This window comes from Streptomyces sp. NPDC096048 (genome assembly GCF_044763415.1).
GTDB lineage: Bacteria > Actinomycetota > Actinomycetes > Streptomycetales > Streptomycetaceae > Streptomyces.
In genome coordinates, this window is sequence record NZ_JBIWGG010000007.1 from 198,177 (window position 1) to 255,847 (window position 57,671).

Genomic DNA, 57,671 nt, shown 5'->3' on the forward strand with positions numbered 1-57,671 from the left:
CTATGGAGGCCTGGCTCGCACATCGTTCGATCGCCACTCTCCAACTGCGCGTGGACCGGCAGAACGCCACCGCTCTCAAGGTGGCCGAGGCGCTCCGTGCGCGGCCCGAGGTCACCGGCCTGCGGTACCCGGGGCTGCCCGACGACCCGTCCCACAAGATCGCCTCGCAGCAGATGCTGCGCTACGGGTGCGTCGTCTCCTTCACGCTGTCCACGCGCGCGCGTGCCGATCGTTTCCTCGACGCGCTGCGGCTCGTGGAGGGCGCGACGAGCTTCGGTGGAGTGCGGTCCACGGCCGAGCGGCGCGGACGCTGGGGCGGCGACGCGGTGCCCGAGGGCTTCATCCGGCTCTCGGTCGGTGCGGAGGATCCCGCGGACCTGGTGGCCGACCTGCTGCGTGCGCTGGAGGAGTCGGCGGACTGAGCGCCGCCGCGCAGCCGCCGCGCTGTTTCCGGTCGAGTCCGACGGACGGTCCGAGCCTCCCCCCTCGTGGCTCGGACCGTCCTTCGGTTCCTCGCGCGAAGAACCGCGCGATTAAGGCTAGTTGACTCTGTGTCAGTGTCCAATCACAGTAGCGACAGCGACCTATCGACATATTTATAGTTGGGCGCGGCCGGAGGGCTGGGGGAGAACAGAAGAGGGGGAGGGTCTCGATGGATCTGGCCTTGCTGCGCACCTTCGTGACCGTGCACCGAGCCGGCTCCTTCACCCGCGCCGCGGCCCTGCTCGGCCTCTCCCAGCCGGCCGTCACCTCACAGATCCGCACGCTGGAACGGCAGCTCGGACGTCCGCTGTTCTTGCGGCAGGCCCGCGGCGTCACCCCGACGGCGATCGGTGACGAACTCGCCCACAAGGCCGCACCGCATCTCGACGCCCTGGTCGAGATCGCCGAGACCGGGGTGGACGACGACTCCCTGTCCAGGACGCTGCATCTCGCCGGACCACCCGAGTTCACCGCCGAGCGGGCACTTCCCGTGCTCACGGGACTCACCGGCGAGGACGGGCAGGGCTTCGCGCTGCGCGCCTCGTTCGGAAACGCCGAGGAGACCCTGGAGGGACTGGCCGCCGGGCATCACGACCTTGCCATCGGCACGGCCCGGCCACGCGGCGCGCTGCTCACGGCCACTCCGCTCTGCGACGAGGAGCACGTCCTGGTCGCCGCGCCCCACTGGGCGGAGCGGACCGGCACCGAAAGGCTCCGCCGCTCCGTCACACCCGCTCTGGAACACGTCCCTGTGGTCGAGGTGCACGAATCGCTGCCCTTCGTGGCCCGCTACTGGGCATCCGTCTTCGACGCCCACCCGGCCGCCCCGGGCACGATCGTCGCCCCCGACCTGCGTGCGGTCCTCGCCTGTACGGTCGCGGGCGCCGGGCTCGCCGTGCTGCCCCGCTATCTGTGCGCCGAGGCCCTGGAGCGCGGTGACGTCGTCGCCCTGCATGAACCGGCGGTGCCGCCGCTACGGACGTACTTCCTGGTGGTGCGGACCGGCACGTTGGCGATGCCGCTCATTGCCCGCGCCCATGACTGGCTGCTGCGTGCGGCCGCCGACTGGAACTGATCTCGGCAATCTTGAGGGTGGGCTGCCGCGATGTTTCACGTGGAACCAGCCGGGCCACATTTCTTCCATGACCGTCCGACCCGTGGTCAAGCGCACCGCCCGCGCCGTCCTCCTGGACGGTGACCACTTGATCCTGATCAAGCGCACCAAGCCCGGTGTCGACCCCTACTGGGTCACTCCCGGAGGCGGGGTAGAGCCGGACGACGCCACCGTCGTGGACGCCCTGCACCGCGAGGTGTACGAGGAACTCGGCGCCAAGATCACCGACGTGGTCCCGTGCTTCGTGGACACGGTGGAGCACATCGGCGAGGACGCGGCCACGACCGGGGTGAAGGTGCAGCACTTCTTCGTCTGCCACCTGGCGTCCATGGACCCGGCCCTGCGGCATGGCCCCGAGGTCGACGAGCCCGCAGGTGAGTACGAGATCGTCCGGGTGCCGTTCACGCGGGTCGGGATCGCCTCCGTCCACCTCGTCCCGCTGTCCCTGCGGCACTATCTGGACGGCAACATCGAGGGTGTGCGTGCCATGCACGCTCCCGACCTCGGCTGACACCGGCGGCGGCCGGCCTGCCGCCTCGTACGGCGTCCAGCGGATGACGTGTCTCTGTGCAGTGGGCCACCACGTGACCAAAAGCTCGCGTGTTCCATCGGAAAGTGGTGGACGCGGACGGCCGCTGTCGTACAGCCTGACCTGCGTGTCGACACCTTCCCTCGCCTCTCTGCCGATCCGCCGTCTGACGCTCCGCGATCTCGCCGCCTGCGCCGACCTTTCCGAGGATCGGGGGTGGCCTCGCGAGGAGCACAAGTGGGGGTTCCTCCTGACTGCCGGGAAGGGGTACGGCATCGACGATCCCGACGGCGGTCTCGTGAGCGCCTGCACCGTCACCGAGTACGGGCCGCCCGAGCGCCCCTCCCTCGCCGCCATCGGTATGGTGCTGGTCGCCGAGCGGCACGCCCGTCAGGGAGTCGGACGCCGGCTGATGCGTCACATCGTCGCCGCGCTGGGTACCACTCCCCTGACCCTGCACGCGACCCCGTACGGCCGGCCGCTCTACGAGGAGCTCGGCTTCAAGGCCACCGGCCGGGCGGAGATGGTGCGCGGGCGTTTCACTCCGGGTGGGCCCGAAGCGAGGACCACCACGCGCGCGGCCACTGCCGACGACCTCGCCGCGATCCTCCGGCTCGACGAGGAGGTGTTCGGCACCGACCGCACCCCCATCATCACGCGGCTGCCCGCCTTCGCCGACCACCTGCGCGTCGCCGAGGAGGATGGTCGACTCATCGGGTACGCCGCCGCCTGGCCCAACATGGACACCCACGTCGTGGGGCCCCTGATCGCCCGCGACACCGAGACGGCCAAGGCACTGATCAGTTCCCTCGCCGCCCGCACGGACCGACCGCTGCGCACGGACATCGACGTACGGCACGAAGAGTTGCTGGCCTGGGCGAAGGAGCACGGCCTCGCGTCCATCGCGCCCAACGCGGTCATGACGTACGGGATCACGGAGCTGCCTGGGGACTGGACCCGGCGGTTCGCTCCGCTGACGGTGGCGGCGGGCTGACCCTGCGCGGCGGACCGGCCCTCGCGGTACGACGGCGTCCGGGTACGACGAGGCCGGTTCCCGGTGAGAGCCCGGAAACCGGCTACGTGGAACGGTGGCCGACGTCAGGCGAGGGCCTCCACGGCGGCCTCGGCGAAGGCGTGGTCCTGCTCGGGCGCGCCGCCACCGACCCCGATCGCGCCGATCAGCCGGCCGTCGCGGTGCACGGGCACGCCCCCCGCGATGAACAGGAGCGGCCGGTCGAGCGCGGTGGGCAGGGTGTGGAAGAGCCCGCCGGGCTGAACGGCCTCCACGAGGTCCGCGGTGGGGGCGTTCAGCTGGAGCGCCGTGTAGGCCTTGCGGGTGCTGGTCTCCCCGGAGATCAGCACGGCTCGGTCGTCGCGCCGGAAGGCGAGAAGGTGCCCGCCCGCGTCGAGGACGGTGACGCTGACGGTGGCCCCGGCGGTCTCGGCGGCGCTGTGGGCCGCCGAGACGAGAGCTTCGGCGTCCTGAATGGTGAGCGGGGCGACAGCGGTGGTGCTCATGGAAATGTCTCCTGGGTTGCTGCTGAGTGGTGCGGCGCCTCGGTGGTCTTCGAGGCGGGGGGGGGGAGCGGGGGGTGCGGGGACGGCCCTGGCCCCACACCCCCGGTCGGGTCGTTCAGTGATGTGCGACGGCGGCCGGCCGCTCGGCGGGTGCGGAACCCGCGACGACCTCGCCGGGAACGCCGTCGCGCCGTTCGAGAGCGGCCGAAACCAAGGCGAGGACCAGCGCCGCGGCGGCGAGCACGGCACCCACCCAGTTCGGGGCGGTGTAGCCGAAGCCTGCGGCGATGACGACGCCCCCGAGCCAGGCGGAGAGCGCGTTGCCGAGGTTGAAGGCGCCGATGTTCACGGCCGAGGCCAGCGTCGGGGCGCCGTGCGCATGGTCCAGGACGCGCTTCTGCAGCGGCGGGACGGTGGCGAAGCCCAGGGCGCCGATCAGGAAGATGGTCACGGCCGACGCGGTCTTGTTGTGCGCGGTGAGCGTGAAGAGGGCGAGTACGACGGCCAGGGCGCCCAGGGAGATGTACAGCATCGGCATCAGGGAGCGGTCCGCGAACCTGCCGCCGACGAGGTTGCCGCCGACCATGCCGAGGCCGAAGAGGACCAGCAGCCAGGTGACCGAGCCGTCGGCGAAGCCCGCGACGTGGGTCATCATCGGTGCGATGTAGGTGATGGCCGCGAAGACACCGCCGAAGCCGAGGACGGTCATGGCCATCGCGAGCAGGACCTGGACGTTCTTGAACGCGGCCAGTTCGTGCCGCAGTCGCACGCCCTCGGCCTTGGGCACGTCGGGCACCAGCTTGGCGACACCGGCCAGGCCGACGACACCGAGCACCGCCACGATGGCGAAGGTGACGCGCCAGCCGACGGACTGTCCGACGAGCGTCCCCAGCGGGACGCCGACGACGTTGGCGACGGTCAGTCCGGTGAACATCATCGCGATCGCACCGGCCTTCTTGTGCGGGGCGACCAGGTCGGCCGCGACGACCGAGCCGATGCCGAAGAAGGCGCCGTGGGCGAGGGAGGCGACCACCCGGCCGGTCAGCATGACGGAGAAGGCCGGGGCGAGGGCGGAGAGCAGATTGCCGACGATGAACAGACCCATCAGCAGCATCAGCATCCGCTTGCGCGGGACCTTGGTGCCGAGCACGGTCATCAGCGGAGCGCCGAACATCACGCCGAGCGCGTATCCGGTCACCAGGAAGCCGGCGGTGGGGATGGAGACCCCGTAGTCGCTCGCGACCTCGGGCAGCAAGCCCATGATCACGAACTCTGTCGTTCCGATTCCGAAGGCCCCGATCGCGAGGGCCAAAAGCGCGAGAGGCATGGAGGGGTACACCTTCCCAGAAGATTGCAGGAGCGCTTTGCGTGCGTTCACAATAGTTGCAGACGCGGGCTATATGCAAGCGCAGGCAATTGCGTGACTGGTCTACCCTGGTCTCAGCCGCTCCGGGACGGAGGAAACACATGACAGCGACGGACCCCGCGCTCACCACCCTCTCCCAGGGCTGGTGCGCCCTCTCCCTGCTGCACGGGAGGATCGAGGCCCACATCGAGCGCGCCCTGCAGGCCGGACACGACCTGAGCGTGCGCGAGTACTCCCTGCTCGACGTGCTCAGCCGGCAGCACGATGGCGACGGAGGGCATCTGCAGATGAAGCAGGTCGCCGACGCCGTCGTCCTCAGCCAGAGCGCCACCACGCGCCTGGTCACCCGGCTCGAGGACCGAGGGCTGCTCGAGCGCTACCTGTGCCCCACCGACCGGCGCGGCATCTACACCAACGTCACCGCGGCCGGCCTCGAGCTCTTGGACGAGGCTCGGCCCACCAACGACGCCGCCCTGCGCGAGGCCCTCGACGAAGCGGCCAGGAACCCCGACCTGGCCCCCCTGGTCCGGGTCGTGGAGACACTCAAGACACCGGTACCCGCCTAGCCGGACGCTGCCGGACCGCCCGTGACTCTCCTGCCGCCTCTGCGTAGGGTGCGGCCATGGGAGATCTAGAAATACGGTCCACCGCCGAGGACGACATCCCAGCGGTCGTCGCGATGCTCGCCGACGATCCCTTGGGCGCCGAGCGCGAGTCACCGCAGGATTTGGGCCCCTACCTGGCCGCGTTCGAACGGCTCAGTTCCGACCCGAACCAGCACCTGGTCGTCGCCGTCCGCGACGACCGTGTCGTCGGCACACTCCAGCTGACGATCGTCCCCGGTCTCTCCCGGCGCGGCGCCACCCGGTCGATCATCGAAGGTGTCCGCATCCACGCCGACGAACGCGGTAGTGGTCTGGGTACACAGCTCATCGAGTGGGCAGTCGACGAGTCCCGTCGGCAAGGCTGTCAACTCGTGCAGCTCACCTCCGACAAGACCCGTACCGACGCCCACCGCTTCTACGAGCGCCTCGGCTTCTCGGCCTCGCACACGGGGTTCAAGCTCCAGCTCTGACCGGACGCTCCAGCGGTGAACGCCATGACGGGGGCTCTGTTTCACGTGAAACAGAGCCCCCGTCATGGCGGGCAAGGCGCCTAGCCGATCCCACGCCAGCCCTCCGGATCCACCCCTCCCGGTACCGGGGCCCCCTCGTCGTACGGCTGACGGGTGAACACGAACGACCCGAGGTCCAGATGGCTCACGGTCCCGTCCAGGCGCCGCACGGCTCGCAGAAGCTCCCCGGCGTAGTAGCCCTCAAGCCCTGTCCACGTACCGTCGGCATTCTTCCGGAAGCGCGAGCGGCGACCGTTGCCCGACAGCGGCTCCAGCGAAACTCCCCCGTCGGCCGTCAGCCGTAGGGCGAAGGCGTGTGTCCCCCAGTACCACTGCCCGGCCAACTCCAGCACAGCTGCGTCGACTTCCGGCAGGGGACGCCACGGTTCGGGGATCCGGGGTTCCGCCTCGGCGACGATACGCACGAGGTCGGCACCGACCCCGGCCAACAGCGGCCCGGACGTGCAGTTGGTCAGCACCACCGCGGCCACGTCGTCCTCCACGCTGATGGTGAGGTTGGCCAGGAAACCCGGCAGGGAACCGGAATGCCCCACGACCAGTCGCCCGTCCCGGCGCTGGATCTGCAGGCCGAGTCCGTACGCCGCACCGTCCAGGACGTCCGCGGCCTCGGCCGCCGCCGCGGGCGCCCGCATCTCCCGCACGGTCTCCACGCTCAGCACCCTGTCGTCTCCCCGCGCCAGGAACACGGCGAACCGTGCCAGATCTCCGGTGGTGGACCAGAGCTGACCCGCCGGGGCCATCCGCCCGAGGTCCTCGGCGGGCTCGGTCAACATCACGTCGGCCCATGGATGCACCGCCCAGCCGCCGGCGTGCGGCGCTCGCGGGCGCCCGGTCGTACGGTCCAGACCCAGCGGTTCCAGCACCTCCCGCCGCAGCACGTCCTCCCACGGAGCGCCGCGCAACTTCTCGACCAGCGCACCGAGCAGGGTGTAGCCGGGATTCGAGTAGTGGTGCCGACGGCCCACCGGGTGCAGGAGCGGCTGCTTGCCCAGCACATCGGCGAGTTCGGGCCGCAGCGAACCCGGCGTCCGCTCCCACCACGGCGCGGGGGACTCGGCCGCCAGCCCGCCCGAGTGCGCCAGCAACTCGGCGATCGTGGCCTCCCCCGCCCCGGTGCCCGGCAGGTACTTCTCCAGCGAATCCCCGAGGTCGAGCAATCCCTCGTCCCGGAGTCGCAGAACGAGAACGGCGGTGAAGGTCTTGGTGATCGAGCCGATCCGGTACTGCACGTTCTCGTCCGGGCCATGCCCGTCGACCGAGGTCCGCGCACCGTGCCACACGGCACGTCCGCCCCGGACCACCGCCGCGACGAGCGACGGCGTACGCCCTTCGGCCTGGGCCACGGCGATGCGGTGCAGCAGCGCCCGGCGGGTGGCGGGGAACAGCTCTTCCTGAGGTGTCGTCATGGCCCCAGTCCATCGGCCCGGGCACCGCGCGTCGAGCCGATTTCCCCGCGCCGGGGGATCAGGTCTGGGCCATGTCCACGAAACGCGAGTAGTGACCCTGGAAGGCCACGGTGATCGTCGCCGTCGGACCGTTACGGTGCTTGGCCACGATCAGGTCGGCCTCGCCCGCGCGCGGCGACTCCTTCTCGTAGGCGTCCTCGCGGTGCAGCAGGATGACCATGTCGGCGTCCTGCTCGATCGAGCCGGACTCACGCAGGTCGGAGACCATCGGCTTCTTGTCGGTGCGCTGCTCGGGACCACGGTTCAGCTGGGAGAGCGCGATGACCGGGAGTTCGAGCTCCTTGGCCAGGAGCTTGAGGTTACGGGACATGTCCGAGACCTCCTGCTGACGGCTCTCGGCGCGCTTGGATCCGCCGGACTGCATCAGCTGGAGGTAGTCGATGATGACGAGTTTGAGGTCATTGCGCTGCTTGAGGCGCCGGCACTTGGCGCGGATCTCCATCATCGACAGGTTCGGGGAGTCGTCGATGTAGAGCGGGGCGGCCGAGACGTCCGGCATCCGGCGGGCCAGGCGGGTCCAGTCGTCGTCCGTCATCGTGCCGGACCGCATGTGGTGCAGCGCGACGCGCGCCTCGGCGGACAGCAACCGCATCGCGATCTCGTTGCGGCCCATTTCGAGCGAGAAGATGACGCTCGGGAGGTTGTTCTTGATCGACGCGGCTCGCGCGAAGTCCAGCGCGAGCGTCGACTTACCCATGGCGGGACGCGCCGCGATGACGATCATCTGGCCGGGGTGCAGTCCGTTGGTCAGCGAGTCGAAGTCCGTGAACCCCGTGGGCACACCGGTCATCTCGCCGCTGCGCGACCCGATCGCCTCGATCTCGTCGAGCGCGCCCTCCATGATGTCGCCGAGCGGCAGATAGTCCTCGCTCGTGCGCTGCTCGGTGACGGCGTAGATCTCGGCCTGGGCACGATTGACGATCTCGTCGACGTCGTCGTCGGCCGCGTAACCCATCTGCGTGATCCGTGTGCCGGCCTCCACCAGGCGCCGCAGGACGGCGCGTTCGTGCACGATCTCCGCGTAGTACGCGGCGTTCGCGGCGGTCGGCACGGTCTGGACGAGGGTGTGCAGATACGAGGCACCGCCGACCTTGTTGATCTCACCGCGTTTGGTGAGTTCGGCGGCGATCGTGATGGGGTCGGCCGGCTCACCCTTGGCGTAGACGTCGAGGATGGCCTGGTAGACCGTCTCGTGGGCCGGCTTGTAGAAGTCGTGGCCCTTGAGGATCTCTACGACATCGGCGATGGCGTCCTTGGACAGAAGCATGCCGCCGAGGACGGACTGCTCGGCATCCAGGTCCTGCGGCGGCACCCGCTCGAACGACGGCCCGCCGCCGTCCCACGCGGCGTTGTCCGAACCTCGCTCGTGCTGCTCGTCGCGGCTGCGGCCCCCGTCACCGCGACGACGGGAAGCGGGCAGACGATCACTGGGGCCGCTGTCGGCCCACGGGTCGTCCAAGGGCTCGGAAATGCTCACCGAGCCACCTCCTCCCGTCCGCCGAGCGGACCTCGCCGTGCCCTCATTTCTACGGCACGGCACTGACAAATAAGACGCCCAACTCCGGTTCTGGCGCGTCGGTTTTGTGATGGTTCACAAGCCGGTGGACGGAGCAGGCGCCGGACCACCGTAGGCCCGCGGGCACCGTCAGCCAATCTGGTTATCCACAGGCCATGTGGACGAGCGGCCAGATGCTGTGGAGAACTCCGCGAAACCTGTGCACGACCCGGTGGACAGTCCTGTGAACAAGCCCTCGATCCAACCTAGGTAACGGCCCTGAACTGCGGTTTCATCGTCCACCCCCTGTGCAGAAGAAAAACTTTCCCAGTCGGATCAAGATCGCCGCGAACCGTGCACAGAAGCACACACGGCGAGACGATAAGTAAGGGTCACTAAAGCTTTGCATCTCTTACCTGTGGACGATTAGATTGGTGCTCATGACACAGGCCCCCGCGCGCTCCGGGACCGTCCGGCGCCGACACGACCGCGAGATCGTCGCGCTGGCCGTCCCGGCCTTCGGCGCACTCGTCGCCGAGCCCCTCTTCGTCATGGCCGACAGTGCGATCGTCGGCCATCTCGGCACCGCCCAGCTCGCCGGACTCGGCATCGCCTCGGCCCTGCTCACCACAGCCGTCAGCGTCTTCGTCTTCCTTGCCTACGCCACCACAGCGGCCGTCTCCCGACGCGTCGGCGCGGGCGACCTGCAATCCGCGATTCGCCAGGGCATGGACGGCATCTGGTTGGCGTTGCTGCTCGGCGCCGCCGTCATAGCCGTCGTCCTTCCCACGGCCCCCACCCTCGTGGAACTCTTCGGCGCCTCCGACACCGCGGCCCCGTACGCCATCACGTATCTGCGGATCTCCGCCCTCGGCATCCCCGCCATGCTTGTCGTGCTGGCTTCGACCGGTGTCCTGCGCGGACTGCAGAACACCCGAACCCCGCTCTACGTCGCCATCGCCGGTTTCTTCTCCAACGCCGTCCTCAATGTCGTCCTCGTCTACGGCGCCGGCCTCGGCATCGCGGGCTCCGCCTGGGGCACCGTCATCGCCCAGTGCGGCATGGCCGCGGTGTACCTCTGGGTAGTGGTCCGCGGGGCGCGCCGGCACGGCGCCTCGCTGCGCCCGGACGTCGCCGGCATCAGGGCCTCTGCCCAGGCGGGGGCGCCGCTGCTGGTGCGTACGCTCTCGCTGCGAGCGATTCTCATGATCGCCACAGCCGTGGCGGCCCGACTCGGTGACGCCGATATCGCGGCCCATCAGATCATCCTGTCTCTGTGGAGTCTGCTCGCGTTCGCCCTCGATGCCATCGCCATCGCCGGTCAGGCCATCATCGGGCGCTATCTGGGAGCCGGTGACGCACAGGGTGCCCGCGCAGCCTGCCGCAGAATGGTGGAGTGGGGTGTCGCGGTCGGGGTCGCACTCGGCCTGCTCGTGGTGCTGTCACGTCCAGTGTTCCTCCCCCTGTTCACCGGAGACTCCGCGGTCAAGGACACCGCCTTGCCCGCTCTTCTGATCGTGGCCGTCTCGCAGCCGATCTGCGGAGTGGTCTACGTCCTGGACGGGGTTCTCATGGGTGCCGGCGACGGCCCTTATCTCGCCTGGGCGATGTTGCTTACCCTGGCGGTCTTCACGCCGGTGGCGCTACTCGTCCCGACGCTCGGTGGTGGACTCACCGCACTGTGGGCAGCCATGACGCTGATGATGGCGATACGCCTGGTGACGCTATGGCTGCGTACGCGATCAGGTCGCTGGATCGTCACGGGCGCGACGCGCTGACGGTTTCACGTGAAACACGATGTTTCACGTGAAACGCGGCCATGATCGCGAGACGTGGAGCGCCCCCCTCAGGACATGGCCATGAAGATGGGGCCGCATCCCCCGACCGGGAGATGCGGCCCCGTCTCATCGCTTCAGCGAGAGCAAAGCTCAGGCAGCGACAACCTCGATGCTGACCTTGGCGGCAACCTCGGGGTGCAGACGCACGGACGTCTCGTGGGCGCCCAGGGTCTTGATCGGCGAGCCCAGCTCGATGCGGCGCTTGTCGACATCGGGGCCACCGGCGGCCTTGATCGCCGAAGCGACGTCGGCCGGAGTGACGGAGCCGAAGAGACGACCGGCCTCGCCGGAGCGAACGGCCAGGCGGACCTTCACTCCCTCGAGCTGGCCCTTCACCTGGTTGGCCTGCTCGATGGTCTGGATCTCGTGGATCTTGCGAGCACGACGGATCTGCTCGACGTCCTTCTCGCCACCCTTGGTCCAGCGGATAGCGAACTTCCGCGGGATCAGGTAGTTGCGAGCGTAACCGTCCTTGACGTCGACGACGTCGCCCGCGGCACCGAGGCCGGAGACCTCGTGGGTGAGGATGATCTTCATGATTCGGTCACCCTTCCCTTATCGCGCGGTGGAGGTGTAGGGCAGCAGCGCCATCTCACGGCTGTTCTTCACGGCCGTGGCGACGTCACGCTGGTGCTGGGTGCAGTTGCCGGTCACGCGGCGGGCACGGATCTTGCCGCGGTCGGAAATGAACTTCCGCAGCATGTTCGTGTCCTTGTAGTCCACGTACGTGACCTTGTCCTTGCAGAATGCGCAGACCTTCTTCTTCGGCTTGCGCACAGGCGGCTTAGCCATGATGTTTCTCCTGTGTGATCAAGAAGTGTGAGTGGAGCCCGCCTAGAAGGGGGGCTCGTCCGAGTAGCCGCCACCGCCGCCGGAGCCACCGCCCCAGCCGCCGCCCTGCTGACCGCCGCCGCCCTGCTGGCCACCGGCGGGAGCGCCGGTCGCCCAGGGGTCGTCGGCCGGAGCGCCGCCGCCCTGCTGGCCACCGCCGGGGCCGCCGCCCCAGCCGCCGCCACCCTGACCGCCACCGCCACCGCCGCCGTAACCACCCTGGCCTCCGCGGCCCTGGCCCGAGGTCTTGGTGACCTTGGCCGTGGCACTGCGCAGGCTGGCGCCGACCTCGTCGACGTCCAGCTCGTAGACCGTGCGCTTGACGCCCTCACGGTCCTCGTAGGACCGCTGCTTCAGCCGGCCCTGCACGATGACGCGCATGCCTCGCTGGAGCGACTCGGCGACGTTCTCCGCCGCCTGACGCCAGACCGAGCAGGTGAGAAAGAGGCTTTCGCCGTCCTTCCACTCGTTCGTCTGACGGTCGAAGGTGCGGGGGGTCGACGCGACACGGAACTTCGCGACGGCCGCACCGGACGGGGTGAAGCGCAGCTCGGGGTCATCGACAAGATTGCCGATGACCGTGATGACGGTCTCGCCTGCCATGGGGGAACCTCTCGGCGGGTTTGCTGCTGGCTGCTTGTGCTGCTACTCGAATCCCGGGATCGGCTGAGCGTGAGGGCTCAGTGCATCTCGGGACGGAGGACCTTGGTCCGGAGGACCGACTCGTTCAGGTTCATCTGGCGGTCGAGCTCCTTGACGACCGCAGGCTCGGCCTGCAGGTCGATGACCGAGTAGATGCCCTCAGGCTTCTTCTTGATCTCGTACGAGAGACGACGACGGCCCCAGGTGTCGACCTTCTCGACCTTTCCGCCGCCGTCACGGACGACAGAGAGGAAGTTCTCGATCAGCGGGGAGACAGAGCGCTCCTCGAGATCGGGGTCGAGGATGACCATCACCTCGTAGTGACGCATGTGGAACCCACCTCCTTTGGACTCAGCGGCCACGGTCGTTCCGTGGCAGGAGGGTTGCGATGCGTTGGCACCGGTATCAACGAGTAAACCAGGACCCACTGACAATCAGGCCTCCTCCGAGGAAGCGGCCCGGCCGTGGGTGGCAGCAGACACCAGTGCAGAAGGTACAGAGTACCCGGCCACCCGCTTGCGGTTGAAATCCGGCGGTGAGGGGAGACAATCGGTACTCAGCGGATGTGAGGGCGAAGACACACTGCCTATGGCAGGAGGTTCCCCATGGCACAGATCATGCGACCCGCCAAGCCCCGGACCGGCTTGCTGGCCACCGACGGCAGACCGCACCCCCTCCAGGACACGCTGCTGGCCGTGGGCTTGGTCCTGGCCGTGCTCGCCTTGGCCACCGCGAGCTTCCGCGGACTTCACGTCCTGACCTCCTGGGCAGGTCTGCTGGGCGTCCTGACCGCCGGATACGGCCAGCTCATCTCGGTGACGACGCGCGAGCGCTTCGGCCTGGTACTGGCGCTGGGGGGCTCCGCACTCGGTCTGTTCTTCGGCATCAACCACGGTGGGTTCTTCGGCTGAGCCCGGCCACCGCGGACCCCCTTCCCCCCGTACGCCGGACGGGGCGCTCACGGGGCGCAGTAGGCTTCGCGCGAGAGCCGGAGCCCCTGTACCCATGGGGACACACCAGCCCGAGGAGCGCCCCGAATGAGCCTGACCCTGAGGACCATCAGTCGCGAGCAGCATCTGGCCTACATCCAGAGTCTGCCGGCGGCGAGTCACATGCAGGTCCCGGCATGGGCAGACGTCAAGGCGGAGTGGCGCTCGGAGAACCTCGGCTGGTTCGACGACCGGACCGGTGAGCTGGTGGGCGTGGGGCTCGTCCTGTACCGGCAGCTGCCCAAGATCAAGCGATACCTCGCCTACCTCCCCGAGGGCCCGGTCATCAACTGGTACGCGCCGAACCTCCAGGACTGGATGGAGCCCATGCTGGCGCACCTCAAGCAGCAGGGCGCCTTCTCGGTGAAGATGGGCCCGCCCGTGATCATCCGGCGCTGGGACGCCACGTCCATCAAGAAGGGCATCCAGGACCCCGACGTCAAGCGCCTGCGCGACATAGAGGCCGACCACATCGAGCCGCGCGCCTTCGAGGTCGCCGACAAGCTGCGTCGCATGGGCTGGCAGCAGGGCGAGGACGGCGGTGCCGGCTTCGGCGACGTACAGCCCCGCTACGTCTTCCAGGTGCCGCTGGCCAACCGCTCCCTGGAAGAGGTCCACAAGAACTTCAACCAGCTGTGGCGCCGCAACATCAAGAAGGCCGAGAAGGCCGGCGTCGAGGTCGTCCAGGGCGGCTACCACGACCTCGAGGAGTGGCAGCGCCTGTACGAGATCACGGCCGTGCGCGACCACTTCCGGCCGCGCCCGCTGTCGTACTTCCAGCGCATGTGGGCGGCCCTCAACAACGAGGACCCCAACCGCATGCGGTTGTACTTCGCCCGACACAACGGGGTGAACCTGTCGGCGGCGACCATGCTGGTCGTCGGCGGGCACGTCTGGTACTCCTACGGCGCCTCCGACAACATCGGCCGCGAGGTCCGGCCCTCGAACGCGATGCAGTGGGCCATGCTCCGCGACGCCTACGCTCTGGGCGCCACCGTCTACGACCTGCGCGGCATCTCGGACTCGCTGGACGAGAGCGACCACCTCTTCGGCCTGATCCAGTTCAAGGTCGGCACGGGCGGGCAGGCGGCCGAGTACCTCGGCGAGTGGGACTTCCCGCTGAACAAGCTGCTTCACAAGGCGCTCGACATCTACATGTCGCGCCGCTGATCCACCGCCCACCCCCGATCCGCACCTCTGACAGCCACCAGAAAGGTTCCAGGTCCGGCCATGGCGCTCACCCTCTACGTCGACACCGCGCGCTGGCGGGCGCACCACAAGCACGTGCAGGAGCAGTTCCCCGGGCTGGTCCCGGTCTGCAAGGGCAACGGCTACGGCTTCGGGCACGAGCGGCTGGCGGAGGAGGCCACGCGGCTGGGCTCGGACGTACTGGCCGTCGGCACCACGTACGAGGCCGCCCGGATCAAGGACTTCTTCGGCGGTGACCTGCTGGTCCTGACGCCGTACCGGCGCGGCGAGGAGCCCGTACCGCTGCCCGACCGCGTCGTGCGCTCGGTGTCGTCCATCGACGGCGTGTACGGCCTCGTGGGCGCACGTGTGGTCATCGAGGTGATGTCCTCGATGAAGCGGCACGGCATCAGTGAGCAGGACCTGCCGCAGCTGCACGCCGCCATAGAGAACGTCCGGCTGGAAGGCTTCGCCATCCACCTGCCGCTGGACCGTACCGACGGCTCGGACGCCGTCGAGGAGGTCATCGGCTGGATGGACCAGCTGCGCGCGGCCCGACTGCCGCTGCACACGATGTTCGTCAGCCACCTCAAGGCGGACGAACTCGCCCGGCTCCAGCAGCAGTTCCCGCAGACCCGCTTCCGCGCCCGGATCGGCACCCGGCTGTGGCTGGGGGACCACGACGCCACCGAGTACCGCGGCGCGGTCCTGGACGTCACGCGTGTCGCCAAGGGTGAGCGCTTCGGCTACCGGCAGCAGAAGGCGGCCTCCGACGGCTTCCTGGTGGTCGTGGCGGGCGGTACGTCGCACGGCGTGGGCCTGGAGGCCCCGAAGGCGCTGCACGGCGTCATGCCGCGCGCCAAGGGCGTCGCCCGGGCCGGCCTCGCCACGGTCAACCGCAATCTCGCGCCGTTCGTCTGGGGTGGCAAGCAGCGCTGGTTCGCGGAGCCGCCGCACATGCAGGTCTCGATCCTGTTCGTGCCCTCCGATGCGCCGGAGCCCAAGGTCGGTGACGAGTTGGTGGCCCATCTGCGGCACACCACCACGCAGTTCGACCGCATTCTCGACCGCTAGCGAAAAGGCCGTACACGGTGGCTCCGTGTACGGCCTGTCACGTGTTCGCTCAGAGCGAACCGCCCGTCTGCTCTCTCCCGCCCCATCTCACCCGTGGACCCTCGAAGTGGGCTGCGGGCTGTTCGGTATGAGCCGCGGGCCCCAGGACGAAGACGTCCTCCGCACCGTCGAGCACGCCACCCGACGGGTCGTCGTCACCCTTGTGCCGGACCGGGTCCCGGTCTGGCACAAGGATGTCCCGCACGACCATGACGCACAGGAACAGCGTCCCCAGCAGGTGCACGCCGATGGCCCAGTGATAGCCGTCCGTCGGCAGTCCCTTGTGGGCGTCGCCACTGGTCGTGTACGCGAGGTACATCCAGATGCCCAGGAAGTAGACCACCTCGCACGCCTGCCAGATCAGGAAGTCGCGCCACTTCGGCCGGGCCAGCGCGGCCAGCGGAATCAGCCACAGCACGTACTGCGGTGAGTAGACCTTGTTGGTGAGGATGAACGCCGCGACGATCAGGAAGGCGAGCTGGGCGAATCGCGGACGCCGGGGAGCGGTCAGCGCGAGCGCCGCGATAGCGCCGCAGCACAGCAGCATCAGCAGCGTGGCGAGCGTGTTGACGGTCTCGGTGCTGGGCGGGTTGTCGGTGTTCTGGACCAGGACCAGCCAGAAGGATCCGAAGTCCACGCCGCGTTCCTGGCTGAACGTGTAGAACTTCGACCAGCCGTCGAAGGCGAAGAGCATCACCGGCAGGTTCACCACGAGCCAGGCGACGGCCGCGCCCCCCAGAGCCTTTCCGAACTCCCGCCATCTGCCCGCGCGCCAGCACAGTACGAGCAGCGGGCCGAGGATCAGGAAGGGGTAGAGCTTGGCGGCCGTGGCCAGGCCCAGCAGAACACCGAAGGCCAGCGCACGCCCCCGCGACCACATGAGGATCGCGGCGGACGTCAGGGCGACCGCGAGCAGGTCCCAGTTGACGGTCGCGGTCAGCGCGAGGGCGGGTGCGAGGGCGACCAGCAGGCCGTCCCAGGGGCGCCGGGTGTGCGTGCGGGTGACGCAGACGGCGATGACGGCCGCGCACACCATGAGCATCCCGGCGTTGACCATCCAGTACCACTGTTCCTGGTCCTGAATGGTGCCGCTGCCCGGCGTGAGCCAGGAAGCGACCTCCATGAACACCCCGGTCAGCACCGGGTACTCGAGGTACTCCATGTCGCCGGGGAGCTTGTCGAAGTACGGCACGAGCCCGTCGACGAACCCTCGCCCCTGGTAGAGGTGCGGGATGTCGGAGTAGCACGCATGGGTGTACTGGGAGCTCGCGCCGAAGAACCAGGCACCGTTGTAACAGGGCGCCTTCTGGACCAGGCCGAGGGCGAACATGCCGATCGCCACGAGCGCGATCACCCGCACGGGAGTCCACCAGGACGTCCCGAGCAGGGCACGTCGGCCGACAGGCCCGCCGATCAGCTCGCTGCCGGCCGCAGCGACCGGGTCCTCCCTGGTCGGCCGCGCCGGGTCCGGCTCGTGCACGCTCGCTGGCGTCGATTCTGCACTGGGCATGGGGCACATCCTGCCGTACGCACCTGGGAATACGACGGGGCCGCCGCACCCTCGTGGATGCGGCGGCCCCTGTTTCACGTGAAACTTGCGGGCGTTTCACGTGAAACACCCATGCCGGATATTCCAGCGGCTAGCCGTTCTGGCCGGCGATGAAGCCGCTTCCCCCGTTCTGGTTGCCTCTGCTGTCGTCCTCTTCCCCTGTCCCACTGGGCGACGTCGAAGGAGACGGACTGCCTTCCGAGCCACCGTTCTCATTGCCGGCGTTCTCGTTGCCGCTGTTGTCGCCGTCCTCGCAGTTGAACTCGAAGACACCGCAGGTGTCGCTCGGCGTGGGGGAGGGACTGGTCTCGGTCTCACTGGGCGACGGTGACGGGGACGGACTCGTCTCCTCCTCCTCCTCCGTCGGGGAGGGAGAGGGAGTCGGGCTGGGCGGCGGGGTGTCGTTGATGACCTCGCCGATGGGCTCCGGCTTCGGGAACTTCTCCGCCTTGGTGCCCTTCAGCGCGTCCTCCATGTAGTCCTGCCAGATGATGGACGGGAAGGACGCACCGTGGATCTTCTTCTCGCCACCCGTTCCGTACATCTCCATGAACGAGCGGTTCTTGATCGTCTCGTCGTCCGGGTAGCGGAACATGCTGATCGCGGTCGACAGCTGCGGGGTGTAGCCGACGAACCAGGCGGACTGGTTGCCGTCCGTGGTACCGGTCTTACCGGCCACCTCTCGGCCGGGCAGCTGGGCGTTGGAACCCGTTCCGTCCTCGACGACGGTCTTCAGGACGTCCGTGACGTTGTCCGCGACCTTCGCGGTGAACGCCTGCTTGGTCTCCACCTTGTGCGTGTAGACCGTGCCGTCCTTGTTCGACACCTTGGTGACGGAGAAGGGCTCACGTTGCTTGCCACTCTCCGCGAAGGTGGCGTACGCGCCCGCCATGCGGATGGCGCTCGGGTCCGAGACACCGAGGGAGAAAGACGGGTATGAGGAGCCCGCCAGGCTGTCCTCCAGGAGCCCTGCGTCGACGGCCGCCTCCTTCACCTTGTCCAGACCGACATCCATGCCGAGCTGCACGAAGGCGGAGTTCACCGACTCCCGCATGGCCTCACGTAGGTCGATCTTGTAGTTCGGCGCTTCACCCACGCTCTGCTTGCCGTCATTCTCCTGACGCCACTGCTCGCCCTTCTCGTTCTGCCAGACCGAGCCGTCGTAGTTCTTGATCTTGAGGTTGTTCTTGCCGCTGTAGAGGCTCTTCGGGGAGACGACCGTGCGCTCGTCCTGGGCCTGGGTCTCACCGAGGTCGGGATCGCGCACACCCCACTTCATCGCGGCCGCGAGCACGTACGGCTTGAAGGTCGAACCGACCTGGGCGCCGGTGACGTCGGCGTTGTTGGTGAAGTGCTGGGTGGCGTCCTGACCGCCGTAGATGGCCCTGATGGCCCCGGTCTCGGGATCCACAGAGGCCCCGCCGAACTGGACGTGGGTGTCCGTGCCGGGGCGCTTCTTCGGGTCGATGTTCTTCTTGTAGACCTTCTGGACAGCGGTTTCGAGTTCCTTGACCTTCTTCTTGTCGAAGGTCGTGTAGATCGAGTAGCCGCCCTTCTCCAGCTTCTGCTCCGTGGCGACGCCACTGCGGACCACGGAGGCCTTGGCAAGCCTGACGAGGTAACCGATCTGGCCGCCCAGCTGCGAGTTCGACTGCGGATTCTCCACCTTGGGGAGTTCCGTGAACCTCGCCCGGTCCTCCTGGCTCAGATGCCCGTACTCCACCATCTTGTCGAGCGTGTCCTGCATCTGAGCCTTGGCACGCTTGCTGTTGGCCTCCTGCGTGGCGGCCGGGTCGATCGAGGTCGCGCCCGCCGGGTCGTAGTACGTGGCGCCCTTGAGCACCGCGGACAGGAAGGCGCACTGGCCCGCGTTGAGGTCGACGGCGTCCACGTTGAAGTACGCGCGTGCGGCCGCCTGGATGCCATAGGCGCCACGACCGTAGTACGCGGAGTTCAGGTAGCCCTCGAGGATCTCGTCCTTGGGCACCTCGGTACCGACCTTGATCGAGACGAGGATCTCCTTGGCCTTGCGGGAGATCGTCTGCGACTGGTCGTTCAGCATCGCGTTCTTCACGTACTGCTGGGTGATGGTGGAGCCACCCTGTGTGTCACCGCCCTTGGCCATGTTGAACACGGCGCGGGCGATGCCCTTGGGGTCGATGCCGCTGTCGGAGTAGAAGGTCTTGTTCTCCTGGGAGATGACCGCGTTGCGCATCTCCTTGGGAATCTGGGAGAGGTTGACGCTCTGGCGGTTCCGGTCACCGCCCGTGGCGACCATCTGGGTGCCGTCGGACCAGTAGTAGACGTTGTTCTGAGCTTTCGCGATCTTGGCCACGTCAGGGATGCCCACCATGGCGTACGCGATGCCCGCGGCGGCCACCAGACTGCCGAAGAAGCCAATGCACAGCCCGGAGACGAGCTTCCAGGACGGCGTCCAGCGTCGCCACCCATCACGGTCACGGCGCGGGTAGTCGATCATCCGCTTCTTGCCGGACGGGGCCGCGCGCCCCCTGCCGACCACGACCGGCCCGGCAGGAGCGGCACGCCGGCCGCCGCGGCCCGGCTCGGCCGCTCTACGGCGACCGCCTCCGCCCCGCTGTGCCGCGCGCCGGGCTTCGGCACGACTGCCGTACGGACGCTCCTCGTCCTCCGGACCGTACGAGCCGGACGGAGACCCTGTGGCGCCTCGCGGTGCCGCACGGCGGCCGGAGGACGAGCCGGACTGGCCGCGTCGGGCCGCGGCACGTCCGCCTCCCTGCGGCTGCGGCGGTTTGCGACGGTGCTCGCTCATCGAACGACTACTCCTCGGGCAGGCGCACCTTTGCGCGCCTGGTAAAGGCGGCTGTTTTCCGGTCCCCCCGAAGTACGGATGCGGCCCCTTCCGCATTCACCCGTACTGCACCAGGGACAGGGACGCCCCCAGGCGTCACTCGGTTCCCGGTGGTCTGCATGGCGCACAGACTACGCACCGCCAAAACCCCCGAGCCTCGAAGTTCACCTCAAATCAGGCAACTTGCTCACGATGAATCCCTGATGTGACCCCGGTCACCGGCCCCCCCTCTTGTCGCACACGAGAGCTCGTTCTATCGTGCTGATGTATCGAGCCGATACATCAGCGCGGCATAAGGACGAGAGGAGGCGACGATGAGCCGGCGTTCCGGCATCCTCGAGTTCGCCGTACTCGGCCTGCTCCGCGAATCCCCGATGCACGGCTATGAGCTGCGTAAACGGCTCAACACGTCACTGGGTGTGTTCCGGGCGTTCAGTTACGGGACGCTCTACCCCTGCCTCAAGACGCTGGTCGCCAACGGCTGGTTGATCGAGGAACCGGGGAACGTCGACGAGGCCGCCGCCTCCCTCACGGGTCGACGAGCCAAGATCGTCTACCGGTTGACGGCCGACGGTAAGGAACACTTCGAGCAGCTCCTCTCGCAGACGGGCCCGGACGCGTACGAGGACGAGACCTTCGCCGCTCGCTTCGCGTTCTTCGGACAGACGTCGCGTGACGTGCGCATGCGCGTACTCGAAGGCCGGCGCAGCCGGCTGGAGGAGCGCCTGGAGAAGATGAGCGCCTCACTGGCGCGCACCCGGGAGCGACTCGACGACTACACGCTTGAGCTGCAGCGCCACGGAATGGAGTCCGTGGAGCGCGAGGTGCGCTGGCTGAACGAGCTCATCGAGAGCGAGCGGGCGGGGCGGGACCTGCGGGGTTCCGCGTCGGAGGGGACCGCTCAACAGGACACGACATCTGGAGCGACGGGCGGCCTGCCCCGGTCCGGGGACGACCCCCGGCCGGATACGCCCGGCGACACCGCCACGTGAGCGCCCAGTCAGGGCCTCACTCGTACACACAGGGAGCAACCGGAATGGGTTCGGTTCGCGTAGCCATCGTCGGTGTGGGCAACTGCGCCGCATCGCTGGTGCAGGGCGTCGAGTACTACAAGGACGCCGACCCGGCGGCCAAGGTCCCGGGCCTGATGCACGTCCAGTTCGGCGACTACCACGTCCGTGACATCGAGTTCGTCGCCGCCTTCGACGTGGACGCCAAGAAGGTCGGTCTGGACCTCGCGGACGCCATCGGCGCCTCCGAGAACAACACCATCAAGATCTGCGACGTGCCGAACAGCGGCGTCCAGGTCCAGCGTGGCCACACCCTCGACGGTCTCGGCAAGTACTACCGCGAGACCATCGAGGAGTCCGCCGAGGCGCCGGTCGACATGGTCCAGATCCTCAAGGACAAGCAGGTCGACGTCCTCGTCTGCTACCTGCCCGTCGGCTCCGAGGACGCGGCGAAGTACTACGCCCAGTGCGCCATCGACGCCAAGGTCGCCTTCGTCAACGCCCTCCCGGTCTTCATCGCCGGCACCAAGGAGTGGGCGGACAAGTTCACCGAGGCGGGCGTCCCGATCGTCGGTGACGACATCAAGTCGCAGGTCGGCGCCACCATCACGCACCGCGTCATGGCGAAGCTGTTCGAGGACCGGGGTGTGATCCTGGACCGCACGATGCAGCTGAACGTCGGCGGCAACATGGACTTCAAGAACATGCTCGAGCGTGACCGCCTCGAGTCGAAGAAGATCTCCAAGACGCAGGCCGTCACCTCCCAGATCCCCGACCGGGACATGGGCGAGAAGAACGTCCACATCGGCCCGTCCGACTACGTGGCCTGGCTGGACGACCGCAAGTGGGCCTACGTCCGCCTGGAGGGCCGCGCGTTCGGCGATGTCCCGCTGAACCTGGAGTACAAGCTCGAGGTCTGGGACTCCCCGAACTCGGCCGGTGTCATCATCGACGCCCTGCGCGCCGCGAAGATCGCCAAGGACCGCGGCATCGGCGGCCCGATCCTTTCGGCGTCGAGCTACTTCATGAAGTCCCCGCCGGTCCAGTACTTCGACGACGAGGCCCGCGCCAACGTCGAGAAGTTCATCGCCGGCGAGGTCGAGCGCTGACAAGCGCGGACTCCGGTCCGTCGGAGGTCCCCGGGTCGCATGACCCGGGGACCTCTCCCGTATGTGAGGCTGTGCCCCATGGCCGTCGTCCGTGACCTGCGCGTCCTGCTGCGCCTGAAGGGCTTTCGGCGCCTGCTCGCCGTCCGCCTGCTCTCCCAGGGCGCCGACGGCGTCTACCAGGTCGCGCTCGCCACCTATGTGGTCTTCTCCCCGGAGAAGCAGACCTCGCCCGCCGCGATCGCCTCCGCGATGGCGGTCCTGCTGCTCCCGTACTCCCTGGTGGGCCCCTTCGCCGGCGTCCTGCTGGACCGCTGGCGCCGCCGCCAGGTCTTTCTGTACGGCAACCTGCTGCGCGCCGCACTGGCGTCGGCGACGGCCGTGCTGATGATCGCCTCCGTCCCGGACTGGCTCTTCTACGTCTCGGCCCTCTGTGTCACCGCCGTCAACCGCTTCGTTCTCGCGGGCCTGTCCGCCGCGCTGCCGCGTGTGGTGGACGAGGAGCGTCTGGTGATCGCCAACTCGCTCTCGCCGACGGCCGGCACCCTGGCCGCGACAGCGGGCGGCGGCCTCGCCTTCGTCGTACGCCTCGTGGTCGCGGACTCCGATGCCGCCGTGGTGCTGCTCGGGGCCGCCCTGTACCTGTGCGGGGCGTTGGCGTCGCTTCGCATCGCCGTGGAGCTGCTGGGCCCCGACCCCGCGCGCGTCCCGCCCCGGCTCACCTCGGCAGTCGTCGGCACCGCCCGCGACCTGGTGGCGGGAGTACGTCATCTCGCCGCGCCCGCACGCAGGGAAGCGGCCTGGTCGCTCGCGGGCATGACGCTGATGCGGTTCTGCTACGGCGCCCTGCTGGTGATGCTGCTGATGCTGTGCCGGTACGCCCTGACCTCGGACACGGACGAGGGGCTCGCTCTGCTGGGGCTGGCGCTGGGCGTCTCCGGCGCGGGCTTCTTCGCGGCCGCGGTGATCACTCCCTGGGCGGCGGGACGGCTCGGGCCCGGCCGCTGGATGGCGGTGTGCGCGGGGGCCGCCACCGTGCTGGTCCCGGCGCTCGGTCTGCCGTTCGCCACCGTGCCGCTGCTCGCCGCGGCGTTCGTCCTCGGCCTGACCACGCAGGGGGCGAAGATCTCGACCGACACGGTGGTGCAGTCCTCGGTCGACGACACCTTCCGCGGCCGGATCTTCTCCGTGTACGACGTGCTGTTCAACATCGCCTTCGTCGGCGCCGCCGGAGTGGCCGCGTTGATGCTTCCGCCGGACGGACGGTCGGTGCCGCTGATCGTGACAGTTGCCTTGGTCTACGGAGCGGTTGCGACGACTATGGCCCGGTTTGAGAGCCAGTAAGTGTCACATCAATGCCACAGAGCCCCTCTGAACTACGGAGATGTCAGGGGAACCCGGTAGCTTACGTGCGTCTTATTCGCGCCATGTCCGCGACACGCACCTATGTTTTCAGGGGGACCCCCAGTGACCACTCCGCCGCCGCCCCAGGGCAACCCGTTCGCGCAGGGCCAGCCGCAGGCTCCGCAGCAGCCCCACGGACAGAACCCGTTCGCCCAGGGCCAGCCGGGTTTCCCGCAGCAGCCTGGCCAGCCCGGTTTCCCCCAGCAGGGTGGGCCGTACGCCCCGGTCCCGCCGCAGCCGGCCCGACGCAAGCCGACCTTCAAGACGATCAAGAACATCGTCATCGCCGTGATCGTCGTATGTGTGGCCGTCGGTGGTTACATCGCCAGCCGGGACGACGCCACCTCGGCTGCGGTCGGCGACTGCATGCACCGCGGCAGCAGCAGCGACAGCAACCCGGACCTCGAGGTCGTCGACTGCGGCGACTCGAAGGCCCAGTACGTGGTGCTGGCCAAGGTCGAGGGGTCCTACTCCGCTCTCACCGCCGAGAGCAAGTGCTCGGAAGAGGCCAAGGACTTCCAGTACTCGTACACCGAGAGCGGTAGCGGCAGTGACTTCCTGCTCTGCCTGAAGGACTACAAGAAGTAAGGCAGAGATCGCGGACGCTTCGCGCGGACGTTCTCAGGGGCGGTGTTTCACGTGAAACACCGCCCCTTTCGCCGGTTCAGCACCGCCCTCGCCGCGCTTCGTCACCGGCGCCGTGTTTCACGTGAAACATGGCGCCGGTCCACGGCTCACGCCTCCTGCTCAGCCCACCACTCCTTGAGCGCCGCCACCGCCGCGTCGAACTCCATCGGCCCGTTCTCCAGACGAAGCTCCAGCAGGTGCTTGTAAGCCTGACCGACGGCCGGTCCGGGACGGACGCCGAGGATCTCCATGATCTGGTTGCCATCCAGGTCCGGCCGGATCGCGTCCAATTCCTCCTGCTCCTGGAGCTGCGCGATCCGCTCCTCCAGCCCGTCGTACGCGCGCGAGAGCGCCGAGGCCTTGCGCTTGTTACGGGTCGTGCAGTCGGAACGGGTCAGCTTGTGGAGCCGGTCGAGCAGCGGCCCGGCGTCCCGGACATAACGACGGACGGCGGAGTCCGTCCACTCGCCCGTGCCGTAACCGTGAAAACGCAGGTGCAGCTCGACCAGGCGCGAGACGTCCTTCACCAGGTCGTTGGAGTACTTGAGCGCGGTCATGCGCTTCTTCGTCATCTTGGCCCCGACCACTTCGTGGTGGTGGAACGAGACCCGGCCGTCCTGCTCGAAGCGGCGTGTGCGCGGCTTGCCGATGTCGTGCAGCAGGGCCGCCAGGCGGAGGATCAGGTCGGGGCCCTCGTCCTCCAGGGCCATCGCCTGCTCCAGGACGATGAGTGTGTGGTCGTAGACGTCCTTGTGCCGGTGGTGCTCGTCCCGCTCCAGGCGCAGCGCCGGCAGCTCGGGCAGGACCTGCTCGGCGATGCCGGTCTCCACCAGCAGGCTCAGACCCTTGCGCGGGTGAGAGGAGAGGACCAGCTTGTTCAGCTCATCCCGGACCCGCTCGGCGGAGACGATGTCGATGCGTCCGGCCATGTCCTTCATGGCGGCGACCACCTCGGGAGCCACCTCGAAGTCCAGCTGCGCGGCGAACCGCGCGGCCCGCATCATCCGGAGCGGGTCGTCGGAGAAGGACTGCTCGGGGGTGCCCGGAGTGCGCAGCACACGCGCCGCGAGGTCGTCGAGCCCGCCGTGCGGATCGATGAACACCTTCTCCGGGAGCGCGACGGCCATCGCGTTCACCGTGAAGTCACGCCGGACGAGATCCTCCTCGATGGAGTCGCCGTACGACACCTCCGGCTTGCGCGAGGTGCGGTCGTACGCCTCCGACCGGTAGGTGGTCACCTCGATCTGGAAGCCCTCTTTCTGCGCCCCGACAGTGCCGAACGCGATCCCGACCTCCCAGACGGCGTCCGCCCAAGGCCGCACGATCTTCAGGACGTCCTGAGGGCGGGCGTCGGTCGTGAAGTCCAGGTCGTTGCCGAGCCGGCCGAGCAACGCGTCCCGGACCGAGCCACCGACCAGGGCAAGAGAGAACCCGGCCTCCTGAAAGCGACGGGCAAGGTCGTCTGCGACAGGGGCGACCCGCAGCGGTTCACTCACCGCACGGTGCTGCTCCTGGCTGGGGGCACTGGGGCTGACTTCGTTGGCGTTCGGCACAACAGAACAGGGTACGTGGCCCGGGCGGAGACCGGCGCCCCCATTGATCGGGTTGATCGCGCATGGAATCCCCCACTTCCGCGGTGCTCCCTTTATAGGCGCACATAGGGGACAGCCTCGCTCGGTGGTGGATCTTGTGGCGTACTCCGCGGCACTTCCCCTCGGCGCGCATCGTTACCATGCGTGGACGCACATTCCGACGACCACTGACGACGACGAGGGACGGGCGAGCGCGTGGCCGAGGCGGCAGACTTCCAGGGGACCAGTCCCTCACCTGCCCGCCGGTGGCTACGGCGCACCACGGCGCTGCTCGCCGGGGCGCCGCTGCTGGCCGGCCTGGTCCAGCTGCCAGCCGCCGGTTCGGCACACGCCGACGGGCAGCCCTCGGCCAAGGCCGACGCCGATTCGGGCTCGGTGGCCGTCGCAGTCGACTCGCTCACACCCTCCGCACCCACGGACGGCGACACGGTGACCGTGTCGGGCACCGTGACCAACCACGGCAAGCAGGCCGTCACCGACGCCCACGTGGGCCTGCGCGTCGGGCCCGAGGTCAACACCCGCTCGTCCCTCGACGCGATCGCCAAGGACGCCAACGATCTTCAGGGCACCATCGCCCCGGAGATCGACGACAAGTACACCGAGAAGTTCTCCAAGCTCAGCCCCGGTGTCGCCGAGCACTTCAACATCTCCGTACCGGTCGACGACCTGGACCTGGGGGAGGACGGTGTCTACGAATTCGCCGTCTCGCTGTCCGGGGAGACCTCCGCGCAACCCTGGGAGCAGATTCTCGGCGTCCAGCGGACCTTCCTGCCCTGGCAGCCCGACGCGGCCGACCCCAGGACGAAGACGACGGCTCTGTGGCCGCTCGTGTCGACCACGCACATGGCCGCCGAGACGGGACCGAACGAGGAGCAGACACCGGTCTTCCTCAACGACGACCTGGCCGAGGAGATCTCCCCCGGGGGCCGGCTGAACCAGATGGTGACGCTGGGCAAGGACCTCGATGTCACCTGGGTGGTCGACCCGGACCTGCTGGCCTCCGTCGACGCGATGACGGGCAGCTACCGCGTTCGGGACGGCGACAAGACGGTCGCCGGCACCCATCAGGACATCGCCAAGCAGTGGCTCGCCGAGCTGCAGGACGCGGTGGCCGACAAGGAGGTCGTCGCCCTTCCCTTCGCCGACCCGGACCTTGCCTCCCTGGCCCACAACGGCACGGACGTCAGCGGATCGCTGAACCAGCTGAAGAGTGCCACGGACGTCATCGCCAACACGGTCGAGCCGATCCTCCATGTGAAGCCGAACACCGACTTCGCCTGGCCCGTGGAGGGAGCCGTCGACGGGTCGATCGTCAAGGTCGCCACCTCCGCGGGCGCCGACAAGGTGATCGCCCGCAGTGACAGCCTTCAGGAGACCAACGGCCTGCCCTACACGCCCTCCGCGGCCCGCCCCATCGGCGGCGGCACGACGGCCGTCGTCGCGGACGCCCGGCTGTCCACGGCGTTCGAGGGCGATCTGACGAGAGCCTCCGCCTCCACGCTCGCGGTGCAGCGGTTCCTCGCCCAGAGCCTGGCCCTGGGCCTCCAGACCGGCAAGCAGCGCAGCGTCGTCATCGCCCCGCAGCGCATGCCCTCCGGAAACCAGGCACGCGCGATGGCGGAGGCGCTGCGGGCGCTGCAGGGCGGCACCTGGTCCGAGTCCCAGAAGCTGGCGGCGGCCGCCACCGCCAAGCCGGACCCGGACGCCACCACCAAGGTGCCCGGCCCCTCCTCCTACCCCTCGGCGCTGCGCAAGAACGAACTGCCCCGGACGGCGTTCGTGCAGATCGCGCGGACGCAGGACACGCTGGACAGCTTCAAGGTCGTCCTCTCGGACCCGTCCCGGGTGGTGACGCCGTTCGGACGGGCACTGAACCGGGAGATGTCCGCGTCGTGGCGAGGCCGGGCCGCCGAAGCGGAGTCGTTCCGCGACGGCGTGAAGGCGTACCTCGACGGGCTGACCGGCCGGGTCAAACTGATCGACAAGTCGGAGACGAAGCTCTCCGGTCGCAGCGCCACGATTCCCGTGACGGTGCAGAACAACCTGGTGCAGGACGTCGGCCCCCTGGTCCTGCGGCTCACCTCGACCAACCCGACGCGGCTCGAGATCGATGGCGCCGACTACGAGGAACAGCCGATCTCGGTCTCCGGCGGCCACAGCCAGTCGGTGAAGTTCACCACGTCGGCCAACGCCAACGGCCGCGCGACGGTGATCGCCCAGCTGTACACGATGGACGGGCGGAGGTACGGCGAGCCCGTCACCTTCGACGTGAAGGTCACCGAGATCACGGCCACCGTGATGCTCGTCATCGGCGGCGGTGTCCTGCTGCTCGTCCTGGCCGGCTTCCGGATGTACACGCAGCGCAAGCGGGCCGCTGCCCGCGATGCGGAGAAGAGCGAAACCGGCGAGGCGGAGGAGCCCGAGGACTCGGAGAACTCCGAGGACGGCCCGCAGAACCCGGAAGGCTCCGACGAACGTCTCAAGGAAGAGTCCGAGGCACGCCCCCGGGCAGGCGACCCGGAGCAGCCGAGTGACCCGACACCGGACACCGCAGCGGAAAGCGCCGACCCGTCCGGCACGGGTGAGAGAGTGGACCGTTGAGGATGTCGTGGCCGGTGGGCCCGGGACGATGAGGTGGGGTAACCATGAACGCGCCGTACGACGGTGACCGCGGTCAGACCGTGGACGGCTCGGGTCACCCCGAGGGTCCGCCGCCCGACCCCGGCCAGACACCGCCGCAGCCGCCCGCGGACATGTACCTCCAGGACGCCTACGACCAGGATCCCTACCGGGCGCAGGACCTCTCCGCCCAGGACCCGGTCTCCGAGGCGCTCTACGACCGCGCCGCGCACCCCCCGCCGCCCCCGGGCACGTACCCGCCGCAGCAGCCGCTGTACTCCCAGCCCTCCCAGTCCCCCTACGCCCCCGACCCACGCGTCTGGGCCCAGACCCCGGCCCCCGAGCCGGAGGGCCCGACGCAGTACCTTCCGTACGGGGACGACCCGCGGACCACCCAGTTCGTCGGTGTGGACGACCTGGTCACCCAGGCCGGCGAGCAGCGCCACGAGCCGGACGCCTTCGCCCACCTCTTCCGGGACCAGCAGCAGGGCGGCGGCCACCCCTCCTACGACGACCACGCCTCCGTGCCCGCCCCCGCGCCGGCACCGGGGCAGTACGACGGGGCACCGGGGCCGGGGCAGTACGGCGCGCACCAGGGGCCCGACCCGTACGGGAACGCTCCGGCGTACGGCCAGTACGGCGGCCCTGCTCCGGCGCCCGATCAGCAGCAGCACGTGGCGCCCGCGCCGGGCCAGTACGCGGTGGCGCCCACTCCGGAAGCGGCCGAGGCGCCCCTCCAGGAGCCCGAACCCGCCGCCGCGCCGGCCGCCGCGCCCAAGAAGGGCGGGCGTGCGGGGGGCCTGCTGAAGTCGAGCGCCGTGATGGCGGCGGGCACGATGGTGTCCCGGCTCACCGGGTTCATCCGGTCCGCGATGATCGTCTCGGCCCTGGGACTCGCACTGCTCGGCGAGTCGTTCCAGATCGCCTACCAGCTGCCGACGATGATCTACATTCTGACTGTCGGCGGCGGTCTCAACTCGGTCTTCGTTCCGCAGCTCGTTCGTGCCATGAAGGAGGACGAGGACGGCGGCGAGGCCTACGCCAACCGGCTTCTGACCCTGGTCATGGTCGCCCTCGGGGCCCTCACCGCGCTCGCCATGCTCGCGGCCCCGCTGCTGGTTCGCGCACTGTCGAACCCGGTCGCCACGAACCCGGCGGCCAACGAGACGGCCGTCACCTTCACCCGGTACTTCCTGCCGTCCATCTTCTTCATGGGCGTCCACGTGGTGATGGGGCAGATTCTCAACGCCCGGGGCCGGTTCGGCGCGATGATGTGGACCCCGGTCCTGAACAACATCGTCATCATCGTCACGCTCGGCACGTTCATCTGGGTCTACGGCACCGCCGGCGACTCCGGCATGACCGTCCAGAACATTCCGCCGGAAGGCGAGCGGCTGCTCGGTGTCGGCGTACTCCTCGGCCTCGTGGTCCAGGCCCTGGCGATGATCCCCTACCTGCGCGAGACCGGGTTCAAGCTGCGGCTGCGGTTCGACTGGAAGGGCCACGGTCTCGGCAAGGCCGCGATGCTCGCCAAGTGGACCATCCTGTTCGTCCTCGCCAACCAGGCGGGCGCCCTCGTCGTCACCCAGCTGGCCACGGCGTCGGTCACGGACACCAACATCCCCGGCACCGGTTTCAGCGCCTATGCCAACGCCCAGCTGATCTGGGGCCTGCCGCAGGCCATCATCACCGTCTCCCTGATGGCCGCGCTGCTGCCCCGCATCTCCCGCTCGGCATCCGAGAACGACGGCGGCGCGGTCCGCGACGACATCTCGCAGGGCCTGCGCACGACGGCCGTCGCGATCGTGCCGGTCTCCTTCGGCTTCGTCGCCCTCGGCATTCCGATGTGCACGCTGATCTTCGGCTCCTCGGGCACGGGCGCGGCCACCAACATGGGCTACATGCTGATGGCCTTCGGCCTCGGCCTTATCCCCTACTCGGTGCAGTACGTCGTCCTGCGCGCCTTCTACGCTTACGAGGACACCCGGACGCCCTTCTACAACACGGTCATCGTGGCCGCCGTCAACGCCACTGCCGCAGGGCTCTGTTACTTCCTGCTCCCGGCCCGCTGGGCCGTCGTCGGCATGGCCGCCTCCTACGGCCTGGCCTACGTGATCGGCGTGGGCATCGCGTGGCGCAGGCTGCGCAAGCGGCTCGGTGGGGACCTGGACGGCGCCCGGGTGCTGCGGACGTACGCCCGGCTGTGCATCGCGTCCGTCCCGGCCGCCCTGCTCAGCGGTGCCGCCTGCTACGCGATCAGCCGAGCGCTCGGACAGGGCGTACTGGGGTCGTTCGCGGCGCTGCTGGCCGGCGGGCTGCTCCTGTTCGGCGTCTTCTTCGTCGCCGCCCGCCGCATGCGTATCGAGGAAGTCAACTCGCTGGTCGGCATGGTGCGCGGACGCCTGGGACGCTGAGACCCGGGGTAGGCGCACAACCATCGTTCGCCGCCGTGTGTCGTGCATAGCGGCGGACTGTGGGCACAATTGGGTTCGGCGTCGGACTGCGCGCATCGGGAGTCGGCCGGCGCGCATCGAATGGGGAGGCAGGAACGACGGTGGCGGAACGGAGCACAGCTGCCGTCGACGTGGCAGACAACAGCGGCGATGAGCCGCTGACCGCCCAGGCGGACCAGTCCACGGCCGACGGGGTGGCCAACAACCGGGAGCGGGAAACGGACAGCGACGAGGCACAGGGGAGCCCCACGAGCGAGGATTCCGGCAAGGCCTCGCCTCCCGAACTGCACAGCGGGCACAAACTCGCCAGACGCTACCGCCTCGAGGAGTGCGTCACCCGTCTGGACGGCTTCAGCAGTTGGCGCGCCGTCGACGAGAAACTCCGCCGCGCCGTCGGGGTCCACATCCTTCCGGCGGACCACACACGCGCCCGCTCCGTGCTGGCCGCGGCACGTTCCTCCGCCCTTCTCGGCGACCCCCGCTTCGTCCAGGTCCTCGACGCCGTCGAGGACAACGACATCGTCTACGTGGTGCACGAGTGGCTCCCCGACGCCACCGAGCTGACCGCTCTGCTCGCCTCCGGCCCGCTGGAGGTGTATGACGCCTACCAGATGGTGAGTCAGGTCGCGGGTGCCATGGCGGCCGCTCACCGTGAAGGCCTCGCCCATCTGCGCCTGAGCCCCACCGCGGTGCTGCGGACGTCTACGGGCCAGTGGCGGATCCGCGGACTCGCCGTCAACGCCGCGCTCCGCGGCATCAGTTCCGACACTCCCCAGCGCACCGACACCGAGGCGATCGGCGCCCTGCTGTACGCCACGCTCACCCAGCGCTGGCCGTACGAGAGCGACGCCCACGGCCTGGCAGGTCTGCCCAAGGACATCGGGCTGATCCCCCCGGACCAGGTACGCGCGGGTGTCCACCGCGGCCTGTCCGAGCTCGCCATGCGGGCACTCGCCAACGACGGCGCCACCGCCTCCCGCCACGAGACCCCGTGCACCACGCCGGAGGAACTGGTGAAGGCGATCGGCGAGATGCCCCGCATCCGCCCGCCGGAGCCGACGTACGCCGCCCCGCCCCAGTACCAGCGCACGGCCTACCAGCAGGGCGCCTACGGCCGTCCGGCACCGCACCCCGGCGTCACGCAGCCGGTGCCTACCCCGCCGCCACCGTTGCAGAGCCGTACCGGCAAGGCACTGAAGTGGAGCGTGTCGGCCCTGCTGATCGCAGCACTCGGCCTGGGCAGCTGGCAGCTCGCGGACGCGATCATGGAGCGGGGCGGCAAGGCGGGCGACCAGAACCAGACGCAGACGACGGACGGCGACAACGACAAGAGCCCCAAGGTTCCGGTGGCCGGTAAGCCGGTCCCCATCGTCGACGCCCGGGACTTCGACCCCTTCGGCGACCAGTCCGAGAAGCCGTCCGAGATAAAGAACGTCTACGACGGCAGCACATCGACGTATTGGCAGACGGACTACTACTTCAGCTCCGATTTCGGCCGACTGAAGTCAGGGGTCGGCGTCGTCGTGGACCTCGGCAAGATCCAGCAGGTCGGAAAGGTGACCGTCTCCTTCGTCGGGAGCACGTCCGTCGAGCTGCGCAGCGCGCCCAAGGACGCCACAACGGGGCCCACGTCCTTCGACGAGTACAGCAAAGTCGCCGAGGGCTCGGGCACCACGGTGGAACTCAAGCCGGGCAAGGCCCTCCAGAGCCGGTACCTCCTGGTGTGGCTCACTGATCTGCCGATGCAATCGGACGGGCAGTGGCGCGGCCGCCTGGCGGACATCAAGGTGACCAGCTGACGGCATCTGCCGCAAGGAGGGGGTGTGATGCCGGGCAGCGCGAGTCGTGACGACGTAGACGATCAGGACCTCCTCGCCCGCCACGTAGAAGGCGACCCCGACGCCTTCGCTGAGCTCGTCCGCCGCCACCGGGACCGTCTCTGGGCGGTGGCCCTGCGGACGCTGGGGGACCGGGAGGAGGCCGCTGACGCCGTTCAGGACGCGCTCGTCTCCGCCTACCGCGCCGCCCACACCTTCCGCGGCCAGGCAGCCGTCACCACGTGGCTGCACCGGATCACGGTGAACGCCTGCCTGGACCGTGCCCGCAAGGCCGCCTCCCGGAAGACCGCCCCCGTCGACGACACCGAGCGCCTGGAGCAGCTCCTGGAGCCGCACGAGTCGGCCTCCGCCCCCGCAGAGCGCAACGAGCTGCACCGCCAGCTGCTGGAGGCTCTGGGTACCCTGCCGGCCGACCAGCGGGCCGCCCTCGTCCTGGTGGACATGCAGGGCTACCCCGTCGCGGAAGCCGCCCGGATCCTCGACGTGCCGACCGGCACGATCAAGAGCCGATGCGCCCGAGGCAGAGCCAGACTCCTGCCACTGCTCACCCACCTGCGCCCGGACGGCAGTGGCGAGGACACGCGGCCGGGAGCGAAACGGAACCGGACGCAGGGGGCATCCGTCCCACCCGCAGCGGGACCGCACCGTGCGGACCCGCCGGACGCAGGGCCGAGCGATTCAGCCGCAGTGAAGGGCGGAGGTGGACGAGCGTGACGTCGTCGACGACAGACATGACCGGGCACCCGGACGTCGCGGAGATCTCCGACCTCGCCGAAGGCCTGCTCCCGCCGTCCCGGACCACGGACGTACGACAGCACCTGGAGACCTGCGAGCTCTGCGCGGACGTGTACGCGTCGCTGGAGGAGATCCAGGGACTGCTCGGCACGCTGCCCGGGCCGACGCGGATGCCTGACGACGTGGCCGGCCGTATCGACGCCGCCCTGGCGGCCGAGGCACTGCTGAGCGCCACCGTGCCGGACCCTCTGGATCCGACACCGGTGCCGGCCTCTGCCGCGCCCACCGCATCCGACGGGAATGACAGCGACAGCGCTCGTCGTGTTTCACGTGAAACATCGGTCACGACGGACCGACCCTCCGGGCACGCCCGCCCTTCCTCCACCGGCCCTGGCCGCAAGGACCGCAAGCGAGGCGGGCGACGCAGGATGGCCGTCCTCGGCGCCGTGGCCGCCGCTGCCGCCATCGGGCTCGGCTCCGTGATCGTCTCGTCCGTCACTGGGGGCAGCCCGTCCGACGACACCGCGCTTGCGGACACCTTCTCCGAAGGAAAGTTGCAGGAGCAGGTCGCTGCTCTCGTCGCCACGGAGCAGGACGGCGCGCAGAACGGACCGCGTACACCGCGCAGCTTCGGCATGGAGTCCGAGACCGGCGGTGAGAACCGCGTCTTCAAGCAGCCGACGGTCCCCGAATGCATCCGGAAGGGCATCGGCCGCGACGACGCGGCGCTCGCCACGAAGGAAGGCGTCTACAAGGGCAAGGAGGTGCTGCTCGTGGTGCTGCCCGACGCCTTTAACGACAGCCGTGTCACCGCGTACATCGTCGAGTCGACGTGTGTGGCCCAGCCTGCTGTCAGCAAGGCCGAGATCCTTTTGAAGCACTCCTACGCGCGTTCCTGAGCGCTCGCGCACGGCCCTCTTCCCGCTGTGCCCGGCCCCTCGGCTCCGTGTGCCCGGACACAGCGGGAATGCGGGCCCCGTAGGATCCGTTGGGTGGGGTGAGAGTTCCGAGAGAAGCTCCACCCGGCCCTGAAGACGCAGTCCAGAGACGAGGAATGAAGCCGTGAGCGACGTCCGAAACGTGATCATCATCGGCTCCGGGCCCGCCGGCTACACGGCGGCGCTCTACACCGCGCGCGCGTCGCTGAAGCCGCTGGTGTTCGAGGGCGCCGTCACCGCGGGCGGTGCCCTGATGAACACCACCGAGGTGGAGAACTTCCCGGGCTTCCAGGACGGCATCATGGGCCCCGAGCTCATGGACAACATGCGCGCCCAGGCGGAGCGCTTCGGCGCCGAGCTGATCCCGGACGATGTCGTCGCCGTCGACCTGAGCGGCGAGATCAAGAAGGTCACCGACACCGCGGGGACCGTCCACCAGGCCAAGGCCGTCATCATCACCACCGGCTCCCAGCACCGCAAGCTCGGTCTGCCGAACGAGGACGCCTTGTCCGGCCGCGGCGTCTCCTGGTGCGCGACCTGTGACGGCTTCTTCTTCAAGGACCAGGACATCGCCGTGATCGGCGGCGGTGACACCGCGATGGAAGAGGCCACGTTCCTCTCCCGCTTCGCCAAGTCCGTGACGATCGTCCACCGCCGTGACACCCTGCGCGCCTCCAAGGCGATGCAGGAGCGCGCCTTCGCCGACCCCAAGATCTCGTTCGTCTGGGACAGCGAGGTCGCCGAGGTCCAGGGCGACCAGAAGCTGTCTGGCCTGAAGCTGCGCAACGTCAAGACCGGCGAACTCTCGGACCTGGCGGTGACCGGCCTCTTCATCGCGATCGGTCACGACCCGCGCACCGAGCTCTTCAAGGGCCAGCTCGACCTGGACCCGGAGGGCTACCTGAAGGTCGACGCCCCGTCGACCCGCACCAACCTGACCGGCGTCTTCGGCGCCGGAGACGTGGTCGACCACACCTACCGCCAGGCGATCACCGCCGCCGGCACCGGCTGCTCCGCCGCACTCGACGCCGAGCGCTTCCTCGCCTCGCTCACCGACGAGGACAAGGCCGAGCCCGAGAAGACCACCGTCTGACCCTCATCCACCCCGCGCACCAACCAGTTAAGGAGCCCGCCGTGGCCGGCACCCTGAAGCAAGTGACCGACGACTCCTTCGAGCAGGATGTCCTCAAGAACGACAAGCCCGTCCTGGTGGACTTCTGGGCCGCCTGGTGCGGTCCGTGCCGTCAGATCGCGCCGTCCCTCGAGGCCATCGCCGCCGAGTACGGCGACAAGATCGAGATCGTCAAGCTGAACATCGACGAGAACCCGGGTACGGCCGCCAAGTACGGCGTCATGTCCATCCCGACCCTGAACGTCTACCAGGGTGGCGAGGTCGCCAAGACCATCGTCGGCGCCAAGCCGAAGGCCGCGATCGTTCGCGACCTTGAGGACTTCATCGCCGACTGACGTTTCACGTGAAACACGAATGGGCCGGCCCGGACGGGTCGGCCCATTCGCTTTGCAGCGGTCCCCCACCCTGCCCTCCGCTACAGCGGACGCAACACGGGTTCCTTCTGGACGGCTCCAAGCAGCCGGTCCAGTGCCATCTCCACGTCTTCCTTCCAGGACAGCGTGGACCGGAGATCCAGCCGCAGCCGCGGATGGCTGGGATGGGGCCGAACCGTCTTGAAGCCCACGGCCAGCAAATGGTCCGCCGGCAGAACGCAGGCGGGCTCCTTCCAGCGGGCGTCCCCGAACGCCTCGATCGCCTTGAAGCCCCGGCGCAGCAGATCCTTGGCGACCGTCTGAACCATCACCCGGCCCAGCCCTTGCCCCTGATAGCCCGGCATCACGAACGCGGTCATCAGCTGCACGGCGTCGGGCGATACGGGACTCGTGGGAAACGCCGTCGAGCGCGGTACGTACGCGGGAGGTGCGTAGAGGACGAAGCCCACCGGAACATCGTCGACATAGACCACCCGTCCGCATGATCCCCAGTCCAGCAGGACGGCGGAAATCCAGGACTCCTTCTCCAGGGTCGGCGTGCCCGCCTTTACCGCGGCTTCGCCGCTGACGGGATCCAGCTCCCAGAAGACACACGAGCGACAGCGCTGGGGAAGGTCCTGAAGGTTGTCCAGCGTGAGCGGTACGAGCCGGCGCCCCATGAAGGCTGTTCCTCGCTTCCTTCGCCCGCCGCGTCGCGGGCGGCTGTCAGAGCGCTCCGTTCCCTGAGCAGGCTGCCGATGAACCCACCGACCGCGCCCAGCCCCAAGCCCGCGCTTACCAGTCCGGTGCGACTCATCGATCGCATGGCCCCTGTCTTCCTCTCCGAGGTGCTGTCAGGTGCTTGCGCCTTCCCGATCGCATCGTATCCACGATGCGGTGACCCCGACACCGACGGACAGCAAAGGGCGGGCCGTGTTCCGGTATGCACCGGACACGGCCCGCCCCATCGGCAGGTGGGGCACCGACGAGTGCTCCACCTGCCCGAGTCTCAGGAGTCGAGCTCTTCCGCTTCGCCCTCCAGAAGGCCCTTCTGCAGTACGGGCCCTTCACCGGGAGCGAGGCTTCCAAGGATCCGCTCAAGGTCCTCCATGGAAGCGAACTCCACGGTGATCTTGCCCTTCTTCTGCCCCAGGTCGACCTTCACCCGCGTCTCGAAGCGGTCCGAGAGCCGCGTCGCCAGGTCGGAAAGCGCCGGCGAGACCAGGGAACCGGCCCGAGGTCCCTTGGCCCGCTGCGCCTTCTGCGGCCGGGACCCCATCAGGGTCACGATCTCCTCGACCGACCGCACCGAAAGCCCCTCGGCCACGATCCGATGGGCCAGCCGGTCCTGGTCCTCCGGGTCATCCACGGAGAGCAGCGCACGCGCATGCCCGGCGGAGAGCACCCCGGCAGCCACCCGGTTTTGAACCTTCGGCGAGAGCTTCAGCAGACGCAGCGTGTTGGAGACCTGCGGGCGGGAACGGCCGATGCGGTCCGCCAGCTGGTCGTGCGTGCAGTTGAAGTCCTTCAGCAGCTGGTCGTAGGCGAAGGCCTCTTCCAGCGGGTTCAGCTGAGCACGGTGAAGGTTCTCCAGCAGCGCGTCCAGAAGGAGCTTCTCGTCCTCCGTGGCCCGCACGATCGCCGGGATGGCCTCCATCTCCAGCTCCCGGCAAGCCCGGAACCGGCGCTCACCCATGATGAGCTCGTAGCTCCCGGGCCCCGTCTGCCGGACGACGACGGGCTGGAGAAGGCCGACCTCCCTGATGGAGGTGACGAGCTCGGCCAGTGCGTCGTCGTCGAAGTCCTTACGCGGCTGCTTCGGGTTCGGCGTGATGGCGTCGAGTGGGACCTCCGCGAAGTGCGCCCCCACGGGCGACCTGAGCGAGTCCACCCCACTCGATGATCCACTCGATGCCGTACCGGATGCCGCCGACTCCTCCGTTTCACGTGGAACAGGCGGCAACGTGGCCACCTTCGCCGCGGCCACACCGCGGTCGTTCGGCAGCAGGGGCATTGCCCCCGGGGACACGGAAGGCGCATTCCCCAGCGCCGCCGATGCCACCGACTTCTCCGTCGGAGCATTGGGGATCAGTGCGCCCAGACCGCGGCCCAGACCCCTCCGTCGTTCACTCACTGGATCCCCTCCACCATGCTCGGGTCGTTCTGTGCGCCGATATGGGCATGCGTCGCGTCGTAGCTGACGCCCACGCCCTTCAGCGCGATCTCGCGTGCCGCCTCCAGATAGGAGAGGGCTCCGCTCGATCCTGGATCGTAGGTCAGTACCGTCTGCCCGTAGCTCGGGGCCTCGGAGATTCGGACCGAGCGAGGAATGCTCGTCCGCAGCACCTCGTCGCCGAAGTGACTGCGCACCTCGTCGGCGACCTGGGACGCGAGCCGCGTCCGGCCGTCGTACATGGTGAGCAGGATCGTCGAGACATGCAGAGTGGGGTTGAGGTGCCCGCGGACCAGGTCGACGTTGCGCAGCAACTGTCCCAGCCCTTCCAGAGCGTAGTACTCGCACTGGATCGGGATCAGCACCTCCTGGCCCGCGACGAGTGCGTTGACCGTCAGCAGGCCGAGCGAGGGCGGGCAGTCGATGAGGATGTAGTCCAGCGGCTGCTCGTACGCCTGGATCGCCCGCTGAAGCCGGCTCTCACGTGCCACCAGAGAGACCAGCTCGATCTCCGCACCGGCGAGATCGATGGTGGCCGGCGCACAGAAGAGGCCCTCGACGTCGGGGACCGGCTGAACCACCTCCGAGAGCGGCCTGCTCTCGACCAGCACGTCGTAGATGGATGGGACGTCGGCGTGGTGGTCGATACCCAGCGCGGTGGAGGCGTTTCCCTGCGGATCGAGGTCGACGACCAGGACCCGGGCCCCGTGCAGGGCCAGCGACGCGGCAAGGTTGACGGTCGTCGTCGTCTTGCCCACACCGCCCTTCTGGTTGGCGACCACCATGACTCTGGTCTGCTCCGGCCGCGGCAGTCCCTCGCCGGCGCGGTCCAAGGCTTCCACCGCCAGTTGGGCAGCACGACCGATCGGAGTGTCGTCCATCGGAGGCGGTGTTTCACGTGAAACATCCGCCCCCATCGACTCGGTACGGGGACCGGGGACCGGATCGGTCATCGGTCCCGCGATATTGGCGTCGGACCGCAAGGATTCACTCTCCTCGACTTCAGGCTCGCAATGAACAGAGCCTCCCATGTCTTCCGGGTCATGAACCAGTGAGGCCTGGCCTTCTGTGGAGAAATCCACCTCTGTGGACAACTCCTCGCCCTCTCCGAGCGACCCGAGAGGCTTTCGATCGCGGGGATCGGCCGCAGCGCGGCCGCGACTGATGATGCCGTGCAGCAGTGAGCGACGTTTCACGTGAAACACGATGCACAGCAGCCGATGCCGAAATGCCGCGACACTCCGGCATGCATAGGTTTGGCAGCTTGTGTGGAGTACGGCTCACCATCAGGACGCATCAGCGCCGCCGGCACCGCAGCAATCGAATGAGACTATCCGCGACGCCGCCGGGCGCGTCCCGTCCGGGCCGCCTTGGCCCGCTTGGCGGCGAAGCGCACACCACCCGGACTCTCCCCGACCTCGACCCGCACCACGGTGGACATCGGGTCCACGACCCCTTCACCGACGTGCAGGATGGACGTCTCCACCGCACCCAGCTTGCTCAGCGCCGCGGCCGCGGCCTTCAGCTCCTCCTCGGCCGTGTCGCCCTTGAGAGCGAGCATCTCGCCGTACGGGCGCAGCAGCGGGACCCCCCAGGTGGCCAGGCGGTCCAGCGGAGCAACGGCACGGGCAGTCACCACATGGACCGGTGGGATCTTGCCCATGACCTCCTCGGCCCGGCCGCGCACCACGGTGACATGATCCAGGCCCAGCAGCTCCACGACCTCGGTCAGGAAGTTCGTGCGCCGCAGCAGCGGCTCCAGCAGCGTGATCTTCAGGTCGTCCCGGACGAGCGCCAGAGGGATCCCCGGCAGTCCGGCACCCGAACCGACGTCGCACACCGTCACGCCCTCGGGCACTACCTCCGAGAGCACCGCGCAGTTCAGCAGATGCCGCTCCCACAGGCGCGGTACCTCACGCGGACCGATCAGACCGCGCTTCACCCCCGCCTCGGCGAGTAGCTCCGCGTAGCGGACCGCGTCCGCGTACCGATCGCCGAACACCTCGCGTGCCTGCTCGGGCACAGGGGGAAGCTCCGCTGCCTCCGTCACGGGGGACCGTCCTTCCGTACGGCACCGGCGTACCAGTCGCCGCTATCAGAACCACCAGAACTATCAGGCTGACAAAATTCGGCCCCGCCTGCGCAACAGACGGGGCCGGGGAACGTGACGACCGATCAGGCGGGGAGCACGACGACGAAGCGCTCCGGCTCCTCGCCCTCGGACTCGCTGCGCAGCCCTGCGGCCTTGACCGCGTCGTGCACGACCTTGCGCTCGAACGGTGTCATCGGCTTCATCCGCACGGACTCGCCGCTGCTCCTGGCCTCAGCCGCGGCCTTGGCGCCCAGCTCGGAGAGCTCCGCCCGCTTCGTGGCCCGGTAACCCGCGATGTCGAGCATCAGCCGGCTGCGGTCACCGGTCTCCCGGTGCACGGCCAGGCGCGTGAGCTCCTGCAGAGCCTCCAGCACCTCGCCGTCCCGGCCCACCAGCTTCTGCAGGTCACGGCTGTTCGAATCGCTGATGATCGAGACAGAGGCACGGTCGGCCTCGACGTCCATGTCGATGTCGCCGTCGAGGTCGGCGATGTCGAGCAGACCCTCCAGGTAGTCCGCGGCGATCTCGCCCTCGTTCTCGAGGCGAGTCAGGGTGTCTGCGCCCTCGGCAGCGGCGGAGGTGGTGCCTTCCGTCACGGGATGGACTCCTTCTTACTTCTTCGACGGGGACTTGGGCCGCTGCGGGCCCTTGCGCTGTCCGGACTGGGCCTTGCTGCGGCCCCCACCGCCGGACTTCTGAGCCGGCTTCTTGGCGGCGGCAGGCTTGGCATCCTGCTTGCCGTCCTGCGACTCGTCCGACTTGGTCAGCGAGGTCTTGGGCTCGGACTCGCCGGCCGCCTTCGTGGACTGGCGCTGAGACTTGCTCTGCCGCTTGGGCTGCTGGCGCTTGGGCGTGGCCGAGGCGGTCACGTCCACGCCGTCCTCGGTCTGGGCGGCGACCGCGGCGTCACTCTTCGTCACGGTGCCGTCGGCCTGGGCCGCGAGACCCGACTTGTTCAGCCCGTTGATGAACTTCCGCTCGAACTCGTTACGGTCCCGGCCCTTGGCGACGATGGCCTTCACAATGGCCTTCTCACCCCGACCACGCGTCTTGCCGTGCTGGGTGACGCTCTTGTGCAGGCGCTCCAGGTAGGCGGCCTGGGCCTTGGAACCCGGCGTCGGGTTGTTGCGGATGACGTACATCTGCTGGCCCATGGTCCACACGTTCGTGGTCAGCCAGTAGACGAGGACACCGACGGGGAAGTTGATGCCGAAGACGGCGAACATGACCGGGAAGACGTACATCAGCATCTTCTGCTGCTGCATGAACGGCGTCTTCACCGTCGTGTCGACGTTCTTGGTCATCAGCTGGCGCTGAGTGAAGAACTGCGACGCCGACATCAGCACGATCATGATCGCGGTGACCACCCGGACGTCCGTCAGCGAGGACCCCAGGGCCTCCACCTTGGCCGAGCCGTCGGTGAACTTCGCCGCCAGCGGCGCACCGAAGATGTGGGCCTTCTGGGCGCTCTCCAGCAGTCGATCGTTGATCACGCCGATGGTGTCGTTCGACGCGATGCTGTTGAGCACGTGGTACAGGGCGAAGAAGAACGGGGACTGCGCCAGGATGGGAAGGCACGAGGAGAGCGGGTTGGTACCCGTCTCCTTGTACAGCTTCATCATCTCTTCGGACTGGCGCTGCTTGTCGTTCTTGTAGCGCTCCTGGATCTTCTTCATCTCCGGCTGGAGCGTCTGCATCCCGCGCGTCGCCTTGATCTGCTTCACGAAGAGCGGGATCAGGCAGATGCGGATGAGGATCACCAGGGACACGATGGACAGGCCCCAGGCCCATCCCGTGTCCGGGCCGAAGATGGCGCCGTACACGCTGTGGAACTGGACGATGACCCAGGAGACAGGTGTCGTGATGAAGCTGAAGAGGCTGGCAATCGTGTCCACTAATCATGCTCCTTGGGCATGGGACTGGGTCTCTGCGGCCGGGCTCGAAGGACCGGACGGACTCGTGGGAGAAGCCTGTCCTTCGATGGCCGGTTCGGCGGCGGAGGGCCCGCCCTTGCGTGCACGCCAGGCGCCACGCAGCATTTCGTGCCACCGCGGGCGCTTCCGCGGCGGAACATGGTCCACGCCGCCCAGCGACCACGGATTGCACCGCAGGATGCGCCAAGCGGTGAGCGCCGTGCCCTTGAGAGCACCGTGCCGATCGACGGCTGTATAGCCGTAGTGGGAACACGACGGGTAGTACTTGCACACCGGCCCGAGCAGCGGACTGATCGTCCACTGGTACAGCTTGATCAGAGCCAGCAGCGGGTACTTCATCGCGCGCCCCCTCCCAGTAGCCGCTCCAGGGCGGCGTCCAGGTCTCGGGCCAGCTGTGCATGGTCGGCGTCACCCGCACCGGGTAGCGCTCGTACGACTACCAGGCTACCGGGGGGAAACAGGTCGATCCGGTCGCGCATCAGATGGCGAAGCCTGCGCTTCACGTTGTTGCGCACCACCGCACCACCCACAGCTTTGCTCACGACGAAACCCGCACGTGTCGGGGGAGCGCTCTCCCCAGGCGCGTGCGGGTCCGTGGCACCGCTTCGAAGGTGGACGACGAGGGCCGGACGGCCGGCCCGGCGACCTCGTCGTACCGCGGTCGCGAAGTCCTCGCGCCGCCTCAGCCGGTTCTCGGTGGGCAGCACGATGTCATGACCTGACCGGGATCAGGCGGACAGACGGGCGCGACCCTTGCTGCGGCGAGTCGCGAGAATCGCGCGGCCGGCACGGGTACGCATACGCAGCCGAAAGCCGTGGGTCTTCGCGCGGCGACGGTTGTTCGGCTGGAAGGTGCGCTTGCTCACTCGGGGGCTCCAGAAAGAATCGGGGTTGGCGGGGTGCCGTCCTGGCTGTCACCGTGCGCCCACGAGTAGCTCGCGTTACGCCCGAGTGCACCGCTTTTCGATCACCTTGGACGTGACCTGTGCCCATCGGAGGCAGGCGGCAGCAGCCATCGACAACTCGACCTGGTTACGGTACGTGGGACTGCGCCATTCGGTCAAACCAGCGGTGACCGGGAGACACTTGTCCACAGGCTGGGGACAACAACTTGAACCCTACCGGTCGCGCTGACTACCGTGACTGGACTCCGATTCGTTCCCTTATCCCTGCCCCACCCGAGTTTCACCCCTACCCGTCCCCGAATCACACCTTCGAGGGACCCGTGAGAGAGCGTGCCCTGTGGCTGACGTACCTGCCGATCTTGCCGCAGTGTGGCCACGCGTACTGGAGCAACTCCTCGGAGAGGGCCGTGGGCAGGGTGTCGAGTCGAAGGACGAGCACTGGATCCGGCGCTGCCAGCCCCTCGCGCTGGTCGCCGACACCGCCCTGCTCGCCGTACCGAACGAATTTGCGAAAGGCGTACTGGAGGGCCGTCTGGCGCCAGTCGTCAGCGAGACCCTGAGCCGCGAATGCGGCCGGCCCATCCGTATCGCGATCACCGTCGACGACACCGCCGGCGACCCCGCGCCGCCCGCCCCACAGACGCAGCCCGCCCGCCCGCAGCCCCGCTACGAGGAGCCCGAGCTCCCAGCCCCCGGCCAGGGCCAGGGCCAGGGCCACCCGGGCCAGGGCGGCGGCCGCGACGAGTACGAGGGATACGGCCGCCACCGCGCCGACCAGCTCCCCACCGCCCGCCCCGCCTACCCGCAGGAGTACCAGCGCCCCGAGCCCGGCTCCTGGCCGCGCCCGGCGCAGCAGGACGACTACGGCTGGCAGCAGCAGCGCCTGGGCTTCCCCGAGCGCGATCCCTACGCGTCACCGCCGCAGGACTCCTACGGCCAGGAGCCCTACCCGAAGGACTCGTACCAGCAGGACTACCGTCCGCAGACCCCGGACCGCCCGCCGTACGACTCCCAGCGCGGTAAATACGAGCGTGGTGACTACGAACGCGGTGACTACGAACGCGGCGGTCACGAGCGCGGCGACCACGAGCAGTCCCGCAACGACTACGACCAGCCGCGCAACGAATACGACCAGCCGCGCGGCGACTACGACCAGCGCAGCCCCCGCCGGGACCTGCCCGAGCCGCCGTCCGGCTCCGGCCACGTCCACCGCGGCGGCCCTGTCGGCCCCGGCCCCGCCACCGGCGCCCCCGGCCCGCTGGCCGCACAGCCCGCGCCGGCGACCGGCCCCGGCGAGCCGACCGCACGGCTGAACCCGAAGTACCTCTTCGACACCTTCGTCATCGGCGCCTCCAACCGCTTCGCCCACGCGGCCGCCGTCGCCGTCGCCGAAGCACCCGCGAAGGCCTACAACCCCCTCTTCATCTACGGGGAGTCGGGCCTGGGCAAGACCCACCTCCTGCACGCCATCGGGCACTACGCCCGCAGCCTCTACCCCGGCACCCGCGTGCGGTACGTGAGCTCGGAGGAGTTCACCAACGAGTTCATCAACTCCATCCGCGACGGCAAGGGCGACAGCTTCCGCAAGCGCTACCGCGAGATGGACATCCTGCTCGTCGACGACATCCAGTTCCTCGCGGACAAGGAGTCGACGCAGGAGGAGTTCTTCCACACCTTCAACACGCTCCACAACGCCAACAAGCAGATCGTGCTGTCCAGCGACCGGCCGCCCAAGCAGCTGGTCACCCTGGAGGACCGGCTGCGGAACCGTTTCGAGTGGGGCCTGATCACCGACGTCCAGCCGCCGGAGCTGGAGACCCGCATCGCGATCCTGCGCAAGAAGGCCGTACAGGAGCAGCTCAACGCCCCGCCCGAGGTACTCGAGTTCATCGCCTCCCGCATCTCGCGCAACATCCGCGAGCTGGAGGGCGCACTGATCCGGGTGACGGCGTTCGCGTCGCTCAACCGGCAGCCGGTCGACCTGGGCCTCACGGAGATCGTCCTCAAGGACCTGATCCCCGGCGGCGAGGACTCGGCCCCCGAGATCACGTCCACGGCCATCATGGGCGCCACCGCCGACTACTTCGGCCTCACCGTCGAGGACCTGTGCGGCACCTCGCGCGGGCGCGCGCTGGTGACGGCCCGGCAGATCGCCATGTACCTGTGCCGGGAACTGACGGACCTCTCGCTGCCGAAGATCGGCGCGCTGTTCGGGGGCCGGGACCACACCACGGTGATGCACGCCGACCGCAAGATCCGCAATCTGATGGCCGAGCGGCGCTCCATCTACAACCAGGTGACCGAGCTGACCAACCGCATCAAGAACGGCTGACGGCCGCTTCACCGGCCGCACGGGCGCCCCTGGACATCCCCGGGGGGCGCCCTTTGCGTGCCCGGGGTATCGCACTGCCGTCCTGCCCGCTGTTCGAATACCTGCCGGGTTACGGGCGCCCTCCACAGATTCGGCGACTTTTTTCCGTCCACACCTTGGGGACTGGGAAGTTGTCCCGATCCTGTCCACAGGCCAGGGTGTTGAGAGATCATCAGGGCAGGTCAGCTCCCTGTGGATTCGTGGACGAAGGATCTCCACAGCCTGTGGACGAAGAAATGATCCACAGGCTGTGCATCCAGTTGTCCACGGGCAACCCACAGGCTGGAGGGGGTTGTCCCCAGTGATCCCCAGCTTCTCCACATGGCTGTCCACTGTTCGGCAACACGACGCGCCCCGTCACCGCGTCGAGTGAAAGGCGTCACATCAAGGTGCCAGGTGGGGCTGTGGGAAACATGGGCCAGCCTGGGGACGGCTCTGGGGAGAAGTCGCCGCTGCCTGTGCACGGAGTGTGCAGAACTTTCTGTTCTCCACAGATACGCCCGGTTGTCCACCGGCTCCGCCCACAGGGTCGGTGGACAAAATTCCTGCTCTGACCTGGGCAAACGAGGTTATCCACGGTATCCACAGGCCCTACTACTACTAGCGACTAGAGAGAGTGCGGAATTCGTTTCGAAGCGGGCCCTGTGCACAACTCGCCCTCTCAAGCCCGACCGCCCCTCGTCACGACTTGACCCCGAACGGCACCTACTGTCAGTGGGGTGCGTCAGACTGGTCCCCGGTGTTCTGCCCCTCACCGGGACCGACGACACCGACCCACACGACGAAGGCCAGGCAGGGCGAGAAGCGCCGGCAACAGCAGGAGGCGGCAACAGTGAAGATCCGGGTGGAACGCGACGTACTCGCGGAGGCGGTGGCCTGGGCGGCTCGCAGCCTCCCGGCCCGTCCGCCGGCGCCGGTCCTCGCGGGCCTGCTGCTGAAGGCCGAGGAGGGGCAGCTGAGCCTGTCCAGCTTCGACTACGAGGTCTCCGCGCGGGTCTCGGTGGAGGCGGAGATCGAGGAGGAGGGCACGGTCCTCGTCTCCGGCCGCCTGCTCGCCGACATCTCCCGAGCCCTCCCCAACCGGCCGGTGGAGATTTCCACAGACGGTGTACGGGCGACGGTGGTCTGCGGTTCCTCGCGGTTCACCCTCCACACCCTGCCGGTGGAGGAGTACCCGGCGCTGCCGCAGATGCCGGAGGCCACCGGCACGGTCCCCGGCGAGGTCTTCGCCGCGGCCGTGCAGCAGGTCGCCATCGCGGCGGGCCGCGACGACACGCTGCCCGTGCTCACCGGTGTGCGCATCGAGATCGAGGGCGACTCGGTCACCCTGGCCTCCACCGACCGCTACCGCTTCGCGGTCCGCGAGTTCCTGTGGAAGCCGGAGAACCCGGAGGTCTCCGCGGTCGCCCTGGTACCCGCCAAGACGCTCCAGGACACCGCCAAGGCGCTGACCAGCGGTGATCAGGTGATCCTGGCGCTGTCCGGCTCGGGCGCGGGCGAGGGCCTGATCGGTTTCGAGGGTGCGGGCCGCCGGACGACGACGCGTCTGCTGGAGGGCGACCTCCCGAAGTACAAGACGCTCTTCCCGACGGAGTTCAACAGCGTCGCCGTGATCGAGACCGCCCCCTTCGTGGAGGCCGTCAAGCGCGTGGCCCTGGTCGCCGAGCGGAACACCCCGGTGCGGCTCAGCTTCGAGCAGGGCGTGCTCATCCTGGAGGCCGGCTCCAGCGACGACGCACAGGCTGTGGAAAGGGTCGACGCGCAGCTGGAGGGCGACGACATCTCGATCGCCTTCAACCCGACGTTCCTGCTGGACGGCCTGAGCGCGATCGACTCGCCGGTGGCGCAGCTGTCCTTCACGACGTCCACGAAGCCGGCGCTGCTCAGCGGCAAGCCCGCGGTGGACGCCGAGGCCGACGAGGCCTACAAGTACCTGATCATGCCGGTGCGGCTGAGCGGCTGAGCGGCTGAGTCCTCCGGGCTCGGCGTCAGCGGTCCACAAGGTGGGGACAAACTCGCAGGTGAGGGCGTACGTATGAGCGCGTACGCCCACAGCTGTGCACGGGCGTCCGGGTTTAGGCTCGGACGTGGGTACGAAAGTGCCGCGGCACGCATCCGGCGGGTTAGGACGTGCCGTCCCGCCACCTCGCACACCTAAGGAACGCAACTGATGGAGCTCGGTCTCGTCGGCCTCGGCAAGATGGGCGGCAACATGCGCGAGCGGATCCGCCGCGCGGGCCACACCGTCGTCGGATACGACCGCAATCCGGACCTCGCCGATGTCCACAGCCTGGAAGAGCTTGTGGGCAAGCTCGCCGCCCCGCGCGTGGTCTGGGTCATGGTCCCGGCCGGCGAGGCCACCCAGGCCACCGTGGACCGGCTCGGCGAGCTGCTGGAGCCCGGTGACGTGGTCGTGGACGGCGGGAACTCCCGCTGGACGGACGACGAGAAGCACGCCGAGGAGCTGGCCGCCAAGGGCATAGGCTTCGTCGACTGCGGCGTATCCGGCGGCGTGTGGGGCCTGGAGAACGGCTACGCGCTGATGTACGGCGGCGACGCCGAGAACGTCGCCAAGGTGCAGCCGGTCTTCGACGCCCTCAAGCCGGAGGGCGACTTCGGCGCCGTGCACGCCGGCAAGGTCGGCGCGGGCCACTTCGCGAAGATGGTCCACAACGGTATCGAGTACGCGATGATGCAGGCCTATGCCGAGGGCTGGGAGCTGCTGGAGAAGGTCGACTCCGTGGAGAACGTCCGCGAGGTCTTCCGGTCCTGGCAGGAGGGGACGGTGATCCGTTCCTGGCTGCTGGACCTGGCGGTCAACGCGCTCGACGAGGACGAGCACCTGGGCGACCTGCGCGGTTATGCACAGGACTCCGGTGAGGGACGCTGGACTGTGGAGGCCGCGATCGACAACGCGGTGCCGCTGCCGGCGATCACGGCGTCGCTGTTCGCGCGGTTCGCGTCCCGGCAGGACGACTCGCCGCAGATGAAGATGATCGCCGCGCTGCGCAATCAGTTCGGCGGCCACGCGGTCGAGAAGAAGTAGGCAACACCCGAAGGTCAACACCGGAGGGCCAACACCCGAAGGTTGGGGAGGTCGGCGAACGACCATGCACGTCACGCATCTGTCGCTGGCCGACTTCCGTTCGTACGCCCGGGTCGAGGTGCCGCTGGACCCGGGCGTCACCGCCTTCGTCGGGCCGAACGGGCAGGGCAAGACGAATCTCGTCGAAGCGGTCGGCTATCTCGCCACGCTGGGCAGTCACCGGGTCTCCTCCGACGCGCCCCTGGTCCGCATGGGTGCCGAACGCGCCGTGATCCGTGCCCAGGTCAGGCAGGGGGAGCGGCAGCAGCTGATCGAGCTGGAACTGAACCCGGGCAAGGCCAACCGTGCGCGTATCAACAGGTCCTCGCAGGTCAAGCCGCGTGACGTGCTCGGAATCGTGCGCACCGTGCTCTTCGCGCCCGAGGATCTCGCGCTGGTGAAGGGTGATCCCGGTGAGCGGCGCCGTTTCCTGGACGAGCTGATCACCGCCCGCTCCCCGCGGATGGCCGGAGTGCGCTCCGACTACGACCGTGTCCTCAAGCAGCGCAACACCCTGCTGAAGTCGGCGGCGCTCGCGCGTCGGCACGGCGGGCGCACGCTGGACCTGTCCACGCTCGACGTATGGGACCAGCACCTCGCGCGTGCGGGTGCCGAGCTGCTGGCGCAGCGCCTCGACCTGATCGCCGTCGTGCAGCCGCTGGCGGACAAGGCGTACGAGCAGTTGGCGCCGGGCGGCGGTCCCGTCGCCCTGGAGTACAAGCCGTCGGCGCCCGGCGAGGCGCACACGCGCGAGGATCTGTTCGAGCAGCTGATGGCGGCGCTCGCCGAGGCGCGCAAGCAGGAGATCGAGCGGGGCGTCACCCTGGTGGGGCCCCATCGTGACGATCTGCTGCTCAAACTCGGCTCGCTGCCGGCCAAGGGGTACGCCTCCCACGGCGAGTCGTGGTCGTACGCCCTGGCGTTGCGGCTGGCGTCGTTCGACCTCCTCAGGGCGGAGGGCAACGAGCCGGTCCTCGTCCTCGACGACGTTTTCGCCGAGCTGGACGCACGGCGCCGGGAGCGGCTGGCCGAGTTGGTGGCGCCCGGTGAGCAGGTGCTGGTGACGGCCGCGGTCGATGACGATGTTCCGGGTGTGCTGGCGGGTGTGCGGTTCACGGTGGCCGAGGGCGCGGTGGAGCGCGTATGAGCGCGGACGAACCGCTTCCCGGGCAGTCGTCCGGCACCGGCGACGGCGGGGGCACCGGCAAGGGCGGGAGCCCGGAGCCGTCGGGTGTCGACCTCGCGCGCGTGGCGCTCAGGGCGGCCCGGGAGGCGGCACGCGCGCGTGGGGACGCCGCGCAGCAGAAGAAGCAGGCGCGGCGCGGGGGCTTGCGCTCCGGGGCGCGTGCCGACGGCCGCGATCCGATGGCGTTGGGTTCGGCGATCAACCGGCTGATCACCGAGCGCGGTTGGGAGACGCCGGCCGCGGTGGGCGGCGTGATGGGCCGCTGGCCGGAGATCGTCGGTGAGGACGTGGCCAAGCACTGTGTGCCGGAGCGGTACGACGAGGACGAGCGGGTGCTGGTCGTCCGCTGTGACTCGACGGCGTGGGCGACGAATCTGCGGTTGCTCGCCCCGACACTGGTGGCCCGCCTGAACGAGGATCTCGGGCACGGGTCGGTACGCCTGATCAAGGTGCTGGGGCCCGGTGGTGCCGGCGGCCCCGGCCGTCGTTACGGGCCGCTGCGTGCGCCCGGAAGCCGGGGCCCTGGCGACACCTACGGGTGAGCCGCCGGCGGTCTGAGGGCGCACTGAGGGCGGTCCGCCGGCGGTCCGAGGTCGCACTGCGGGCGGTCCGCCATCGGTCCGAGGTCGCTCTCAGGCGGTCCGCGGGCGGTCAGAGGCCACTCTGCGGGCGCTCCGCGGCCGATCTGACCCTCCGTCAGGACTGGGTGATGTACCTCACATAATTGGATGGCCGCGGCGGGTGTGAACCTTCGGCGCACCCTTCGTCGCGCAACCGCACGCGGTTGCGAATCCCGATCTGACTCCCAAGTAGCCAAGGGTTGACGCCCCGAAGCGCTGAGTGCCGTTGTGAGCCTCTTGGGGCCCCCATCCCCATATCGGGAGTCGGACGAGCCTCGTTCAGGGCGGCACATGCGGACTCAGGTACCGGCAAACCCCCATCAGTGTCAGTGCTACCGGTAGAATGGAAGGCAATCCCGCCCCGAACGTGGGGACCGTCCGGGACTAGCTGAGCAACGCTGATCAAGGCTTACCAACGCAACATGCCGCAGCCGCTCCGGCAACCCGCCGACGAGCCCGGCTCGTGCTGTGCCAGAAAGGGCGCTTCGTGGCCGATTCCGGCAACCCCAACGAGAACAACCCGTCCACCGACACCGGCGTGAACGACGCGGTGAGCACTTCGAACGCCGAGGTGCCCGCCTCGTACGACGCCAGTGCCATCACCGTCCTCGAGGGTCTGGACGCGGTCCGCAAGCGACCCGGTATGTACATCGGCTCGACCGGTGAACGTGGTCTGCATCACCTGGTGCAGGAGGTCGTGGACAACTCCGTCGACGAGGCGCTGGCCGGTCACGCGGACACGGTCGACGTCACGATCCTCGCCGACGGCGGTGTCCGGGTCGTCGACAACGGCCGTGGTATCCCGGTGGGCATCGTCCCCTCCGAGGGCAAGCCCGCCGTCGAGGTCGTGCTGACCGTGCTGCACGCGGGCGGCAAGTTCGGCGGCGGCGGTTACGCGGTCTCCGGTGGTCTGCACGGCGTGGGTGTCTCCGTCGTCAACGCCCTCTCCACGAGGGTTGCCGTGGAGGTCAGGACCGACGGCTACCGCTGGACGCAGGACTACAAGCTGGGCGTCCCCACGGCACCGCTCGCGCAGCACGAGGCCACCGAGGAGACCGGCACGTCGGTCACCTTCTGGGCCGACGGTGACATCTTCGAGACCACCGACTACTCCTTCGAGACGCTCTCCCGGCGCTTCCAGGAGATGGCCTTCCTCAACAAGGGCCTGCGGATCAACCTCACCGACGAGCGCGAGTCGGCGAAGGCCACCGCCGGTGCGGACGAGGCGGGTGAGGACGAGAAGCACGAGGTCAAGAGCGTCTCGTACCACTACGAGGGCGGCATCGTCGACTTCGTGAAGTACCTCAACTCCCGCAAGGGAGACCTGGTGCACCCCACCGTGATCGACCTCGAGGCCGAGGACAGGGACAAGAGCCTGTCCCTCGAGATCGCGATGCAGTGGAACGGCGGCTACACCGAGGGCGTGTACTCCTTCGCCAACATCATCCACACGCATGAGGGCGGTACGCACGAGGAGGGCTTCCGTGCGGCGCTGACCTCGCTCATCAACAAGTACGCGCGCGACAAGCGGCTGCTGCGCGAGAAGGACGACAACCTCACGGGCGACGACATCCGCGAGGGTCTGACGGCGATCATCTCGGTGAAGCTGGGTGAGCCGCAGTTCGAGGGCCAGACCAAGACCAAGCTGGGCAACACGGAGGTCAAGACCTTCGTCCAGCGGGTGGTCTACGAGCACCTGGCCGACTGGCTCGACCGCAATCCGAACGAGGCGGCGGACATCATCCGCAAGGGCATCCAGGCGGCCACCGCGCGCGTGGCGGCCCGCAAGGCCCGTGACCTGACGCGTCGTAAGGGCCTGCTGGAGACGGCGTCGCTGCCGGGCAAGCTGTCCGACTGCCAGTCGAACGACCCGATCAAGTGCGAGATCTTCATCGTCGAGGGCGACTCCGCCGGCGGCTCCGCCAAGTCCGGCCGGAACCCGCAGTACCAGGCGATCCTCCCGATCCGCGGCAAGATCCTCAACGTCGAGAAGGCGCGCATCGACCGGATCCTGCAGAACCAGGAGATCCAGGCGATGATCTCCGCGTTCGGCACGGGTGTGCACGAGGACTTCGACATCGAGAAGCTCCGCTATCACAAGATCATCCTGATGGCGGACGCCGACGTCGACGGCCAGCACATCAACACCCTGCTGCTGACCTTCCTGTTCCGCTTCATGCGGCCGCTGGTCGAGGCCGGGCACGTGTACCTGTCCCGCCCGCCGCTCTACAAGATCAAGTGGGGTCGGGACGACTTCGAGTACGCGTACTCCGACCGCGAGCGCGACGCCCTGATCGAGATGGGCCGCAACGCCGGCAAGCGCATCCGTGAGGACTCGGTGCAGCGCTTCAAGGGTCTCGGCGAGATGAACGCCGAGGAGCTGCGCATCACGACCATGGACCAGGAGCACCGCGTGCTCGGCCAGGTCACGCTCGACGACGCCGCGCAGGCCGACGACCTGTTCTCGGTGCTGATGGGCGAGGACGTCGAGGCCCGGCGCGCGTTCATCCAGCGCAACGCCAAGGACGTCCGCTTCCTCGACATCTGAGTCGGTCTCAGCTGACCGCACCAGGAAGGACCTTCACCAGCAATGACCGACGAGAACACTCCTGTGACGACGCCCGAGGGTGACGCCCTGGCGATGCGTGTCGAGCCCGTCGGGCTCGAGACGGAGATGCAGCGCTCCTACCTCGACTACGCGATGTCCGTCATCGTCTCGCGCGCGCTGCCCGACGTCCGCGACGGCCTCAAGCCCGTGCACCGCCGCGTGCTGTACGCCATGTACGACGGCGGCTACCGCCCCGAGCGCGGCTTCTACAAGTGCGCCCGCGTGGTCGGCGACGTCATGGGCAACTACCACCCGCACGGCGACAGTTCCATCTACGACGCCCTGGTCCGCCTCGCCCAGCCGTGGTCGATGCGGATGCCGCTGGTGGACTCCAACGGCAACTTCGGTTCGCCGGGCAACGACCCGGCGGCTGCCATGCGGTACACCGAGTGCAAGATGGCGCCGCTGGCCATGGAGATGGTCCGTGACATCGACGAGGAGACCGTCGACTTCACGGACAACTACGACGGCCGCTCCCAGGAGCCGACCGTCCTGCCCGCCCGCTTCCCCAACCTGCTGATCAACGGCTCGGCCGGTATCGCGGTCGGCATGGCGACCAACATCCCGCCGCACAACCTGCGCGAGGTCGCGGCCGGTGCCCAGTGGTACCTGGAGAACTACGAGGCCTCGCACGAGGAGCTGCTCGACGCGCTCATCGAGCGCATCAAGGGCCCCGACTTCCCGACCGGCGCGCTGGTGGTGGGCCGCACGGGCATCGAGGAGGCCTACCGCACCGGGCGCGGCTCGATCACCATGCGCGCGGTCGTCGAGGTCGAGGAGATCCAGAACCGCCAGTGCCTGGTGGTCACGGAGCTGCCTTACCAGACCAACCCGGACAACCTCGCGCAGAAGATCGCCGACCTGGTGAAGGACGGCAAGATCGGCGGCATCGCGGACGTCCGTGACGAGACGTCGTCCCGCACCGGCCAGCGCCTGGTCATCGTCCTCAAGCGGGACGCGGTCGCCAAGGTCGTGCTGAACAACCTGTACAAGCACACCGACCTGCAGTCGAACTTCAGCGCCAACATGCTGGCCCTGGTCGACGGCGTTCCGCGGACCCTCTCCCTGGACGCGTTCATCCGCCACTGGGTGAACCACCAGATCGAGGTCATCGTCCGGCGCACGAAGTTCCGCCTGCGCAAGGCCGAGGAGCGGGCGCACATCCTGCGCGGCCTGCTCAAGGCCCTGGACGCCATCGACGAGGTCATCGCGCTGATCCGGCGCAGCGACACCGTCGAGATCGCGCGCGGCGGCCTGATGGATCTCCTCGCCATCGACGAGATCCAGGCCAACGCGATCCTGGAGATGCAGCTGCGCCGCCTGGCGGCACTGGAGCGCCAGAAGATCGTCCGGGAGCACGACGAGCTCCAGGCGAAGATCACCGAGTACAACGAGATCCTCTCCTCCCCGGTCCGCCAGCGCGGGATCGTCGGCGAGGAGCTGACCGCGCTCGTCGAGAAGTACGGCGACGACCGCAAGACCAAGCTGATCCCGTACGAGGGCGACATGTCCATCGAGGACCTGATCGCCGAAGAGGACATCGTCGTCACGGTCACGCGGGGCGGCTACATCAAGCGCACCAAGACCGACGACTACCGGGCCCAGAAGCGCGGCGGCAAGGGCGTACGCGGCACGAAGCTCAAGGAAGACGACATCGTCAACCACTTCTTCGTGTCCACCACGCACCACTGGCTGCTGTTCTTCACCAACAAGGGCCGGGTCTACCGGGCGAAGGCGTACGAGCTGCCCGACGCCGGACGGGACGCGCGCGGCCAGCACGTGGCGAACCTGCTGGCCTTCCAGCCGGACGAGTCGATCGCCCAGATCCGCGCGATCCGCGACTACGAGGCGGTGCCCTACCTGGTCCTGGCGACCAAGGCGGGCCTGGTGAAGAAGACGCCGCTGAAGGACTACGACTCGCCGCGCTCGGGCGGCGTGATCGCCATCAACCTGCGTGAGCAGGCGGACGGTTCCGACGACGAGTTGATCGGAGCCGAACTGGTCTCGGCCGAGGACGATCTGCTGCTGATCAGCAAGAAGGCACAGTCGATCAGGTTCACCGCCTCGGACGACACGCTGCGCCCGATGGGCCGTGCCACCTCGGGTGTGAAGGGCATGAGTTTCCGCGAAGGGGACCAGCTGCTCTCGATGAATGTTGTTCGAGCCGGTACGTTCGTGTTCACTGCCACCGACGGCGGGTACGCGAAGCGGACCTCTGTCGACGAGTACCGCGTCCAGGGCCGCGGCGGCCTCGGCATCAAGGCTGCCAAGATCGTCGAGGACCGTGGATCGCTCGTGGGCGCGCTGGTGGTCGAGGAGCACGACGAGATCCTCGCCATCACACTCTCGGGCGGTGTGATTCGTACGCGAGTCAGCGGGGTCAGGGAGACGGGCCGTGACACCATGGGCGTTCAACTGATCAATCTGGGCAAGCGCGATGCCGTCGTCGGCATCGCACGCAACGCCGAGGCGGGACGCGAGGCGGAGGAGGTCGACGGCGATGTGGTCGTCGACGAGACCGCCGAAGGTTCCGCGACCACCGGCACGGACGAGGGCGAGGCGCCCTCGCCCGAGTAGCACGAGGAGAGAGTCATCGTGAGCGGAGCCACGGGCGCCGGGTCGGCCGGTACCTCCAGGGGTACGGAAACGGACGGCGGCGGCCGTGGCTCCGCCGCGCGTGCGACGGATTCGCACACGACTCAACTGCGCAAGATCGATGACGACGCGACCGACTCCCGCTCGGCGAGCTCGTCCAAGACGCATGGATCCCAGGGGGGAACTGTGACGGACACCCGAGGCCAGCAGACGCAGCAGGCGGCCTCGCCGCTGCCGGGAGAACGGCAGCCCCAGCAGCCCGGCGGGCCGTACCACCCGCCGCAGGCCTACCAGACCCAGGGCGGCAACGCGTCCGCCGCCGTGCGCCGCCCGCGCACCGGCGCCCGCACCACGCCCCGCGTCCGCAAGGCACGTCTGCGGGTGGCGAAGGCCGACCCGTGGTCGGTGATGAAGGTCAGTTTCCTGCTCTCCATCGCGCTCGGCATCTGCACGATCGTCGCGTCCGCCGTGCTGTGGATGGTCATGGACGCCATGGGCGTCTTCTCGACCGTCGGCGGCACGATCTCCGAGGCGACCGGCTCGAACGAGTCCAACGGCTTCGACCTGCAGTCGTTCCTGTCGCTGCCCAACGTGTTGCTGTTCGCGACGGTCATCGCGGTCGTCGACGTCGTCCTCGCGACGGCGCTGGCCACGCTCGGCGCGTTCATCTACAACCTGTCCGCCGGCTTCGTCGGCGGCGTGGAGCTGACGCTCGCCGAGGACGAGTGATCGTCGCTCGCGGGCCTCGTGACAACCGATTTTGGGACTGCCCGCCTCGTGCGCTAATCTTCAGGAGTCAGCGCGCGGGACATACACCGCAGAGCGCGGCGGGGCTATAGCTCAGTTGGTTAGAGCGCATCCCTGATAAGGATGAGGCCACAGGTTCAAATCCTGTTAGCCCCACCAGCGAGAAGACCCCCAGCCGGTACCGGTTGGGGGTCTTTGCCATCTCCGGGGCGTCTCCGGCGACATCTACGCGGCGTCCCCGGTCGGCGGCGCGCGAAAACGCCCGACCGCTGGCGACGGGGGATGCGTCAGCGGTCGGGCTGTGGCCAAGGCTAACAAGGCCGGACGCGTGGTGGGAGACATTCACTCATCGCACGGGCGATCGTACGAGAGGCGCGGCAGGTACTCGTGCCACTTCTCCTCGGTCAGCACGCCCCGGGTGGCCGAGCAGATGCGGTCGATGGCGTCGTCCACGTCGAGATTCCACAGCCGTACGGTGTCCGTGCCGCTGGACACCCCGAGCATGTGACTGACGGGGCTGAAGGAGAGGAAGCCGCCCGCCTTGGCGTTGGGGCTCATCGTCTCGCCGATGGGAGCGGCCTCGGCGGGGGTGTGGACGTCCCAGAGCCGGACCGTGTTGTCGTTGGCGCCGCTGGACAGGGTGTCGCCGTCCCGGCTGAATGTCAGCGACACCACCGAGTCGGTGTGGCCGGCGAGTGTGGAGTCCGGCGGGGCCGTTGGGCGGGGATCGTCGACGCTCCAGAGCCGGACCGTGCCGTCGTCGCTGCCGCTGGCCAGCGTATGGCCGTCCGGGCTGTAGGCCAGCGCGTTGACGGGGCCGAGGTGTCCGGTGAGGGGTGCGCCGAGACGGGCGGCCTGGCGGGGGTCGCTCACGTTCCAGAGCCGTACGGTGTCGTCCGCGCTGCCGCTGGCGAGGGTGCGGCCGTCCGGGCCGAAGGCGAGGGTGTTGACGTATCCCGTGTGGCCGGTGAGCGGCTTGCCGAGCGGGCGGGGGCGGGACGGGTCGTCGGTGTTCCACAGCTGGATGGTGCGGTCTTCGTACGCGGTGGCCATCGTGCGGCCGTTCGGGCTGAACGCCAGGGCTTCGGGGCCCGCGTAGCGGGTGCGCAGCGCCACGGGTGGCCCGTGGGCGGTGGGCCGGGTCGGGTCCGTGACGTTCCACAGCTGTACCGCGCTGCTTCCCGTCAGCACCGCGAGGGTGTCACCGTCCGGGGAGAACACGAGGGAACGTACGTCGCCCTTCGCCGGGCGGAAGGGGTCGCCCAGCGACACGGGCCGGGCGGGGGTCGTCACGTTCCACAGCCGGATCCTTCCGTCGCGCGCCGCGGTGGCCAGCACGTGGCCGTCCGGGCGGAACGCCCCGCTGCGGCCGATCATGTCCGACGTCGGCAGCGACCACAGGCGCACCTTGCTGTCTCCGCTGCCGGTGGCGAGCGTGCGGCCGTCGGGACTGAAGCCGAGG

General features: G+C 68.7%; 50 protein-coding genes and 1 tRNA gene (2 of these 51 cut by a window edge). 30 read left to right on the forward strand and 21 right to left on the reverse strand.

From position 1 onward, the window contains the following. The 4 genes from ACIQ6R_RS20875 to ACIQ6R_RS20890 form a co-directional block, all read left to right on the forward strand. Positions 1 to 422, forward strand: the final stretch of a protein-coding gene (locus tag ACIQ6R_RS20875; RefSeq protein ID WP_404222800.1) for a cystathionine gamma-lyase. 757 nt of this gene lie to the left of the window's left edge; only the last 422 of its 1,179 coding nucleotides appear in the window; the start codon falls outside the window, past its left edge; its stop codon occupies positions 420 to 422. Positions 423 to 652: 230 nt separating this feature from the next. Next, positions 653 to 1,558, forward strand: a complete 906-nt coding sequence (locus ACIQ6R_RS20880) for a LysR family transcriptional regulator (protein ID WP_404222801.1) — start codon at positions 653 to 655, stop codon at positions 1,556 to 1,558. Between the two features lie 67 nt (positions 1,559 to 1,625). Beyond that, a complete protein-coding gene (locus ACIQ6R_RS20885) occupies positions 1,626 to 2,108 on the forward strand; it encodes an NUDIX domain-containing protein (RefSeq protein WP_404172872.1) in 483 nt (160 codons plus the stop codon). Between the two features lie 145 nt (positions 2,109 to 2,253). After that, the gene (locus tag ACIQ6R_RS20890) at positions 2,254 to 3,120 is read left to right on the forward strand and encodes a GNAT family N-acetyltransferase (RefSeq protein ID WP_404172874.1); all 867 of its coding nucleotides are present in this window, start codon (positions 2,254 to 2,256) and stop codon (positions 3,118 to 3,120) included. Between the two features lie 104 nt (positions 3,121 to 3,224). Here ACIQ6R_RS20890 and ACIQ6R_RS20895 read toward each other — a convergent pair whose 3' ends face one another. Both ACIQ6R_RS20895 and ACIQ6R_RS20900 read right to left on the reverse strand, forming a co-directional pair. After that, a complete protein-coding gene (locus ACIQ6R_RS20895) occupies positions 3,225 to 3,644 on the reverse strand; it encodes a heme-binding protein (RefSeq protein WP_404222802.1) in 420 nt (139 codons plus the stop codon). 115 nt (positions 3,645 to 3,759) lie between these two features. After that, positions 3,760 to 4,971, reverse strand: a complete 1,212-nt coding sequence (locus ACIQ6R_RS20900; protein WP_404222803.1) for an MFS transporter — start codon at positions 4,969 to 4,971, stop codon at positions 3,760 to 3,762. A 140-nt stretch (positions 4,972 to 5,111) separates the two neighbouring features. Here ACIQ6R_RS20900 and ACIQ6R_RS20905 point away from each other — a divergent pair, with 140 nt between their 5' ends. Both ACIQ6R_RS20905 and ACIQ6R_RS20910 read left to right on the forward strand, forming a co-directional pair. Continuing rightward, entirely contained in the window at positions 5,112 to 5,576 is a 465-nt protein-coding gene (locus ACIQ6R_RS20905) for a MarR family winged helix-turn-helix transcriptional regulator (protein WP_404222804.1), read from the forward strand. Between the two features lie 56 nt (positions 5,577 to 5,632). Beyond that, a complete protein-coding gene (locus tag ACIQ6R_RS20910) occupies positions 5,633 to 6,085 on the forward strand; it encodes a GNAT family N-acetyltransferase (protein WP_404222805.1) in 453 nt (150 codons plus the stop codon). 80 nt (positions 6,086 to 6,165) lie between these two features. Here ACIQ6R_RS20910 and ACIQ6R_RS20915 read toward each other — a convergent pair whose 3' ends face one another. Then, positions 6,166 to 7,551: a serine hydrolase domain-containing protein gene (locus ACIQ6R_RS20915; RefSeq protein WP_404222806.1), complete on the reverse strand. Its 1,386-nt coding sequence runs from the start codon at positions 7,549 to 7,551 to the stop codon at positions 6,166 to 6,168. Positions 7,552 to 7,609: 58 nt separating this feature from the next. Then, positions 7,610 to 9,088: a replicative DNA helicase gene (gene dnaB, locus ACIQ6R_RS20920; protein WP_404172891.1), complete on the reverse strand. Its 1,479-nt coding sequence runs from the start codon at positions 9,086 to 9,088 to the stop codon at positions 7,610 to 7,612. A gap of 458 nt (positions 9,089 to 9,546) precedes the next feature. Here dnaB and ACIQ6R_RS20925 point away from each other — a divergent pair, with 458 nt between their 5' ends. After that, positions 9,547 to 10,884 (forward strand): MATE family efflux transporter, encoded by a 1,338-nt coding sequence (locus ACIQ6R_RS20925; protein ID WP_404222807.1) that lies wholly within the window; start codon positions 9,547 to 9,549, stop codon positions 10,882 to 10,884. A 150-nt stretch (positions 10,885 to 11,034) separates the two neighbouring features. Here the strand turns inward: ACIQ6R_RS20925 and rplI are convergent, their stop codons facing one another. From rplI to rpsF, 4 genes are all read right to left on the reverse strand, one after another. Further along, positions 11,035 to 11,481 (reverse strand): 50S ribosomal protein L9, encoded by a 447-nt coding sequence (gene rplI / locus ACIQ6R_RS20930; protein ID WP_398134266.1) that lies wholly within the window; start codon positions 11,479 to 11,481, stop codon positions 11,035 to 11,037. 18 nt (positions 11,482 to 11,499) lie between these two features. Continuing rightward, positions 11,500 to 11,736 carry a 30S ribosomal protein S18 gene (gene rpsR, locus ACIQ6R_RS20935; protein WP_003949403.1) on the reverse strand — a complete coding sequence of 79 codons (237 nt, stop codon included), beginning with the start codon at positions 11,734 to 11,736 and terminating at the stop codon, positions 11,500 to 11,502. A 42-nt stretch (positions 11,737 to 11,778) separates the two neighbouring features. After that, positions 11,779 to 12,378, reverse strand: coding sequence for a single-stranded DNA-binding protein (locus ACIQ6R_RS20940; RefSeq protein WP_375906419.1), 600 nt, complete (start codon positions 12,376 to 12,378; stop codon positions 11,779 to 11,781). 77 nt (positions 12,379 to 12,455) lie between these two features. Further along, positions 12,456 to 12,746 carry a 30S ribosomal protein S6 gene (rpsF, locus tag ACIQ6R_RS20945; RefSeq protein ID WP_003975025.1) on the reverse strand — a complete coding sequence of 97 codons (291 nt, stop codon included), beginning with the start codon at positions 12,744 to 12,746 and terminating at the stop codon, positions 12,456 to 12,458. A 276-nt stretch (positions 12,747 to 13,022) separates the two neighbouring features. On the opposite strand from rpsF, the gene ACIQ6R_RS20950 reads away from it, so the two are divergent. From ACIQ6R_RS20950 to ACIQ6R_RS20960, 3 genes are all read left to right on the forward strand, one after another. Continuing rightward, a complete protein-coding gene (locus ACIQ6R_RS20950) occupies positions 13,023 to 13,328 on the forward strand; it encodes a hypothetical protein (protein WP_310872410.1) in 306 nt (101 codons plus the stop codon). Positions 13,329 to 13,454: 126 nt separating this feature from the next. Continuing rightward, positions 13,455 to 14,576 (forward strand): peptidoglycan bridge formation glycyltransferase FemX, encoded by a 1,122-nt coding sequence (gene femX / locus ACIQ6R_RS20955; protein WP_310872409.1) that lies wholly within the window; start codon positions 13,455 to 13,457, stop codon positions 14,574 to 14,576. Positions 14,577 to 14,636: 60 nt separating this feature from the next. Next, positions 14,637 to 15,668 carry an alanine racemase gene (locus ACIQ6R_RS20960; RefSeq protein ID WP_404222808.1) on the forward strand — a complete coding sequence of 344 codons (1,032 nt, stop codon included), beginning with the start codon at positions 14,637 to 14,639 and terminating at the stop codon, positions 15,666 to 15,668. 49 nt (positions 15,669 to 15,717) lie between these two features. Here the strand turns inward: ACIQ6R_RS20960 and ACIQ6R_RS20965 are convergent, their stop codons facing one another. Together ACIQ6R_RS20965 and ACIQ6R_RS20970 are read right to left on the reverse strand one after the other, a co-directional pair. Then, positions 15,718 to 17,226 (reverse strand): glycosyltransferase family 87 protein, encoded by a 1,509-nt coding sequence (locus tag ACIQ6R_RS20965; RefSeq protein WP_404222809.1) that lies wholly within the window; start codon positions 17,224 to 17,226, stop codon positions 15,718 to 15,720. Between the two features lie 121 nt (positions 17,227 to 17,347). Next, positions 17,348 to 19,735: a transglycosylase domain-containing protein gene (locus ACIQ6R_RS20970; protein WP_404222811.1), complete on the reverse strand. Its 2,388-nt coding sequence runs from the start codon at positions 19,733 to 19,735 to the stop codon at positions 17,348 to 17,350. A 665-nt stretch (positions 19,736 to 20,400) separates the two neighbouring features. Here ACIQ6R_RS20970 and ACIQ6R_RS20975 point away from each other — a divergent pair. The 4 genes from ACIQ6R_RS20975 (at position 20,401) to ACIQ6R_RS20990 (ending at position 24,194) form a co-directional block, all read left to right on the forward strand. Next, positions 20,401 to 21,078, forward strand: coding sequence for a PadR family transcriptional regulator (locus ACIQ6R_RS20975; RefSeq protein WP_404172906.1), 678 nt, complete (start codon positions 20,401 to 20,403; stop codon positions 21,076 to 21,078). Between the two features lie 44 nt (positions 21,079 to 21,122). After that, complete coding sequence (locus ACIQ6R_RS20980) at positions 21,123 to 22,205, forward strand: inositol-3-phosphate synthase (RefSeq protein WP_404172909.1); 1,083 nt, start codon at positions 21,123 to 21,125, stop codon at positions 22,203 to 22,205. A 78-nt stretch (positions 22,206 to 22,283) separates the two neighbouring features. After that, on the forward strand, positions 22,284 to 23,546 hold the full coding sequence (locus ACIQ6R_RS20985; protein WP_404222812.1) for an MFS transporter: 1,263 nt from the start codon (positions 22,284 to 22,286) through the stop codon (positions 23,544 to 23,546). Between the two features lie 123 nt (positions 23,547 to 23,669). Next, positions 23,670 to 24,194 (forward strand): hypothetical protein, encoded by a 525-nt coding sequence (locus tag ACIQ6R_RS20990; RefSeq protein WP_404222814.1) that lies wholly within the window; start codon positions 23,670 to 23,672, stop codon positions 24,192 to 24,194. A 146-nt stretch (positions 24,195 to 24,340) separates the two neighbouring features. Here ACIQ6R_RS20990 and ACIQ6R_RS20995 read toward each other — a convergent pair whose 3' ends face one another. Continuing rightward, a complete protein-coding gene (locus ACIQ6R_RS20995; RefSeq protein WP_404172918.1) occupies positions 24,341 to 25,786 on the reverse strand; it encodes a CCA tRNA nucleotidyltransferase in 1,446 nt (481 codons plus the stop codon). 234 nt (positions 25,787 to 26,020) lie between these two features. On the opposite strand from ACIQ6R_RS20995, the gene ACIQ6R_RS21000 reads away from it, so the two are divergent. The 7 genes from ACIQ6R_RS21000 to trxA all read left to right on the forward strand — a co-directional run bounded on the left by ACIQ6R_RS21000 (position 26,021) and on the right by trxA (position 35,875). Next, a complete protein-coding gene (locus ACIQ6R_RS21000; RefSeq protein WP_404222815.1) occupies positions 26,021 to 28,426 on the forward strand; it encodes a DUF6049 family protein in 2,406 nt (801 codons plus the stop codon). 44 nt (positions 28,427 to 28,470) lie between these two features. After that, positions 28,471 to 30,858, forward strand: coding sequence for a murein biosynthesis integral membrane protein MurJ (gene murJ / locus ACIQ6R_RS21005; RefSeq protein WP_404222816.1), 2,388 nt, complete (start codon positions 28,471 to 28,473; stop codon positions 30,856 to 30,858). A 140-nt stretch (positions 30,859 to 30,998) separates the two neighbouring features. After that, a complete protein-coding gene (locus tag ACIQ6R_RS21010) occupies positions 30,999 to 32,696 on the forward strand; it encodes a protein kinase family protein (protein ID WP_404222817.1) in 1,698 nt (565 codons plus the stop codon). Between the two features lie 27 nt (positions 32,697 to 32,723). Further along, entirely contained in the window at positions 32,724 to 33,449 is a 726-nt protein-coding gene (gene sigM, locus ACIQ6R_RS21015) for an RNA polymerase sigma factor SigM (protein ID WP_404222818.1), read from the forward strand. Positions 33,450 to 33,466: 17 nt separating this feature from the next. Further along, positions 33,467 to 34,369 (forward strand): anti-sigma factor family protein, encoded by a 903-nt coding sequence (locus ACIQ6R_RS21020; RefSeq protein ID WP_404223019.1) that lies wholly within the window; start codon positions 33,467 to 33,469, stop codon positions 34,367 to 34,369. A 163-nt stretch (positions 34,370 to 34,532) separates the two neighbouring features. Continuing rightward, a complete protein-coding gene (trxB, locus tag ACIQ6R_RS21025) occupies positions 34,533 to 35,501 on the forward strand; it encodes a thioredoxin-disulfide reductase (RefSeq protein WP_404222819.1) in 969 nt (322 codons plus the stop codon). A 41-nt stretch (positions 35,502 to 35,542) separates the two neighbouring features. Continuing rightward, positions 35,543 to 35,875, forward strand: coding sequence for a thioredoxin (gene trxA / locus ACIQ6R_RS21030; RefSeq protein ID WP_121748009.1), 333 nt, complete (start codon positions 35,543 to 35,545; stop codon positions 35,873 to 35,875). Between the two features lie 80 nt (positions 35,876 to 35,955). Here trxA and ACIQ6R_RS21035 read toward each other — a convergent pair whose 3' ends face one another. The 9 genes from ACIQ6R_RS21035 to rpmH form a co-directional block, all read right to left on the reverse strand. Further along, the gene (locus ACIQ6R_RS21035; protein ID WP_375906461.1) at positions 35,956 to 36,573 is read right to left on the reverse strand and encodes a GNAT family N-acetyltransferase; all 618 of its coding nucleotides are present in this window, start codon (positions 36,571 to 36,573) and stop codon (positions 35,956 to 35,958) included. A gap of 329 nt (positions 36,574 to 36,902) precedes the next feature. Continuing rightward, positions 36,903 to 38,027: a ParB/RepB/Spo0J family partition protein gene (locus ACIQ6R_RS21040; protein ID WP_404222820.1), complete on the reverse strand. Its 1,125-nt coding sequence runs from the start codon at positions 38,025 to 38,027 to the stop codon at positions 36,903 to 36,905. After that, positions 38,024 to 39,097: a ParA family protein gene (locus ACIQ6R_RS21045; protein WP_310875815.1), complete on the reverse strand. Its 1,074-nt coding sequence runs from the start codon at positions 39,095 to 39,097 to the stop codon at positions 38,024 to 38,026. Before ACIQ6R_RS21045 ends, ACIQ6R_RS21040 begins: the two co-directional genes overlap by 4 nt. A 299-nt stretch (positions 39,098 to 39,396) precedes the next feature. After that, complete coding sequence (gene rsmG, locus ACIQ6R_RS21050; protein ID WP_404172940.1) at positions 39,397 to 40,116, reverse strand: 16S rRNA (guanine(527)-N(7))-methyltransferase RsmG; 720 nt, start codon at positions 40,114 to 40,116, stop codon at positions 39,397 to 39,399. A gap of 125 nt (positions 40,117 to 40,241) precedes the next feature. Beyond that, on the reverse strand, positions 40,242 to 40,754 hold the full coding sequence (locus tag ACIQ6R_RS21055; protein ID WP_404172943.1) for a protein jag: 513 nt from the start codon (positions 40,752 to 40,754) through the stop codon (positions 40,242 to 40,244). A gap of 15 nt (positions 40,755 to 40,769) precedes the next feature. Then, a complete protein-coding gene (gene yidC / locus ACIQ6R_RS21060) occupies positions 40,770 to 42,053 on the reverse strand; it encodes a membrane protein insertase YidC (RefSeq protein WP_404222821.1) in 1,284 nt (427 codons plus the stop codon). Between the two features lie 3 nt (positions 42,054 to 42,056). Next, positions 42,057 to 42,431: a membrane protein insertion efficiency factor YidD gene (gene yidD / locus ACIQ6R_RS21065; RefSeq protein ID WP_375906472.1), complete on the reverse strand. Its 375-nt coding sequence runs from the start codon at positions 42,429 to 42,431 to the stop codon at positions 42,057 to 42,059. Continuing rightward, the gene (rnpA, locus tag ACIQ6R_RS21070; RefSeq protein WP_404222823.1) at positions 42,428 to 42,799 is read right to left on the reverse strand and encodes a ribonuclease P protein component; all 372 of its coding nucleotides are present in this window, start codon (positions 42,797 to 42,799) and stop codon (positions 42,428 to 42,430) included. The genes yidD and rnpA overlap by 4 nt, the downstream gene beginning before the upstream one ends. Before the next feature lie 21 nt (positions 42,800 to 42,820). After that, positions 42,821 to 42,958 carry a 50S ribosomal protein L34 gene (rpmH, locus tag ACIQ6R_RS21075; protein ID WP_003975051.1) on the reverse strand — a complete coding sequence of 46 codons (138 nt, stop codon included), beginning with the start codon at positions 42,956 to 42,958 and terminating at the stop codon, positions 42,821 to 42,823. Between the two features lie 406 nt (positions 42,959 to 43,364). On the opposite strand from rpmH, the gene dnaA reads away from it, so the two are divergent. From dnaA to ACIQ6R_RS21120, 9 genes are all read left to right on the forward strand, one after another. Continuing rightward, entirely contained in the window at positions 43,365 to 45,329 is a 1,965-nt protein-coding gene (gene dnaA, locus ACIQ6R_RS21080) for a chromosomal replication initiator protein DnaA (protein ID WP_404223020.1), read from the forward strand. An 871-nt stretch (positions 45,330 to 46,200) separates the two neighbouring features. Then, positions 46,201 to 47,331, forward strand: a complete 1,131-nt coding sequence (gene dnaN / locus ACIQ6R_RS21085) for a DNA polymerase III subunit beta (protein WP_055422144.1) — start codon at positions 46,201 to 46,203, stop codon at positions 47,329 to 47,331. Positions 47,332 to 47,538: 207 nt separating this feature from the next. Continuing rightward, positions 47,539 to 48,414: a phosphogluconate dehydrogenase (NAD(+)-dependent, decarboxylating) gene (gnd, locus tag ACIQ6R_RS21090; RefSeq protein WP_376673706.1), complete on the forward strand. Its 876-nt coding sequence runs from the start codon at positions 47,539 to 47,541 to the stop codon at positions 48,412 to 48,414. A 64-nt stretch (positions 48,415 to 48,478) separates the two neighbouring features. Further along, positions 48,479 to 49,600, forward strand: a complete 1,122-nt coding sequence (gene recF / locus ACIQ6R_RS21095) for a DNA replication/repair protein RecF (RefSeq protein ID WP_404222824.1) — start codon at positions 48,479 to 48,481, stop codon at positions 49,598 to 49,600. Continuing rightward, complete coding sequence (locus ACIQ6R_RS21100; protein ID WP_404222825.1) at positions 49,597 to 50,181, forward strand: DUF721 domain-containing protein; 585 nt, start codon at positions 49,597 to 49,599, stop codon at positions 50,179 to 50,181. Before recF ends, ACIQ6R_RS21100 begins: the two co-directional genes overlap by 4 nt. A gap of 565 nt (positions 50,182 to 50,746) precedes the next feature. Beyond that, complete coding sequence (gene gyrB, locus ACIQ6R_RS21105) at positions 50,747 to 52,807, forward strand: DNA topoisomerase (ATP-hydrolyzing) subunit B (protein WP_404172960.1); 2,061 nt, start codon at positions 50,747 to 50,749, stop codon at positions 52,805 to 52,807. Positions 52,808 to 52,849: 42 nt separating this feature from the next. Next, entirely contained in the window at positions 52,850 to 55,444 is a 2,595-nt protein-coding gene (gene gyrA, locus ACIQ6R_RS21110) for a DNA gyrase subunit A (protein WP_404222826.1), read from the forward strand. An 18-nt stretch (positions 55,445 to 55,462) separates the two neighbouring features. Then, complete coding sequence (locus ACIQ6R_RS21115; protein WP_386314238.1) at positions 55,463 to 56,191, forward strand: DUF3566 domain-containing protein; 729 nt, start codon at positions 55,463 to 55,465, stop codon at positions 56,189 to 56,191. 100 nt (positions 56,192 to 56,291) lie between these two features. After that, a tRNA-Ile gene (locus ACIQ6R_RS21120) sits at positions 56,292 to 56,368 on the forward strand. Positions 56,369 to 56,551: 183 nt separating this feature from the next. On the opposite strand, the gene ACIQ6R_RS21125 is transcribed toward ACIQ6R_RS21120, so the two are convergent. After that, on the reverse strand, positions 56,552 to 57,671 hold part of the coding region annotated (locus tag ACIQ6R_RS21125; protein ID WP_404222827.1) for a WD40 repeat domain-containing protein (this coding region is incomplete at its 5' end). Its footprint extends 351 nt past the window's final position; 1,120 of 1,471 annotated nt are visible.

What these genes read in the sequence shown, in the direction of transcription:
- ACIQ6R_RS20970 (WP_404222811.1), bottom strand. Translation starts at nt 19,735, where the DNA reads ATGATCGACTACCCGCGCCGTGACCGTGATGGGTGGCGACGCTGGACG.
- murJ (WP_404222816.1), top strand. Translation starts at nt 28,471, where the DNA reads ATGAACGCGCCGTACGACGGTGACCGCGGTCAGACCGTGGACGGCTCG.
- ACIQ6R_RS20975 (WP_404172906.1), top strand. Translation starts at nt 20,401, where the DNA reads ATGAGCCGGCGTTCCGGCATCCTCGAGTTCGCCGTACTCGGCCTGCTC.
- ACIQ6R_RS21020 (WP_404223019.1), top strand. Translation starts at nt 33,467, where the DNA reads ATGACCGGGCACCCGGACGTCGCGGAGATCTCCGACCTCGCCGAAGGC.
- ACIQ6R_RS20900 (WP_404222803.1), bottom strand. Translation starts at nt 4,971, where the DNA reads ATGCCTCTCGCGCTTTTGGCCCTCGCGATCGGGGCCTTCGGAATCGGA.
- recF (WP_404222824.1), top strand. Translation starts at nt 48,479, where the DNA reads ATGCACGTCACGCATCTGTCGCTGGCCGACTTCCGTTCGTACGCCCGG.
- rpsF (WP_003975025.1), bottom strand. Translation starts at nt 12,746, where the DNA reads ATGCGTCACTACGAGGTGATGGTCATCCTCGACCCCGATCTCGAGGAG.
- ACIQ6R_RS20925 (WP_404222807.1), top strand. Translation starts at nt 9,547, where the DNA reads ATGACACAGGCCCCCGCGCGCTCCGGGACCGTCCGGCGCCGACACGAC.
- rpsR (WP_003949403.1), bottom strand. Translation starts at nt 11,736, where the DNA reads ATGGCTAAGCCGCCTGTGCGCAAGCCGAAGAAGAAGGTCTGCGCATTC.
- ACIQ6R_RS20965 (WP_404222809.1), bottom strand. Translation starts at nt 17,226, where the DNA reads ATGTGCCCCATGCCCAGTGCAGAATCGACGCCAGCGAGCGTGCACGAG.
- sigM (WP_404222818.1), top strand. Translation starts at nt 32,724, where the DNA reads ATGCCGGGCAGCGCGAGTCGTGACGACGTAGACGATCAGGACCTCCTC.
- ACIQ6R_RS20950 (WP_310872410.1), top strand. Translation starts at nt 13,023, where the DNA reads ATGGCACAGATCATGCGACCCGCCAAGCCCCGGACCGGCTTGCTGGCC.
- ACIQ6R_RS21045 (WP_310875815.1), bottom strand. Translation starts at nt 39,097, where the DNA reads ATGGGAGGCTCTGTTCATTGCGAGCCTGAAGTCGAGGAGAGTGAATCC.
- femX (WP_310872409.1), top strand. Translation starts at nt 13,455, where the DNA reads ATGAGCCTGACCCTGAGGACCATCAGTCGCGAGCAGCATCTGGCCTAC.
- ACIQ6R_RS20910 (WP_404222805.1), top strand. Translation starts at nt 5,633, where the DNA reads ATGGGAGATCTAGAAATACGGTCCACCGCCGAGGACGACATCCCAGCG.
- ACIQ6R_RS20880 (WP_404222801.1), top strand. Translation starts at nt 653, where the DNA reads ATGGATCTGGCCTTGCTGCGCACCTTCGTGACCGTGCACCGAGCCGGC.
- ACIQ6R_RS20905 (WP_404222804.1), top strand. Translation starts at nt 5,112, where the DNA reads ATGACAGCGACGGACCCCGCGCTCACCACCCTCTCCCAGGGCTGGTGC.
- gnd (WP_376673706.1), top strand. Translation starts at nt 47,539, where the DNA reads ATGGAGCTCGGTCTCGTCGGCCTCGGCAAGATGGGCGGCAACATGCGC.
- ACIQ6R_RS20915 (WP_404222806.1), bottom strand. Translation starts at nt 7,551, where the DNA reads ATGACGACACCTCAGGAAGAGCTGTTCCCCGCCACCCGCCGGGCGCTG.
- ACIQ6R_RS20960 (WP_404222808.1), top strand. Translation starts at nt 14,637, where the DNA reads ATGGCGCTCACCCTCTACGTCGACACCGCGCGCTGGCGGGCGCACCAC.
- ACIQ6R_RS20940 (WP_375906419.1), bottom strand. Translation starts at nt 12,378, where the DNA reads ATGGCAGGCGAGACCGTCATCACGGTCATCGGCAATCTTGTCGATGAC.
- rplI (WP_398134266.1), bottom strand. Translation starts at nt 11,481, where the DNA reads ATGAAGATCATCCTCACCCACGAGGTCTCCGGCCTCGGTGCCGCGGGC.
- ACIQ6R_RS20895 (WP_404222802.1), bottom strand. Translation starts at nt 3,644, where the DNA reads ATGAGCACCACCGCTGTCGCCCCGCTCACCATTCAGGACGCCGAAGCT.
- gyrA (WP_404222826.1), top strand. Translation starts at nt 52,850, where the DNA reads ATGACCGACGAGAACACTCCTGTGACGACGCCCGAGGGTGACGCCCTG.
- ACIQ6R_RS20985 (WP_404222812.1), top strand. Translation starts at nt 22,284, where the DNA reads ATGGCCGTCGTCCGTGACCTGCGCGTCCTGCTGCGCCTGAAGGGCTTT.
- ACIQ6R_RS20980 (WP_404172909.1), top strand. Translation starts at nt 21,123, where the DNA reads ATGGGTTCGGTTCGCGTAGCCATCGTCGGTGTGGGCAACTGCGCCGCA.
- yidD (WP_375906472.1), bottom strand. Translation starts at nt 42,431, where the DNA reads ATGAAGTACCCGCTGCTGGCTCTGATCAAGCTGTACCAGTGGACGATC.
- ACIQ6R_RS21035 (WP_375906461.1), bottom strand. Translation starts at nt 36,573, where the DNA reads ATGGGGCGCCGGCTCGTACCGCTCACGCTGGACAACCTTCAGGACCTT.
- ACIQ6R_RS21100 (WP_404222825.1), top strand. Translation starts at nt 49,597, where the DNA reads ATGAGCGCGGACGAACCGCTTCCCGGGCAGTCGTCCGGCACCGGCGAC.
- ACIQ6R_RS20885 (WP_404172872.1), top strand. Translation starts at nt 1,626, where the DNA reads ATGACCGTCCGACCCGTGGTCAAGCGCACCGCCCGCGCCGTCCTCCTG.